Origin of the sequence: Novosphingobium umbonatum (assembly GCF_004005905.1) — a bacterium.
Lineage (GTDB): Bacteria > Pseudomonadota > Alphaproteobacteria > Sphingomonadales > Sphingomonadaceae > Novosphingobium > Novosphingobium umbonatum.
In genome coordinates, this window is record NZ_SACO01000010.1 from 57,672 (window position 1) to 114,952 (window position 57,281).

Consider the following 57,281-nt stretch of genomic DNA (forward strand, 5'->3'; position numbering starts at 1 on the left):
TCGCGTCTTCGGGGTCCAGAATGCCCTTGATGATCAAGGGGCCTTTCCAGATGGAGCGGATGAAATCGAGATCGCGCCAGTTGATGGAGGGGTCGAAATTGTTGCGCATCCAGGCAAAGAAATCCTCGATGCCGGTGTTGCCTTTCAGCACAGGGGCCACATTGCCCAGATGGTGGGGGCGGCCCATCACGCCCACGTCCCACGCCCATTCGGGGCGCATGACGGCTTGGGCCGTGCGCCATGCCGCGCCTTTCAGCCCGCCAGTGCCGGCAAGGCCGGTGTGATAATCGCGGTAACGGCTGCCGGGCACGGGCATGTCCACGGTAAAGACCAAAGCGCTGCATTGCGCTTCCACCGCTTGGGCCAGCAAATCCTTCATGAATTCGCGGTCGCGGATCATGTAAAGCTGGAACCAGAAGGGCTTGGTCGATGCGGCGGCCACTTCGGGCAGCGGGCAGGCCGATACGGTGGAAAGCGTGAAAGGCACGCCCGCCGCATTGGCCGCGCGCACGGCCTGACATTCGCCGCGCCGCGCGTTCAGCCCCGCCAGACCCACCGGCGCCAGCGCGACCGGCAGGGCCTGTTTCATGCCGAAAAGCGTGGTCGATAGGTCGATGGCCGACACATCGCGCAGCACCCGCTGGCGCAGGGCGATATTGGCCAGATCCTCGCTATTCTTGCGCAAGGTCACTTCGCCATAGCTGCCCCCGTCCATATATTCGAACAGGAAACGCGGCAGGCGGCGGCGGGCGGCTTCGCGGAAATCGGCAATCGAGGCGGTGATCATGCGGTGTGGTCCTCGGGGCCGTCCAGCAGGGACAGCCAGCGGTTGCGATACGTGTCGAGATCGGCGTCCAGCGGCTCGATCCGGCGCAATTCGCCTTCGGGCACCAGCGCGGGATCGATCAGGCGCAGCGCGCCAAAGGACACGTCATTATGGGCATTGGCAACGAAAACCTGCAAATCGGGGCGCAGGCTGGCCAAAGCGCGGACGAAGACCTCGGCCTCGGCAAAGCGGCCTTCGACCAGCAGGCGGTCCTGCGTGCCGATCAGGCCCAGCGCGGCATCGGTGACCAGCGCGGCATAGAGGCAGGCGGCGGCGCGGCGTTCGTACCAATCCTCCGGCGCGTTGACCCAGCGGCCCTCGCCAGCGGGGAAAGGCCCGCAGCCCGGCGCCAGAGTGGGCAGATGCATCGCGCCTTTCGCCAAAACGGCGGGCACGGCGGCCAGCAGCATGGGCTGGTCGGGCTTGATATCTACGCGGCGGGTGTCGATTTCGATCAGGGCCTCGATCTCGCGCCCGCCCATGAAGCGGGCCGAGGGCACCGGTTGGCCATAGGCGTCGATGTTGACCAGGCAATCGCGCGATTCGGGCAGATCAGCGGTGGAGACCGGCGAGGCGGGCAGACGCATGCCGATGAACCATGTGCCGGTGGATAGCACCGTGGCCTCGTGCCGCGCGATTTGCGCAAAGCCGCGGGCGGCCATCAGCGCGGCATTGGAATCATGCAGACCCGCCAGCACCTTGATATCCGCCGACAGGCCGGTTTCCGCCGCCAGTTCGGGGCGCAAAGTGCCGATCACATCGCTCGCCTTGGCCAAAGGCGCAAAGGCCTTGTCCCAGCCTTGCCCCTTGGCCAGACCCGACCAATCGCTGCTTTGCGGTGCCCAGAGGTCGGAATGGCAGCCAAGGCTGGTCACCTCACTGCGGGCCGCGCCCGACAGCCACCAGCCCCAATATTGCGCCCAAGGCACCAAAGTGGCGCCCTGCATGGCCTCTGAATAAAGCTGCTGCGCCCAATAGACATGCGCGCCGAAATTGAGGCCCAGCGGCAGGGCGGGCGAGCCCGTTTCGGCAAAGGGAGAACGCAGTGCGCGATAGGCGGCCATCACATCGGCGGGCGGTTCGGCCTCGTAATCGAGCGGGGCGAAGGCCAGCGTGTCATCCTGCAGCGCCGCAAAGCCTGCACCATGCCCCACCGGCACGATATATTCCACGCCCTTGCCCGCATGGCTGGCCAGCACTGTCTTGATCCAGCCTGCCATGCCCGATGCGTCCAGACGGGCAATGCCCTCTTCCTCGCATTTTTCATTGGGGCGCACCTGCCGGTCGAGCAATTGGCCATCGCGGCTCCACAAGGTGACCTTGGACATGGTTTTGCCAATGTCGATCACAATCGCGATTGGAGAGGGTGCGGTCGGGGCGTTGGGCGTGGACAGAAGGCTCTCCCTGAAATCTATCCCTCCGGCTGTTTTGCAACCGCGAAGGCCATGCTGCTTGTGCGAAATTGATTGGTTTGGCGCCAATCCATGATTGAATGTGATTATCTTCTATCGTTTTCGATTGCCAATGGGAAGGGCCTTTGTTAGAGGGACGGCAAATAACATGCCTAGAGCAGTCTAACGGGAGTTCCCATGACCGACGTAAACTCGCCTGCCGCCCTTCCTTTTGCCGTGCCCACCAGCCGCTGGGATGATGCCTATGCGGCGAGCCTCAGCCCCGAAGAATTGCTGCTCTATCGCTCGAATCTGCTGGGCAGCGACCTTACCGTCACCAACTTTGGCGGTGGCAACACCTCCGCCAAGCTGACGGCCACCGATCCTCTCACCGGTGAAACTGTCGATGTGCTGTGGGTCAAGGGTTCGGGCGGCGACATCGGCTCGATGAAGCTCGATGGCTTTGCGACCCTGTATCAGGACAAGCTGCTGGGTCTGGAAGTCCATTACAATGGCCCCGAAGACGACGACAAGATGGTCGGCTATCTGCCCCATTGCACGTTCAACCTGAACAGCCGCGCCGCATCGATCGATACGCCGCTGCATTCGCTGCTGCCCTTTGCCCATGTCGACCATGTGCACCCCGATGCGATCATCGCGCTGGCGGCTTCGTCGGGCGGTGAAGAAGCGACCAAGGAAATCTGGGGTGGCAAGATTGGCTGGCTGGGTTGGAAGCGCCCCGGCTATACGCTGGGCCGTATGCTGCGCGATTACCAGCGCGCCAACCCCGGCGTGCAGGGCGTGATGATGGCCAGCCATGGCATCATCTGCTGGGCCGACAGCGCCAAGGAATGCTATGAGCACACTGTCAGCCTGATTGCCGACGCTGCTAAATATCTGAACGCCAAGATGGAAGGCAAGCCTGCCTTTGGTGGTCAGGTGGTGGCCCCCAATCCCGACCGCGCCGCGATTGCTGCTGATCTGATGCCCCGCCTGCGCGGCTTCATGACCGGATCGCGCCGCAAGCTGGGCCATTATTCGGACGATGCCGAGGCGCTGGAATTCGTCGGTTCGGCCAAGTTTGAAGAACTGGCCGCGCTGGGCACCTCCTGCCCCGACCACTTCCTGCGCACCAAGATCGCGCCTTTGACGCTCGATCCTGCCCGTTTGCAGGATGACGCCTATCTGGCCGAAAAGATCGCCGATTACCGCGAATTTTACGCCGCCTATTACGAGCGCTGCAAGCGCGCCAACAGCCCCGCCATGCGCGACCCTAACCCCGTTGTGGTGCTGGTGCCCGGCGTTGGCCGCATCACCTTTGCCACCGACAAGACCACCGCGCGTCTGGCCGGTGAATTCTATGGTAATGCCATCAATGTGATGCGCGGCGCCGAAGCGATTGGCGACTATATCGCTCTGGACGAGCAGGAAGCCTTCGACATCGAATATTGGCTGCTTGAGGAAGCCAAGCTTCAGCGCATGCCCGCCCCCAAGCCGCAGGTCGGCCGCGTGGCTTTCGTCACCGGTGGCGCTGGTGGCATTGGCGCGGCCACGGCTGCCCGCTTCCTGAAGGAAGGCGCCTGTGTGGTGCTGGCCGACCGTGACGCCAATGCCGCCGAAGAAGTGCGCGCCGGTTTCGCCAAGCAGTTTGGCAAGGATGTCGTCCGCGCCGTGGCTTGCGATGTGACCGACGAGGCGCAGGTCAAGGCGGCGTTTGATTATACCGCCCGCGAATTTGGCGGTCTGGACGTGGTCGTCGCCAATGCCGGCATCGCCTCCTCGGCCCCGATTGACCAGACCACGGTCGAGCTGTGGGACCGCAATTTCGACGTGCTGGCTCAGGGCTATTTCCTCACCGCCAAGCATGCCTGGGGCCTGCTGAAGCGCAACAAGGATCTGGGCGGAACTTCGGTGGTGTTCATCGGTTCCAAGAATGCCGTGGCCGCCGCTGCCGGTGCCTCGGCCTATGCCTCGGCCAAGGCGGCTGCCAACCATCTGGGCCGCTGTCTGGCGCTGGAAGGCGCGCCCGAAGGCATCCGCGTCAACATCGTCAACCCCGACGCGGTCATCAAGGGCAGCAAGATCTGGGACGGCGACTGGCGCAAGGAACGCGCCGCATCGAACAAGATCGACGCGGGCGAGGAACTGGAAGCCCATTACCGCAACCGTTCGATGCTGAAGCGCGATGTGCTGCCTGAAGACATTGCCGAAGCGGCCTACTTCCTTGGCAGCGAAGCCTCGGCCAAGTCGACCGGTAACATGATCAATGTGGATGCAGGCAACGTTCAGGCCTTCACCCGCTAATAAGGCGGGGAATGGAGAGGATAGAACATGACGCGAATCGCATCTCTTTGCACCTTGGTTGCCACGCTGGTCCTGAGCGGACCGGCGCTGGCACAGGGCGGTATGCCGGTGATGGTGCCTGCCAAGGCTCCGGCTGACCAGCAGGCCATCCCGCTTTACGGCAAGGCCAACCCCGGTTCGCTGTCCAGCGAAGTGTGGAGCCGCGCCGGAGGCAAGGATTACACCGTCCGCAACGTCACCTATCCCACGCTGACGCCGGTCCTGCCCGCCAAGGGCAAGGCCAATGGCGCGGCGGTGGTGGTGGCACCGGGCGGTGCCTTCATGCTGTTGGCGATGGATCACGAAGGCTGGAAAGTAGCCCATGCGTTGGCCGCGCGGGGCATCACCGCCTTTGTGCTGAAATATCGCCTGACGCCCACGCCCAGGGATGAGAAGGAAGCTGCGCCCTTTATGGGGGCCAAGCTGGCGCAGGAAATCGGCCATCCGATGAGTGGCGAATTGCTGGGCAAGAGCGAGGCGCCCGCCGATGGCGCGGCAGCGATCGCCTATGTGCGCAGCCATGCGGCCAGCTATGGCATCGACCCCAAGCGGATCGGCATGATCGGCTTTTCCGCCGGTGCGATGACCGCCCGCCGTGTGGCGCTGGATGCACCTGTTGCGGCGCGGCCCGATTTCCTCGGCTATATCTATGGTCCGCAGGATGCCGAAAATGTTCCGGCCGATGCGCCGCCCATGTTCGATGCCATCGCGCTGGACGATGCTCTGTTCCCCTCCAAGGGTTTCCCGATTGCGCAAAGCTGGATGGCGGCCAAGCGTCCGGTGGAAATCCATGGCTATCAACAGGGCAACCACGGCTTTGGCCTTGGCGTGCCCGGCACCACCACCACTCACGTTCTCGATCAATTCATCGCCTGGCTCGATATGCAGGGCTTCCTTGCCAAGGGCCCGAATGCGCGAAAGGATAGCAAGTGACTCTTCCCATCTCCTCCGATCTGATCGCCGAGCATAATGCCAAGGGGCTTGATGCCCTGAACGAGGATTATGCCGCACTGGGCCGCAAGCTGGCGCGCACGGGCATCGACATTGACGCGATCAAGGCCCGCGTCGCCGGTTTCTCGGTCGCCGTCCCCTCGTGGGGCGCTGGCCGTGGCGGCACGCGCTTTGCCAAGTTCCCCATTGCGGGCGAACCCACCAATATCCATGAAAAGCTGGAAGACTGCGCCGTCATCCAGCAGCTGGGCCGCCGCACGCCCCGCGTCTCGCCGCATTTCCCTTGGGACAAGGTGTCGGACTACAAGGCTCTGCGCGAAGAAGCCGCTGACCTTGGCCTTGGCTGGGATGCGGTAAACTCGAACACGTTTCAGGATCAGGTGGGTCAGGCCCACACCTATGCCAATGGCTCGCTGTCCTCGCAGGATGCAGGCGCGCGCCAACAGGCTGTGGAACATAACATCGAATGCATCGAAATCGGCAAGCAGCTGGGGTCGACCGATCTGACCGTGTGGGTGGGCGATGGCACCAACTTCCCCGGCCAGCAGGATCTGGGCCGCAGCCTTGACCGCTATCTGGATGCCGCAGCCCAAATCTATGCCGCGCTGCCCGATGATTGGCGCATGCTGCTGGAACACAAGATGTTCGAGCCTGCTTTCTACTCCACCGTCATTTCCGACTGGGGCAGCTCGATTCTGGCCGCGCAGACCTTGGGCGACAAGTGCAAGTGCCTTGTCGACCTTGGCCACCATGCGCCCAATGTGAACATCGAACAGATCGTGGCCCGCCTGCACCGCTTTGGCAAGCTGGGTGGTTTCCACTTCAACGATAGCAAATATGGCGATGACGATCTGGATTCGGGCAGCATCAACCCGCACCAGCTGTTCCTCGTCTTCAACGAACTGGCCGAGGCCGAAGCCAATCCGCGTGATGGTTTCAACCCCAGCTATATGATCGACCAGTCGCATAATGTGACCGATCCGATCGAATCGATGCTGTCCAGCGCCGAAACCATTGCTGCCTGCTTTGCCAAGGCCGCTCTGGTGGACCGCGCAGCGCTGCATGCCGCGCAGGAAGCCAATGACACGATGATGGCGTTCCAGGCCCTGCGCCGCGCCTATAATATCGACGTGGCCCCCATTCTGGCCATGGCCCGCGTGGAAGCCGGTGGCGCGCTGGATGTGCTGGAAGCCTATCGCCTGAGCGGCTATCGCGCCCGCAAGGCGCAGGAGCGCAAGGCGGTTGGCCTTGGTGCCGGCATCGTATGATCCTTGGTGTTGGGCCGTCTAAACGGCCTGCCCATTTGAACTGAACAGGCGCCGCCTTTGGACCTTTCCCGCTTGAGGAAAGGCCACAGGCGGCGTTTTTCCTTGTAACAACACACAAGTCTCGGGGGAGACGTATTACCATGGCGCCTATCCGCTTCACTCGCCGCCACAAGCTGGCCCTTTCGCTGGCCAGCGCTTTGGCCCTGTCGGGTTCTGCCTTTGCGCAACAGGCCGACCTTGAAACCCAGTTCCGTGATCCGCCCCAATCGGCCCGCCCGCGCGTGTGGTGGCATTGGATGAACGGCAATATCACCAAGGACGGTATCGCCAAGGATATGGCGTGGATGAAGTCGGTGGGCATTGGCGGTTTGCAGAATTTCGACGTGAACCTGCAAACGCCGCAAGTGGTTGAAAAGCGCCTCGCCTATATGACGCCGGAGTGGAAGGACGCCTTCCGCTTTGCCGCGCAAGAGGCCGAAAGGCAGGGGCTTGAACTGGCGATTGCCGCCTCGCCGGGTTGGAGCGAGACGGGCGGCCCCTGGGTCAAGCCTGCGGATGGTCTGAAAAAGCTGGTGTGGAGCGAGACGCTGGTGCCTGCTGGCAAGGCGTTCAAGGGCAAGATTGCCACCCCGCCCCAGATCACCGGACCCTATCAGGCGATGGGCAAGGGGCTGGGCTTTGACGATATTGCCGCAGGCCATCACCCCGAGGCGGCACCCAATTATTACAGCGATGTCGCGGTATTGGCCGTGCCGGTGGCGGTACAGGCCACGCCCGCGCCCAAGGCCAGCGTAGGCGGGCAAGCGGTGGATGCCGCCCTGCTGTTTGACAGCAATCTGACCGCGGGCGTTTCCGTGCCGCGCGGCACGGCGCAGGCGGCGGGCAATGTCACCTATGCCTATGACGCGCCGCAGACCATGCGCAGCGCCACCGTCTTTGTGCCCGGCGCCAAGATCATGTTCCGTGGCCCCACGGTCGATCCGGTGCTGGAGGCCAGCGATGATGGCCAGAACTGGCGCGAGATCACCCATTTCACCGTGGCTGATGTCCCCACCACGGTCAGTTTTGCGCCCGTCACCGCCAAGTTCTTCCGTCTGGTGCTCAAGCCTTTGGTCTCCACCTCCGCCAATATGGGCGCGCCTGCCGAGGGCGTGGAAATCCCCGGCCTGTTCGCTACTTTGGCTGGCGGGGATCAGCCGTGGACGCTGGGTCAATTCGGGCTCTACGCCGAGGCGAAGGTCAATCTGGCCGAGACCAAGGCTGGTTTCGCGCTGGCGCATGACTATTATACGCTGACCAATCCGGCCGATGCCGCCACGGGCGCCACGGCGGCGCAAGTGGTGGATCTGACCAAGCTGGTGCAGGCCGATGGCTCGCTGGACTGGAAGGCGCCTGCTTTGCCCAAGGGGCAGCAGTGGCGGATCGTCCGTCTGGGCGCCAGCTTGCTGGGCACCACCAACCATCCCGCCCCTGCCGAGGCGACCGGCCTGGAGGTCGACAAGTTCGATGCCGATGCGGTGGGCCGTTATATGGACCATTATCTGGGCATGTATCGCGATGCCGCCGGTGCCGACATGATCGGGGCCAAGGGCGTGCGTGCGATCCTGACCGATTCGATCGAGGTGGGCGCGGCCAATTACACGCCCAAGATGCTGGCCCAGTTCAAGGCGCTACGCGGCTATGACGCTACGCCCTGGTTGCCCGCGCTGACCGGCATGCTGGTGGGCAGCCGCGAGGATAGCGACAAGTTCCTCTATGACTGGCGCCGCACTCTGGCCGATCTGATGGCTAGTGAGCATTATGGCACGGTGGCGGCCAAGGCCCATGCGGCGGGCTTGAAGGTCTATGGCGAGGCGCTGGAGGATCATCGCCCCAGCCTTGGCGATGACATGTCGATGCGTACCCATGCCGATGTGCCGATGGCCGCGCTCTGGACCTTTACCCAAAAGGACGGGCCCAACCCCTCCTATCTGGCCGATATGAAGGGTGCGGCCAGCGTGGCGCATATCTATGGGCAGAATCTGGTGGCGGCTGAATCGATGACTTCGGCGCTGACCTATTGGGCCGATAGTCCGCGCACGTTGAAGCATGTGATCGATCTGGAGTTCGTGACCGGCGTGAACCGTCCGGTGGTGCATACTTCGGTGCATCAGCCTTCGGATGACAAGGTGCCCGGCCTGTCGTTGATGATCTTTGGTCAATATTTCAACCGGCACGAGGCATGGGCGCCTTTGGCCAAGGGCTGGGTCGATTATATCAGCCGCAACAGCCTGTTGCTGCAGAACGGGCGCAATGTGGCCGATGTGGGCTATTTCTATGGCGAGGAAGCCCCGATCACGGGCCTGTATGGTGACAAGAAGGTGGGCGATGCGCCCAAGACCCGCGCCTTTGACTTTGTGAATTTTGACGCGTTGACCGGTGCCTTGCGCAATGAGGGCAAGGAATTGGTGTCGGCCGGTGGTGCGCGTTATGGCGCGCTCTATCTGGGCGGGTCGAGCTACAAGATGACCTTGCCCGCGCTACGCAAGATTGCCGCGCTGGCGCAGGGCGGGGCGACGATCATCGGCATGGCGCCGCAGGGTTCGCCCAGCCTTGGTCAGGAGGACAAGGCCGAATATGCCGCGCTGGTGGCCAAGCTGTGGCCCGCTGGCGGTGATACGGTGGTCGGCAAGGGCCGCGTGATCGCCAGCCAGAATGTCGAGGAAGCGCTAGACAAGGCAGGCATCGCGCCCGATTTCCGCATGAGCGGCGGGGCAGCCGATGCTGAGGTGCCTTTCCTGCATCGCCGCTGGGAATCGGGCGACAGCTATTTCCTCGTCAACCGCAAGGAGCGCGTGGAAAGCTTTACCGCCCATTTCCGCGTGACCGGCAAGCAGCCCGAATTGTGGCATGCCGAAACCGGCACGTTCGAACCGGTGAGCTATCGCATCGAGAATGGCGAGACGATCGTGCCCCTGACGCTGCTGGCGGAAGAATCGGTGCATGTCGTGTTCCGCAAGCCTGCCACGGGTGACGCGCTGGCCATCAAGAAACTGGCCCCTGCGCCGCTCTCCACGCTGGACGGCGCATGGACGGTGGCCTTCCAATCCGGACGCGGCGCTCCGGCCAGTGTGGTGCTGCCCCAGCTGGCCCCGCTCAATGAAAATGCCGATAGCGGCATCGCCCATTTCTCGGGCGTTGCCACCTATGCCAAGGACTTTGCCGCGCCCAAGGGTTGGAAGGCGGGGCAGCCGCTCTGGCTCAACCTGGGCCAATTGCGCGAAGTCGCGCAGGTCAGCGTCAATGGCAAGGATCTGGGCATTGTCTGGCACGCGCCCTATCGGGTGGATCTGGGCAGCGCGGTCAAGGCGGGCAAGAACCATGTCGAGATCCGCGTGGCCAATCTGTGGATCAACCGCCTGATTGGCGATGCACAGAAAGGCGCGCAGAAAGTGACCTTTACCGCCATGCCAACCTATCGCCCCGATGCGCCTTTGCGCGAATCGGGCCTGATCGGTCCGGTGGTGCTGGAAGGCGCCGCCCGATAAGGCTATAGGACCCATCATGATCGACCCCCGCGCCCTTCGCACATTCCACGAAGTCTGCCGCGCGGGGTCGATCAGCGGCGCGGCGCGTGCGCTCAACATCTCCCAACCTTCGGTGTCCAGCGCGATTGCCATGCTGGAGGGGCGGTTGGGCGCCACCCTGTTTGAACGCACCCGCACCGGCATTGTGCTGACCCCGGCGGGCGAGGCTTTGCGGCTGCGGGCGCAAATGCTCGATCACCTGTTGCGCGATGCCGAGGCCGAAGTGGCCGCCGCACAGGAAGGGGCAGGCGGCCCCTTGCGCATTGGCGGCACGCCCGGCGCCTTGGTCAGCCTGCTGCCTCTGGCCATTGCGCGCATGGAGGAGTCAGTGCCGCGCATGACCTTGCATGTGCTGGAACGCGCCGACCGCGAATTGACCGGCATGTTGCGCGAGGGCGACATTGAACTGGCCTTTGTCACCACCGCGATGGAAGAGCCCGATCCCGATATTGCCGAAAAGACCTTTGCCCGTGATCCCTTCGCGCTGATGGTCTCGGCCGAGAACAAGGCGATGGCGGGCAGCATTTCCCTAAGGCAGGCCGACAGTCTGCGCTGGGTCTTGCCCGAGGCGCAGGGCGCGTTCCGGCGGCAGGTGGACGCCTTGTTTGCGGCCGCCGGTGTGGCCGCCCCGCGCGATGTGATTCGCTGCGATTCGCTGCTGACCACCAAGGCGATTGTGCGCGACACCGGACGGGTGACCATCCTGCCCATGCGGGTGGCGGCCAGCGAATTGTCGATGGGGGTCTTGCGCGCCGTCCGCATTGCCGAGGCCGGTTTTGAACGCAGCGTGGGTGTGCGTTGGCTGAAAGGGCGCGAGCCATCGGCGCTGGCGCGGCAATTGCTGGCCCATCTGGCCGAGGGTGAGGCTATTTAGCCACAACCCATAGGCTGAACCTATGGCAATCCCAAAATCGCGTATTTTACCTTATGATGCTGGCTTGGCAAAAGGGGCACAAGAGTGGCCGTCAGGTCCAGCATTCTAGGGAGAGCCAAGCGTGACCACGCTTTTCACCAATATTCGCATTTTTGATGGTACGCCCAACGCCACCCGCTTGGGGCAAGTGCTGGTCGATGGCGACAAGATTGCCCGCGTGGCCTATGCTCCCGAAACGATTGACGCCCCCGAAGCCACGGTGGTGGATGGTCAGGGTGGCACGTTGATGCCCGGTCTGGTGGATGGCCATACCCATCTGCAATTGGGCAGCAGCGTCGAAAGCATGAGCAAGCCGGGCAATCACCCGACCGAAGTGCTGGCGCTGACCGCGGCCCATTGTGGCCGCGTGATGCTCGATCATGGCTTTACGGCGGCCTATTCGGGCGGCTCGCCTTCGGCGGCGGCGGAAATCGCGGTGAAGGCCGCTTTTGACAAGGGCACGATGGCTGGCCCGCGTCTGGTGACCAGCTCGATGGAAAAGCTGCCCGGTGGTACGCCCGGCTTGATCTTCAAATTCCCCGACCGCGATACACGCCCCAGCGATCCGGCGGCTGTGGCTGGCTTTGTGGAAGAAATGGCGGCGTCGGGCCTACAAACGGTCAAGTTCCTGCTCAATGGCGTGTCGGCCATGGATCCGGGCACCAATCTGTCCGAACAGTTCCATGAAGATGAAATCATGGCGGCGGGTGAAGCCGCGCGTCGCTGCGGCGTGTCGTTGACGGCCCATTGCTACACCGCCGCCTCGATCAAGGTGGCGATCAAGGCCGGTTTCAAGGTGCTCTATCACTGCAACTATGCCGATGATGAGGCGCTGGACGCAATCGAGGCGGCCAAGGATTCGCTCTACATCGGTCTGGCTCCCGGCATTGAAGAAGCCGACCGCGACCGCGCGCCCAAGTTCGGCTTTATGGCCAGCGAGGGTCAGGTGGCCGAACAGATTTCCGCCGTCGAGCACAAGAAGGCCGTGGGTCGGGAATTGCGCAAGCGTGGCGTGCGTTCGGTGATCGGGGGCGATTATGGCTTCCCGTGGAACCCGATCGGCATGAATGCGCGCGATCTGGAACTGTTTGTCGAATGGTTTGGCTATTCGCCTGCGGAAACCCTGTCCTGCGCCACGATGGTGGGCGGTGAATTGATGGGTATGCCGATTGGCCAGATCAAGGAAGGCTATCTGGCCGACCTGCTGCTGGTGGCGGGCGATCCGACCGAGAATATCTCGCTGTTGCGCGACAAGGGCAACCTGAAGGCAATCATGAAAGGCGGCGCCTTCCACAAGGCGCCTGCCGCAGCTGCGGTGGCATAAATCCCATGTTTGATGTTGCAATTATCGGCTGTGGCCCCGTGGGGGCCATGGCAGCCAACCTGCTGGGCCGCGCAGGCCTGTCGGTGGTGGTGCTGGAAAAAGAGCTGACCCATTACCCCCTGCCGCGCGCGGTGCATCTTGATCACGAGATGATGCGCCTGTTCCAGTCGGCGGGCGTGATCGATCGGGTGTTGCCCGATATGATCGACACCGATGGCCATATGCATATTGGCGCGGACCATCAGGTCATCCGCTATATGGGCACGGTCGGCATGGCGCGCCCCTTTGGCTGGTCGAATGACTGGTTCTTCTATCAGCCCGAGCTGGAAGCCCATTTGCGCGACGGTTTTGCCGATCTGCCGCAGGTGGAGCTGAAGCTGGGTGCGGAATTCACCGGTCTGTCGCAGGAAGATGGTCCGGTGCGGATCAGCTATACGCTGGACGGCGCGGAGCAGCAGGTCTCGGCGCGCTGGGCGATTGCCTGCGATGGTTCGCGCAGCCCCGTGCGCAAGGCCTTGGGCGTCAAGCTGGACGACCTCGATTTCGAAGAGCCTTGGCTGGTGGTCGATGCCGAGGTGGAAGGTCCGGTGTCCTTCCCGCCGCTGAAAGGCGTGCCGGAAGCCGCCGATGTGCAGCGCCTGTCGGTGATGATGTGTGACCCCAAGCGTCCGGCCACGATTGTGCCGGGCCGCGGCAACCACCGCCGCTGGGAATTCATGCTGCTGCCCGGTGAAGATGACCAGCAGATGATGACGCCTGAAAAGGTGGGTGAGCTGGTGGGCGCATGGATGAAGGATGTGCCGCACAAAATCGTGCGCGCCGCCACCTATCGTTTCCACGGGCTGGTGGCCGAACAGTGGCAGGTGGGCAATGTGTTCCTTGCCGGTGATGCCGCGCACCAGACCCCGCCCTTCTTTGGGCAGGGCATGTGCCATGGCTTGCGCGATATTGCCAATCTGGCGTGGAAAATGGCGGCGATCATCCATGATCACGCCTCGCCCGAAATTCTGGTCACCTATCAGCCCGAACGCGATCCGCATGTGCGCGGCGTGATTGGCGCTGCCGTGGCGGCCGGCCGCTATATTTGCGAGCTTGACCCTGCCAAGGCCGCCGCGCGCGATGCCGAAATGGTGGCTCGTGCTGCGGCACAGGCTGGCCAGCACCAGACCGCGCATGACCTGATCCCCGCCATTTCCACCGGCATCATCCTGCGCGGCAGCCCCTCGGCGGGCGAGCGCTTCATCCAGCCTATGCTGGAAGATGGCCGCAAGCTGGACGATCTGACCGGCGATGGCTGGCGCCTGTTTGTGAAGGGTGCCGCCTCGGCCGTGGCCGGTGTGACCACTGTGGATGCAGCTCAGCTTCCCGATGGTGGCGCGGTGCTGGCATGGCTGGAATCGCGGGCTGCGCAAGCGGTGCTGGTGCGTCCGGACCATTATGTGTTCGGTACCGGTGATGTGGCTGGCCTGCTGGATGCGCGCCAGCGTCAATTGGGTCTGGCGCAGGAGATGGCGGCATGATCACGCTGGCTCAGGCACAGACCATTCTTTCCGCTGGCCTTGCCCATGCGCGCGCAGCCTCAGCCAAGCCTTTGGCGATGGTGGTGCTGGATGCGGGCGGCCATCCGGTGGCCATGGCGCGTGAGGATGGCGCCACCTTCTTCCGCGCCGATATTGCCAAGGCGAAGGCCTATGGCGCGCTGGGCATGGGCGCGGACACCGCCATTCTGGCCGAGCGGGCCAAGGGCAATCCGGTGTTCTTTTCCGGCGTGGTGACCACGGTGGGCGGTGATCTGGTGTTCTCGCCCGGTGGCGTGCTGGTGAAGGATTCCGGCGGCGCGGTGATCGGCGCGGTGGGCGTTTCGGGTGATACCGGCGAGATGGATGCCGAGTGCGCCATCGCGGGCATCAAGGCCGCAGGCTTCTGAAAAGGGTTGAGATGATGATGAAACTGCGCAGCATCGAACTGGCTCTGCCCAAGGCAGCCGAGGCGCATCGCTGGATGATCGACATTTGGGGTTGCGCCGATGCGGGCCAGCAGGGGGACACGTTCTACCTGCGCGGCAGCGGCACCTTCCCCTATCTGGTCTCGCTCAGCGAGAGCGCGGATAATTTCGTGCGCTCCACCACCTTTGTCTGCTCGCCCGACCGTCTGGCCCAAGTGGCCAAGGCGGCGCTGGCGCGTGGCCTGAATGCCGCGCCTTGCGTGTCGAGCGATCCGGGCGGCGGCGAAGGTCTAGTGGTGGAACTGGCCGAGGGCGAATTGCTGCGTTTCCTTGTGGGCGCCGAAGAAGTCGCTCCCATCGAAGGCCATAGCAAAGCCTCGCGCCGCGTGATGCCGGTGAAGTTGACCCATGTGGTGTTCAACGCGGCTGATGCCGAAGCCAGCGGCGATTTGGTCGAGGAAGTCCTCGGCTTCCGCGTGTCGGACCGCACCAAGGGCATGGTCTTTGTCCGCTGCAATGAAGCGCATCATTCCACCGCCTTTGCCCGTGCCGGTTTCTCCAGCCTCAACCATATCGCCTTTGAAATGGAAGATCTGGACAGCGTGATGCGCGGCATTGGCTGCATGCGCGACCATGGCTTTGCCCCCGCATGGGGTCCGGGCCGTCATGGTCCGGGCGACAATGTCTATGCCTATTACATCGCGCCCTTTGGTCCGGTGATCGAATATTCGACCGCGGTGGAAAAGGTGGGCGATGATTATCAGGCGGGCGAGCCTGATGACTGGACCTGGCCGGAAAAGCGCATCGACCAGTGGGGCGTGTCCGACAAGGATTTTGCGGGTCTGCGCATTGCGGAAGAAGCCTTCCGTTTCCGCCGCGAATGGGATCCGGCCCCGATCGAACAGTTTGCAGGAGTATAATCCCCCATGCGTTACATCTCTTTCACCCGCGCCGATGGCAGCGCCTCCTATGGCCGTCTGGATGGCGAAACCGTTTATGATCTGGGCGTCGAAGGCGCGCCGGTGGACCTGAAGGCCGCGCTGGCCGCTGGCGTGCTGGAAGGCCTGTCCGATGGTCCGGCGCTGGCTTTGGCTGACGTTAAGCTGCTGCCGCTCGTGCCCAATCCGGACAAGATCCTGTGCGTGGGCCTCAACTATGCCACCCATGTGGCCGAAACGGGCCGTGAGCAGAAAGAGCATCCCGCCATCTTCACCCGCTATGCCGACAGCCTGATCGCTGATGGCGATGCCATGGTCCGCCCGCCCGAAAGCGTGCGTTTCGACTATGAAGGCGAGCTGGCGATTGTGATCGGCAAGAAGGGCCGCCGCATCGCGCCTGAAAACGCATGGGACCATGTTGCTGGCTATTCGGTCATCAATGATGGCTCGATCCGCGATTGGCAGCGCCACAATATCCAGTTCACCCCTGGCAAGACCTGGCCCGCCACCGGCCCCTTCGGCCCCGCGCTGGTGACCAAGGATGAAGTCGCCGATCTGGCCAGCCAGCGCGTGCAGACCCGCGTGAATGGCGAGTTGGTGCAGGATCAGCCGATCAGCGACCAGATCTGGGATATTCCCACGGTCATCGCCTATTGCTCGACCTTCACCGATCTGAACCCCGGCGATGTGATTGCCACCGGCACGCCGGGCGGTGTGGGCGACAAGCGCAAGCCGCCGCTGTACCTGAAGGCCGGTGACGTGGTGGAAGTATCGGTGGGCGTGATTGGCAAGCTGTCCAATCCGGTGATCGACGAAGCATAATTAATACCATCCGGCCCGATGGGCCAACCAGACAAGCACCGGGTTGGGGCACGTATCCCCCCCGGGCTTTAAGTTAGGGAGAATATCATGAGCAAGATCCTTCCCCGTCATTTGCTGTCGGGTGCCGCACTGGGCGCGATGCTGACTTTCGCCGCGCCGCAGGCCATGGCTGCCGATGCGCCGGAACAGGTTGCCGCCCCCGGCGATATCGTGGTGACCGCAAGCCGCCGCGCCGAACGTCTGCAGGATGTTCCCATCGCCGTGTCGGCCATTGGCGCTGCCCAGATCAAGTCGGGCGGTTTCCAGCAATTGACCGATATCCAGTATCAGGTTTCGGGCGTGCAATTCGGCAATTCGCCCAATGACGCGGGCTTCCGTCTGCGCGGCGTGGGTACGGCGGGCGGCTATTCCAGCTCGTCGGAACAGAATGTCGGCACCGTGGTTGATGGCGTGGTCATTCCTTTCGGCAACCCCGTGGGCAGCCTTGGCGATCTGGAACGCGTCGAAGCGCTCAAAGGTCCGCAGGGCACGCAGTTCGGCAAGAACGCCTCTTCGGGCGTGATCAACATCACCACCGCCAAGCCCAAGTTCGGCGTGCTGTCGGGCAAGGTCTTCGCCTCCTATGGCGAGTTGAACGAAGTCAACACCAATGCCTCGGTCAATATTCCGGTCAGCGCCAATTCGGCTCTGGCGGTCTATGCCTATTATCGCAGCAATGACGGCTTCGTGAACAATGTGGTGCGCCATGAAAAGTGGGGCGGCACGATCAACTCGGGCGTGCGTGCGAAATATTTCTACGAGCCCAGCGATGATCTGAGCTTCTATCTGATCGGCGACTATTCGCGCAATGTGGGCCGTGGCCCCGGCCAGCTGTGGACGATCAACTCGCTTCCCAACAGCTATGGCACCGCTGCCGGTGCTTTGGCGACGGCTCGTTTTGCCAATCTGGCCTCGCTGGGCGTGACGCCGGGCCTGACCAATGACAAGTCGGTGGAAAATTCGGCAGGCTATAATTCGGAACAGAATTACGGCGGCTCGCTGGAAATCAACAAGAAGCTGGGCAATTACAACCTGACCTCGATCACTGCCTATCGCGGTTTCGTGCAGGGCGCGGCGGCCTATGCGATTGACGCCACCAGCTATTCCATCTTCACCGCCCGCGAAATGCCCAAGCCGCAGAGCTTCATCAGCGAAGAACTGCGCCTGAGCTCGGCTTCGGGCAGCAAGCTGGAATTCATCGGCGGTATCTATGCCTCGTCGCGCAAGGTGGGCAGCCCCAATTTCTACAGCGCGGCCCAGCTGCGCCCCGCTCTGCCTTTTGCCACCACCACGATCAATATTTCGGCGGGCAAGACCAACACCCAGACCAAGTCGGACTCGGTGGCCGGTTTTGTCGATGGCAAATATCACGTGACCGAGCAATTCGCGCTGATCGGCGGTTTCCGCTATCAGTATGACTGGGTGAAGTCCTCCAGCGTCACCACGCTGGACGAACAATATATGCCCGGCACGGTGGTCGATGGCGGCTTTGTCGTGCCCTACACCGCCCGCCCCATGTCCACCGGTTCGGTGTCCAAGGGTGGCTGGTCGGGCAAGGCTGGCGCCAATTACAAGATCAACCGCGACGTGATGCTGTTTGGCACCATTGCCCGTGGTTACTTGGGCCCGACGGTCACGTTCTCGGGTCTGACCGGCACGCGTTCCGACGTGAACCCCCAGACGGTGCGCGACATCGCGCTGGGTATCAAGTCGCAGCTGTTCAACCGCGCGGTGACTTTCAACGCCAGTGTGTTCTTTGACCAGTACAAGAACCTGCAGACCAGCGTGTTCAACGGCACCGAATTCCTCACGCAGAACGCCGGTGGCTTTAACGCCAATGGTTTCGAGTTTGACGCCAACTGGCGTGTCAGCCCCGAATTCTCGCTGCGTGGCGGCATGACCTATTCGGAGACCAAGTTCACCGATTATGAAACCGCCTGCCCTGCCGTGGTGAAGGCCGCCTATACTTGCTACACCAAGAATGGCACCAGCCTGGTGCAGGCCGCTGGCGAACCCCTGTCGGGCGCGCCCAAGGTCAGCGCCACCTTTGGTGCTGACGTAAAGGTGCCGATCAACGATCGCCTGAACTTCGACTGGTCGGCCAATTTCTACTATCGCAGCCGCGTGCAGTATGACGTGGCCAGCGCGGTGTCGTCGCAGCCGGGCTATTACACGATCGGTCTGAACACCGGCGTGGGCGATGCCGAGGGCAAGTGGCGCGTGGGTGTCTTCGCCCGCAACCTGCTGGACAAGCGCTTTGTCGCTTCGGTGATCGGCATGCCCTTTGCCGATGCCGGTGCCACGGTGAACTGGCTGACGCGTGAAGGTCGTCGTACGGTGGGCGTCAGCGCCACGATGAGCTTCTAAATCCGCTGACAAGAGGCGGCGCAGGTCACAGGCTTGCGCCGCCTTTTCCTATTGTAACAAGGGCCACTGCCATGACCGACAAGCAGACCACCACGCGCCACGCCATTGCCGCCATGGGGCAGGGGCTGGGGCCAGTGGTGCTGGAACAATGCCGCGCCTTGTATGAAGCCGAGCAGCAGGCGCTGGTGGCCCAAGTGCCCTTGGCGGCGCGCGATCTGGCCTATGGCCCGCATGAAAGGCACCGGCTGGACCTTTATGGTGCGGTGGAAAATGGCCTCAAGCCGGTGCTGCTGTTTGTGCATGGCGGCGGTTTCGTGCTGGGGGACAAGGGTGATACCGGTTGGGCCAATGCCGCGGTTGGTCGCTGGGCCGCAACGCAGGGCTGGATCGGGGCGGTGATGAATTACCGTCTGGCCCCCGATCATCTCTGGCCCGCGGGCAGCGAGGATGTCGGCGCGGCGCTGGATTATCTGCGCGCCCATGTGGCCGATCATGGCGGCGATCCGGAACGCATTGTGGTGATGGGCACCTCGGCGGGGGCGGTGCATGTCTCCGGCTTTCTGCGCCTGCGGGCCGATCATGGCGATCTGGTGCGCGGGGCGGTGCTTTTGTCGGGCCTTTATGGCTATGAACCGATCGACGCCAAGGACGAGCGCTATTACGGCGCGCCCGACACCTATGCCGACAAGGCGCCGCGCGAAGCTGTCGCCTCCACCAGCCTGCCTTTGTTGGTCGCCTGTTCGCAGCATGATCCGGCGCGGTTTCAGGCTGAATTTCTGGGGCTGATGCAGGACCGACTGGCCCGCCATGGCACCATGCCGCGCTCGATCATCGTGCCGGGGCATAATCATTACACGCTGGCGATGCATCTGGGCACAAGCGATCAGCGTTTGGCCGATGAAATCGCCGCCTTTATGGGAGATATTCTGTGATCGACCGTCGTAGCCTGCTGGCTGGCGCCGCCGCTTTGGCCGCCACCCCTGCTTTTGCCGCCAAATCCGCAGCCAAGCCGTTCAACCCTGCCTTCCCCAAGGGTTTTCTGTGGGGCGCATCCACCGCCGGTCATCAGGTGGAGGGCAATAACACCACCTCCGACCTGTGGTTTCTGGAGCATCAGACGCCCACCATCTTTGCGGCGCCTTCGGGCGATGCTGCCAACAGTTTCCTGCTGTGGGAACAGGATCTGGATCTGGCGAAAAAGATCGGTCTCAACACCTATCGCTTTGGCGTGGAATGGGCGCGGATCGAGCCGGAAAAGGGGCAGTTTTCGCAGGCGATGCTCGACCATTACGGGCGGATTGTTGATGGTTGCCGCGCCCGTGGCTTGACCCCGATTGTTACCTATAGCCATTTCACCGCGCCTCTGTGGTTCTCGGCCCAGGGTGGCTGGACCAATCCGGAAAGCGCGGAACTCTTCGCTCGCTATTGCACGAAAGTGACCAAGGCGTTTGGTGACCGCATCGGCTATGCGATTACCTTCAACGAGCCGAACATCCTGTCGATCATCAAGCCGATCCTGCCCCCGCCGGTTTGGGAAATGCAGAAAGTGACGCTGGACACCGCCTCCAAACGTTTGGGCGTCAAGCGTTTCGTGGCGGCCAATGTGGCGGGCTATGACGATATCGCGCCTTTGCAGGATGGCATTGCCGTGGCCCATAAGGCTGGCCGCGCCGCGATCAAGGCGGTGGCGCCCAAGTTGCCGGTGGGGCTCTCGCTCTCGATGATTGATGATCAGGCGGTGGGCAAAGGGTCGATCCGCGACAAGATGCGCGCCGAATTCTATGGCCGCTGGCTGGAACTGGCCAAGGGTGATGATTTCATGGGCGTGCAGAATTACGAGCGCGCCCTGTGGGGCGACAAGGGCAAGCTGCCCGCGCCTGCCGGTGCCATCGTCAACTGGTCGGGCACGGAAGTCTATGCGCCCTCGCTGGCAGCGACCGTGCGCTATGCCTATCAGGAAACGCATGTGCCCATTCTGGTGTCCGAACATGGCGTTGGCACCGATGATGACACGATCCGCGCCCGTTTCATCCCGGAAGCTTTGCATGATCTGAAGCAGGCGGTGGATGATGGCGTGCCGGTGATCGGCTATTGCCACTGGTCGCTGGTGGACAATTTCGAATGGATTTTCGGCTTCAAGCCCCGTTTCGGTCTTGCCAGCTTTGATCCGGTCACTTTTGCGCGTACAGCCAAGCCCAGCGCTGCGGTTCTTGGTCGTATCGCGCAGGCCAATTCGCTGTAATCAGAAGGTTCCCCCGTGCTCAACACTGCCGCCTATATCCGCCGCGAAACTTTGGTCAGCATGGTGATCAACACGGTGCTGAGCTACGCCTTCTTTCTGGGCGTGTTTGGCCGTGGCGGGGATGTGCCGGTGTGGGGCATGGGGGCCTATGTCTTCGATTTCGGGCCGCAGTCCTTCATGATCGGGTTGATGGCCACCCTGGTGCCCGGCGCTTTGGCGGGCAAGGCGCGGCGCGCGGGGAAGGTGGCGGCTTGGGCAGGGGCAAGCCGTTTGCCCAAGGGTCTGGTGCCGCGCGCTGTTCTGGTCGCGCTGGGCAGCGTCGCTCTGGGCGTGGGCGGTTCGGCGCTGGTGGTCACTCTGCTGGGCGTGCAGAGCCTGCCCTATACGGCGGCGCTGACGGCCAAGCTGGTGTTCGGGGCGGCGCTGGCCCTGTTGGTAACGCCGCCCGGATTGAAGGCCGCCCTGCGTTAAATTAAAACAGGCCGGGATAGGCCCCGCCATCCAGCGCCAGATGCTGGCCGGAAATAAAGCCCGCCTGCGCCGAACAGAGGAAAGCACAGGCATCGCCAAATTCGGCCGGTTGGCCAATGCGCCCTGCCGGTCCGCGCGCGCCGATGCGGGCATAGGCTTCCTCCAGTGTGATGCCATCCTGCGCCACATAGCGCTGGGCCAGACTGGCCAGACGGTCGGTATCAAACGGTCCGGGCAGCAGGTTGTTGATCGTCACATTGTCGCGCACGCTGTCAAACTGCGCCACCTTGGCCATAGCCATCAGACCGGCGCGGGCCGAAACCGACAGGCCCATATCCACCGCAGGCGTTTTGACCTGCGCCGAGGTGATGTTCACAATCCGCCCAAAACGCCTTTCGCGCATGCCGCCGATCACCGCGCGCATCATGGCAATCGGGGACAGCATATTGCCCGCCACGGCGCTGGCCCAATCTTCCTCGCTGACTTCCTCCAACCGGCCTGCGCGCGGACCGTGGTTGTTGTTGACCAGAATATCGGGATCGGGGCAGGCCGCCAATACCGCCGCGCGGCCATCCGCGGTGCCCATGTCGCCCACCACATAATGCACCGTCGCGCCTGTGGCGGCCAGAATGCCTGCGGCGGCCTCTTCCAACCGGCCTGCATCGCGCCCGTTGATCCATACTTGCGCGCCCTCGCGCGCCAGCGAGGTGGCGCAGGCCAGTCCCAGCCCCTTGGAGGAAGCACAGACAATCGCCTTGCGCCCCTTGATGCCCAGATCCATGGTAAAACTCCTTTATTCCCTGTCGGACAGCTTCTTGGCCTGCATCTTGTCGCAGTGCAACAAGGGGCCTAAGGGAAGGGGCAATGTCGAGTCCCCCGCTCCCCTCGGAAACTTCCGGCTATCGCCTGATCTGCCTGATCATTGCTTCGGCGCTGTTTATGGAAACGCTGGATGCCACGGTGTTGGCAACCGCGCTGCCAACGCTGGCGCGCGATTTCGGGGTGCGCCCGCCAGCGGTGTCGGTGGCGGTAACGGCCTATCTGCTGGCCTTGGCGGTGTTCATTCCTGTCTCGGGCTATATGGCCGACCGCTATGGCGCGCGAAAAGTGTTTGCCAGCGCGATTGGCCTGTTTGTGGCGGGGTCGCTGGCCTGCGCTCTGGCGCCTGCGTTGGACTGGATGGCCTTGGCCCGATTTGCGCAAGGGATCGGCGGGGCGATGATGCTGCCGGTCGGGCGTCTGGTGATGCTGCGGGTGGTGCCCAAGAAAGATCTGGTCAATGCCGCCAGCTGGATGATGATGCCGGGGCTGCTGGGCACGATTCTGGGGCCGCCTTTGGGGGGCTTTATCGTCGCTTTGGCGCATTGGCGGATGATTTTCTGGATCAATGTGCCCACCGGCATCATCGCTTTGTGGTTCGTGCTGCGCCATATTCCCGATGTGCGTTCCGATGATGTGCCGCGCTTTGACTGGCTGGGCTTTATGCTGGCAGGCGGCGCCTTGGCGGGGCTGATGGTCGGGGCCGAACTGGCGGGGCCGGTGCATGCCTTGAGGGCCGCTGTTACGCCTCTGGCGGCGGGTATGGCGCTGGGGATGATCTATTTCATCCATGCGCGAAACCATCCCGCGCCCTTGCTGGATTTCACCCTGCTGCGGGTGCAGACCTTTCGCCTGTCATGGATTGCCGGTTCGTTGACGCGGCTGATTCAGGGCGCGCAGCCCTTCCTCCTGTCCTTGATGCTGCAATATGGCTTTGGCTATTCGGCGGCCAAGACTGGCACGATTACCCTTGCCACCGCCTTGGGCAGCGTGGCGATGAAAGGGCTGGCAGGGCGGGTGCTGCGCCGTCTGGGTTATCGGCGTGGTTTGATTGTGATGGGCTTGCTGGGCACGCTGACTTATGGTGCTTGCGGCTTTTTCACCCCCGCATGGCCGCATTGGGCGATCCTGTTGGTTCTGGTGGCGGCGGGCTTTTTCCTAAGCTTTTCCTTCACCGCCTATAACACCATTGCCTATGAAGGCATCGCCCATGATGACATGAGCAAGGCGACCAGTTTCTACACCACCTTCCAGCAGGTGACTCTGTCGCTGGGCGTGTGTTTTGCCGCGACCAGCCTGCAGCTTTCCATGCTGTGGCGCGGGGTGGAGCGGCCTGACCTGCCCGATTTTGCGCTGGCCTTCTGGATTGTGGCGGGCGTGTCGTTTCTGGCGATTTTCCCCAATTGGCGCTTTGCCCATGATGCGGGGGCGGAAATGACCGGTGAAGGAACCGGCGTCGGCGGGGACTGATTTTAACGCGCAAGCGACAGACGTATCAGTTCTGCGACAAATCTTATCGGTTGCGGCGCTTGACCCTTGGGGCGCTGCATGTCATGGCTCGGCTATTGATAATCACTCTTAATAGCGAGTCAATGAAAGCTCCCAAGGACCCCAAGCGCAAAAAGGCCCGCCAGTTCTGGATGCGCCAATTGCACCAATGGCACTGGATCAGCGCCGCCCTGTCGCTGGTGGGCATGCTGTTTTTTGCCATCACCGGCATCACGCTCAATCATGCCGATCTGGTCAGCGCCCAGCCCAAGGTGGAAAGCCGCGAGGGGCGACTCAGCCCTGCCTTGCTGGCCCAGTTGAAAGGGCCGGACGAGGGCGATGCGCCCGTGCCCGCCCCCGTGGCGCAGGAATTGGCGCGCATTTCGGGTCAGGCGCTGCAAGGCGCATCGGCGGAATGGACGCCGGAGGAAGTGAACATCGATCTGCCGCGCCCCGGTGGCGATGGCTGGGTGCGGGTGCAAAGGGCCGATGGCGCGGTCACGTCTGAAACCACCTCGCGCGGGGCGGTATCCTTGGCCAATGACCTGCACAAAGGCCGCCATGCGGGCGGGATCTGGGTGTGGTTCCTCGATATATTCGCCGCCGCCTGCGTGATCTTCACGCTGACCGGCCTGCTGTTGCTGCAAGTCCATGCCAAGCATCGCCCCAGCACATGGCCGATCGTCGCGGCGGGGCTGGTGGTGCCTGTGCTGCTGCTCCATTTCTTTGTTCCGTAAAAGGTGTAATGCTCCATGATCATCACCCCGAACCAAGCCCGCTGGGGCACCGCCTTGCTGGGCGCGACCACTTTGACCAGTCCCGCCATGGCCGGTTCCATCTCGGTGGAAGTGCCGCGCCTGTCGGTGGCCGAATATCACCGCCCCTATGTCGCCATCTGGATTGCCGCCGCCGATGGCAGCCAGACCCGCACGCTCGACGTGTGGTATGATGCCAAGCATCGCGGCGAACCGGGCACCAAATGGCTGTCGGACCTGCGCGCTTGGTGGCGCGAGGAAGGGCGCAATATGGCGACTATCCCTGTAGGCCTGAGCGGCCCGACCCGCGCGCCGGGCAAATATGTGATCCCCTTGCCCAAGGATCTGAAGGCTGGCGCCTATGTGTTGAAGGTGGAAGCAGCCCGCGAAACCGGCGGCCGCGAACTGGTTTCCGTGCCGGTGACCATCGCGCCCAAGGGCGCCAAGGGCGGCGCGGCCCAAGGCAAGGGCGAGCTGGGCGCGGTCAGCGTCACGCTTCCCTGAACCCCATTGGCCTGATCCCCATGGCCCTGAACACAAGTTCCCCTGATCTCTCCCCCCTCAAGGAGTTTGTCCCATGCGTAAAATTGCTCTTGGCCTGATGGCCACGGCGGCTGTCCTTGCCTTGCCGCAAACCGCCTCGGCCCATCGCCAGTGGTTGCTGCCCACCGCCACCACCCTGTCGGGCGATGACCCATGGGTGGATGTCGATGCGGCTGTGTCGAACGATCTGTTCTATCCCGACCATTTCCCGCTGCAATTGGCGCAGGTGAAGGTGACCCAGCCCGATGGCAGCGAGGGCAAGCTGGAGCATGGCATCACCGGACGCCACCGTTCGACCTTTGACGTGCATCTGACGCAGGAAGGCACGTGGCGCATTGGCACGGCCAGCAGCAATATCATGGGCAGCTTCAAGGTGGATGGCGTGGAAAAGCGCGTGGGTCGCCGCCCTGGTCCGCCCGCTGGTGCATTCGGGCCCAATGGTGGTCCGGCCGGTGGCGCGCCTGCCGGTATGCCGCCGCGTGGTGAAGGCCGCCCCGAAGGCCAGCCGCCTGCCGGTGGTTTCGGAGGTCCCAATGGCGGGCCTAATGGTGGACCGGCGATGGAAACCGTCTCGATCGATGCGATCCCTGCCAATGCCACCGACATCAAGCTGACCGAAAGCATCAGCCGCAACGACATCTTTGTCACCCGTGGCAAACCGACCACCAACCTGTTCACCCCCACCGGCAAGGGGCTGGAATTCGTGCCTGTCACCCATCCCGACGATCTGGTGGCGGGCCAGCCTGCCAAGTTCCGCTTCCTGATCGATGGCAAGCCTGCGGCGGGGCTGAAGCTGGAGATCATCCCCGGTGGCAAGCGTTACCGTGATGCCGAGGACGGCTTTACCGCCACCACCGATGCGCAAGGCGTGGCCACCATCAACTGGAAGGGCGCGGGCATGTATTGGTTCACCACCAGCGCCAGCGACAAGAACCCCAGCGACAAGCGCGCCACCGACCGTCGGATGAGCTATACCGCCACGGTCGAGGTGCAGGCGCTGTAATGCAGCAAGGCCCGTTACGCATGCGTGTGGCCCTGCCCCTTGGGGTGGATGAGGCTGCGATGGCGCATCGGGTGGCGGGCCTGCCGGTGGTAACGTTGCCGGTTATAACATTGGCGGGGCAGACCATGGGCACGACTTGGCGCGTGCTGGTGGCGGCCCCGCTGGCGGCCAGCGGCCCTTTGCTGGCGCTGGTGCAGGGCCGTTTGGCGCAGGTGGTGGCGTCGATGAGCCATTGGCAGGCTGATAGCGAACTGGGCCGGTTCAACCGCGCACAGGCGGGCACATGGCAGGTTTTGTCCCGCGATTTTGCCGATGTGATGCAGGCGGCCTTTGCCATAGCCGGGGCGAGTGGTGGCGCGTTCAGCCCCGCCATGGGCCATCTGGTCAATCGCTGGGGCCATGGGCCGACAGGGCCGGTGGAAAAAGCGCCCGATGCCGCAGAAGTGGCTGCGCTGCTGCCCTTTTGCGATTGGCGCGCTCTGGCATGGGATGCGGCGGCGCGGCGCTTGCAACAGGCGGGCGGCGTGGCGCTGGACCTGTCGGGCATCGCCAAAGGCTTTGGCGTGGATGCGGTCAGCGATGCTTTGACCGCGCAGGGCTTTGCCCATCATCTGGTGGAAGTGGGCGGCGAATGGCGGGGCAGGGGCGTTGCGCCCGATGGTCGTCCATGGTGGGTCGATCTGGAAAATCCGCCGGGTGCTGATCTGCCGCCCTTGCGTATCGGCATGCATGGGCTGGCCGTGGCCACATCGGGCATCTGGGTGCGGGGCTGGCATACTCTGGACCCGCGTGATGGGATGCCGGCGGAACATGTGGCGGGATGCAGCGTGCTGCATGAAAGCGCCATGTGGGCCGATGGCTGGGCGAGCGCGCTGAGCGTGCTGGGGCCGGAGCAGGGTATGGCTTTGGCGCAAGCGCAAGGGCTGGCCGTGCGCTGGATCATCCCTTCCGATCAGGGCTTTGCCGAAAAGCTTTCGCCAGCCTTGCTCGATATGCTCGGCTAAATTCAGCCCCAAATTTCAGTCATTGCCGATTCATCCTTTTGCGCTAACCTGTGCAATTGGATGAGTTGAAAGCAGGCTATGACCGAAGAAGAAAAGAAACTGTCCCGCCGCTTTTACAAGGCCGAGCAGGAAGCCGGTTTTGTTGAAAAGCACACTTCGCACACCGCGCAGACCATCAGCCCCAGCTATAAGCTGGCCTTTCACGACACCGAATTCCTGCTGCGCGAGGAATTGCGGCCGGTGCGGTTTCAGCTGGAATTGCTGAAAACCGAAATGTTGATGGAAGAGGCGGGCATCGGCTCGATGCTGGTGTGCTATGGTTCGGCGCGTATCCCTGCGCCCGAACAGGTGGAGGCCAAGCTGGCCGCAGCCCAAACGCCGGAGGAAAAGGCGATTGCCCAGCGTCTGGCCGCCAATGCCAAATATTATGACGAGGCGCGCAAACTGGCCCGTATCGCCAGCCAATGCGCGATTGTCGAAAAGGGGATGCGCCAATTCGTGATCTGTTCGGGTGGTGGCCCCTCGATCATGGAAGCGGCCAATCGCGGCGCGGCAGAGGTTCATGCCGAAACCATCGGCCTCAACATCGTGTTGCCGCATGAACAGGCGCCCAACCCCTATGTCACCCCGCGTCTGGCGTTCCAGTTCCACTATTTCGCGCTGCGCAAGATGCATTTCCTGCTGCGCGCCCGTGCAGTGGCAGTGTTCCCCGGCGGGTTCGGCACGTTTGACGAATTTTTCGAGCTGCTGACGCTGATCCAGACTGGCAAGATGAAGCCGATCCCCATCCTGCTGTTCGGCAAGGATTTCTGGAACCGCGTGGTCAATTTCGAAGCCTTGGTGGAAGAGGGCGTGATCAACCGCGCCGATCTCGACCTGTTCACCTTTGTCGAACATGCTGAGGATGCGTGGAAGAAAATCACCGGCTTTTACGGCATTGATTGTCCGCCCTTGGAGGGCTGATCAGCCTATCCCCAACCCCAAGTCCAACCATTGCGCCAGCAGGCGGTGGAACGCGAAAGTGAAGCCGCCTGCAATCACCAGACCGCCGATGATGATGCCGCGCAAGGTCTGGCGATGGCGGACCAGATTGCCGCGTCTGGCCGAGATGACCACCACGGGCAGGTTGGCCAGCGTGAAGATCGACAGCAGGTGGATCGGGGAATAATGGCCCGGCCGGATTTCCTGCACCAACAGGCTGGAGCCTGCGGTCAGCGCCATGGTTGCCACCCAGATCTTGCCCAACAGGCGGTGCCTTGCATCGCCCCGACGCCGCCACAGCAAGGCAGGTGTCAGCGCCAAGGCCAGCAAGGCAGGGGCCAGATGCAGCCAAACCGTCCAGCGCACCATCGCCCATTGCGGCATGCCCCGCGCAACCGCCAGTAATCCGCCGGCCAGCAGCACCAGCGTCAGCACTCCCAGCACGCGGTCGAGCCGGTCAGGGCCTTGATAGGCGGCGGGCGGCAATTTGTGTTGTTTATCCATGCGCTGGTTGTGCCCCATCGCCCTTGGGCGTCAAGCCCCCGCGTAGATCCCCATCGGCCCATGCCCCGCGCCAAAACCGGGCGCGGCCAGCAATCCGGCATGGACGAAATCGCTCCCCCGCTTGACCGCGGCGGGCAGGTCCATCCCTTGGCCCAGACCGCAAGCAATCGCGCTGGCCAAGGTGCAGCCGGTGCCATGGGTGTGGCGCGTGTCGATGCGGGCGCTGGTGAAAACTTGCTCGGTGTCGCCACCGATCAGCCTGTCCTCGATCACCGGTTGGTCGCCATGGCCGCCCTTCACCAACAAAGCCTTGGCCTTGAGCCGCACCGCCGCCTCGCCGCCCAGGGCCGCCAGTTCGGGCAAGTTCGGCGTGGTCAGCGTGGCCAGCGCCATCAACCGGCCAAAGGCCGCGATCGTGTCCGCATCGGCCAGCACGCCGCCACTGGTGGCCACCATCACCGGATCAAACACCACCGGCACGTCCAGCTTTTCCAGCCTGTCCGCCACCATATGCGCGATTGCAGCGCTGCCCAGCATGCCGATTTTCACCGCATCGACGCCAATATCGCCCACGCAGGCGTCGATCTGCGCCGCCACCATCTCGGGCGAGAGCACCTCCACCGCATAGACGCCGCAAGTGTTCTGTGCGGTGATCGCGGTGATCGCGCTCATGCCATAGCCGCCCAGCAGGGTGATGGCTTTCAAATCCGCCTGTAGCCCCGCACCGCCGCTGCAATCGGAACCGGCTATGGTGAGAATGCGTGCCGGCTGTTTCATCCCTTGAAATGCCTTTGCGTGCTGGGCGGGTTCTTGGCGTGGTGCTTTTTTGCGCGGGTGGGGCGGTCCATCAGCTCGCCGCCGCAATTGGGGCATAGCTCGTCCAGAACATCGGCGCATTCCGCGCAAAAGGTGCATTCAAACGAACAGATGAAGGCGCCGGGCGCCTCTGCGGGCAGATCGCAGCCGCATTTTTCGCAATCGGGGCGCATTTCCAGCATGGGTCTCGTCCTAGGCCTATGGTTAAATTGCATTAGTTCAATTGTTTGAGCAAAGAAGCAAGAAGTAGCGGTTATTTTTCAAACATCAGGAACAAAATGTACAGTTCCTGCGTTACCACAACAGATCTTGCGGCTTGGCCGATGGTTGCAAAACCTTACGGTCTTTTGCCGAATATCCTGCCCTGTTTTCAAGACCTGCGGCCGGTCCGGAGCCTCCACCCACGGACATTTGCCGAAGTCTTGACACCCTGCCCTTTGGGCAAGTGGTTCAGGCGCTACGGCATTTCCGAGGGGGTCACTTTACGGAAGCTTGCCGAGCGCCAGAACCTGTGGTGGCTTTACACCGCCTCCATCACCGCCGCGCAGATCCGGTCCACCACCGCTTCCACTTCGGCGGCATCGTCGCCCTCGGCCATGACGCGGATAACCGGTTCGGTGCCGCTGGGGCGGATGACCAGACGGCCACGGCCCGCCAATTGCGCCTCGGCCTCGGCGATCACGGCCTGCACGCTGGTGTTTTCCAAAGGCTTGCCGCCAGAGAAGCGGACGTTTTTCAGCAATTGCGGCACGGGATCGAACAGGTGCAGCAATTCGCTGGCCTTCTTGCCCGATTGCACCAGCGCCACCAGCACTTGCAGCGCGGCCACTGTGCCATCGCCGGTCGTGCCATGGTCGAGCAGGATCATATGGCCCGATTGTTCGCCGCCCAGATTGAAGCCGCCTTCCTTCATGCGCTCCAGCACATAGCGGTCGCCAACCTTGGTGCGTTCGAGGCTGAGGCCCTGCCCCGCCAGATAGCGTTCCAGCCCCAGATTGGACATCACCGTGGCCACCACACCGCCGCCGCGCAATTGCCCGCGCGCAGCCAGTTGCTGCGCCATCAGCGCCATCAACTGGTCGCCATCGACCGTCTGGCCCATTTCATCGACCACGATCAAACGATCCGCATCGCCATCCAGCGCGATGCCAATGTCGGCGCCGCTGGCCACCACGGTTTCTTTCACCAGATCCAGATGGGTCGAACCGCATTTCTCGTTGATATTCTTGCCATTGGGCTGGACGCCAATGGTGATCACCTCTGCGCCCAATTCCCAGATTGCGCTGGGGGCCACCTGATAGGCCGCGCCATTGGCGCAATCGACCACGATCTTCAGCCCGTCGAGCCGGACATCCTGCGGCACGGAGCCCTTTACCGCATGGATATAGCGGCCACGAGCATCCTCGATGCGGCGGGCGCGGCCGATCAGCGGGCTTTCGGCCAGAGGCAGACTCTCGCTCAGCATAGCCTCGATCGCCAATTCATCTTCGTCCGACAGTTTGAAACCATCGGGGCCGAACAGCTTGATGCCATTATCCTCGTAACGGTTGTGGCTGGCCGAGATCATCACGCCCACGTCGGCGCGCAATTCGCGCGTGAGCAGCGCCACCGCAGGCGTCGGCATCGGGCCCAGCAGCACCACATCCATGCCCACGCTGGTAAAACCGGCCACCATGGCATTTTCCAGCATATAGCCCGAAAGGCGGGTATCCTTGCCGATCACCACGCGGTGGCGATGCTTGCCGCGCAGGAAGCGGGTGCCGGCGGCCTGCCCCACTTTCATGGCGATCTCGGCGGTCATCACACCGGCGTTGGTGCGCCCGCGAATGCCGTCGGTGCCGAAATATTTGCGTGCCATGCCTGCCCTCATGATGCGTTATCTTGCGAGTTTGTTTTGTGACGCGGGGAGATTAATGTCCCCCGAACAAGGCTTCATAGGGGACAGCAGGCCGGTGCAAAAGGATGAAAAATCGCTCTCGCTGCAATTGCCGGAGATCAAGGTCAGTTCGCTGGCCACTCTGGGGGCGCTGGGGCTGGGGCTGGCGGTGGGTTTGGCGATAGCCAGCCTGCCGGTCTCGGGGGCGATCCTGCAATGGGTGGAGCCAGTGGGGGCGCTGTGGCTCAAGGGCTTGCAAATGTGCATTCTGCCGCTGGTGGTGGCTTTGCTGGTGCTGGGCATTGTGCAGACCGCCCATGCGGCCAAGGCGGGGCGGATGGCGCGGCGGGCGGTCTTGTGGATCATTGGCGTCTATCTGGCCAGCGGGGCGGTGGCGGTGGTGGTCATGCCGCTTTGGCTGGAACTATGGCCGATCCCCGGCGCGGCGGCAGGGGCCTTGGCACAGGGCAGCGCGCAAGGGGCGGGGCCGGTGCCGCCTTTGGCCGAATTTGTGCTGTCGATCCTGCCTTCCAATATTGTGACGGCGGCCTCGCATGGGGAAATGCTCCCCTGTGTGGTGTTTTTTGCGATTTTTGCCGCGGCCATGGGGCGTTTGCCTGCCGGACCGCGCGCGCATCTGCTGGGCCTGTTTGAAGCGCTGGCGGGCGTGATGATGGTGATGATTGGCTGGGTTTTGTCCCTGGCGCCGATTGGCGTTTTCGCATTGGCGCTGACGCTGGCGGTCAAGACCGGCACGGCGGCGATTGGCGCCTTGGCGCATTATGTCGCGCTGGTGGCAGGCATGGGCGGGCTGGTGCTGCTGGCTGCGCCGGTGGTGGCGGTGGTGGCGGGGCGTCTGGCGCTGGGGGCCTATTTGCGGGCCTTGGGGCCAGTGTCGGCCATGGCTTTGTCCACGCAAAGCTCGCTAGCGACTTTGCCTGCGATGCTGTCGGCCTGCAAACAATTGGGCCTGCGCAATGCCAGTGCCGAACTGTCGCTGCCGCTGTGTGTAGCTCTGTTCCGCGCAACGGGGCCGGCGATGAATCTGGCGGTGGTGATCTATGTCGCCCATCTGACCGGCACGCCCTTGGTCCTGTCGGCGATGCTGGCGGGGATTGCGGTGGCGGCGTTGGCCGAATTGGGCACGCCTTCCTTACCCGGCGCGATCAGCTTTGTGCTGTCCATCGGGCCGGTGGCGATTGCCATGGGCGTGCCGGTGGGGCCTTTGGCTTTGTTGGTGGCGGTGGAAATGCTGCCCGATCTGATGCGAACATGGGGGAATGTGGCGATGGATGTGGCGGTGACGGCCAGTGTGGACAGGGTGACCGTGGACGCTGATTAATCGGGCTTGTTCGGGCTGATCCGGTCCAGTTCGGCCAGAAGGGTGGCGCTGGCATCCGTGCCGCCCGCGCGGCTGCCGATCTTGCCCTCCTCGATCATGCTGGCCAATTGGGCGCGCCCGCGCGCCACGCGGCTTTTGATCGTGCCCAGCGCGCAGCCGCAGATTTCGGCGGCCTCCTCATAGGAAAAGCCGCCTGCACCCACTAGCAGCAGCGCCTCGCGCCTTTCAGCCGGCATGGCCAGCAAGGCGCGCGACAGATCGGCCAGATGCAGCGGCCCTTCCTGTCCGGCGGGGGTGATCAAGGTTCTTTCGGCCTGTGTCTGGTCATAATCGCCGCGGAAGCGGTTGCGGCGCATTTCCGTCAGCCAGATGTTGCGCAGGATGGTGAAAGTCCATGCCCGCATCGATGTGCCCGCGGTAAAGCGCTCCCGCGCGCTCCATGCCCGCAACAGCGTTTCCTGCACCAGATCATCGGCCATATCCGCACGCCCGCAAAGGCCGCGCGCAAAGGCGCGCAGATGGCGCGCAGTGGCCACCAATTCTCCCTTGAAGTCGGGGGGGCTGCTCATTGCCCTTCCTGATCCAGCTTCTGTATTAGCTCTGCCAGAAAATCGGGCAGAGGTTCCTCGACCACCTGTTGGTACATCGCCCTTAAAGGTTCAGCCCAGGGCGGGCTGTCATCCGCCTGATCCGCTCCGTTTGCGGCGTTGGCCGGATCGGAGGGCCCATTGGATGGCGGCACAGCACCCCGCTGGACAGGGGGCGGGGTAGATGCGGGAAGCTCGGTATTCTTGGAATGTCCCACGGCTAACCTGTCCGATCCGCGTAATGAAGGTTCAATCTTCCACAAGCTGCACTGTTCTTGAGGGAACGAAGCTTAAGCCGGTTTGTTCCCTATGCAAAGCATTGTATCACATTGGGCGAGCAGTGTGCTGTGGATTTGGCATCGGGGCCATTGGACTTTCGGGAGTAGGCATGGACCGGATTGTCGCGCAGAGGGTCGAGACGCAAAAATGGTACGAACGCATGCCGCGCAGCGTGCCCATTGGCGTTTTTGCCTTAGCCATGTTGATGACCTTGCTGTTTGTGGCGGCCTTGGAACAGGCCGAGCGGCATCGGCAGCAAACACAGGTCAAGGCGGTGACGACCGTGGTCGCTTCGGCGTTGGAGCGGCGTGTGGCCACCCATATGGCTTATTTGCGCGCGGCAGCCTTGTTGATGGAAAAGCGACAGCAGGTCACTCTGGCCGACTTCACCAAGCTGGGCGAAGAATTCAACAATGACCAGGAATATCGCGGTTCGGAAAGCATCAGTTGGTCGCCGGTTTTACGCTATCAGGATGTGCCCGCATTCGAAGCTGCACGTCATGCCGAGGGGATGACGGGTTACCGCATCTATCCCAAGCCTCGCCCTGAAGAGCCATTGATCGCGCCCATCACCTATCTGGGATCGCCCACACCGCGTCGGCGTCTGGCTTTGGGGTTCAATTATTTTTCCGAACCGGTGCGCCGCGCAGCGATGGAGCGGGCGTGGAAGGAAAAACGTCCAACCGCCACCACGCGGATCAGGTTGATGATGGATCGCGATCAGGCGATCTGGCCCGGATTCCTGATCTATATGCCGGTGTTCGATCCGGCCACGCAGGCCCTTCGCGGATTTTTGAGCGCGCCATTCAATGCGCGGACCTTTCTGGAATCGGCTTTGGAGCTGGAGCCGGTGCATGGCTATGCCATCAGCCTCTATGACGGGCCTGAACAGTCCGATCATTTGTTGGCTCGTGCCGGACCCAGCGGCGAGGTCGTGAGCACCAGTCGCACCAAGATCGAGGTGGCTTCGCGCCCGATGTTGTTGGTGGTGGCCGCGCCGCAGGTGACCGGCCTGTCGCGTGTGGGGGCGATTGCGCTGACGATGGGTACATTGGTGTCAGGCCTGTTGGGGGCGGTGGCATGGATGGTGGCGCGTCAGGCGATGGAGGACCGCGCGGCTTTGACATGGCTGCGCGAACAGGCCTCGATCCGCGGGACGATGAGCCGGGAATTGAACCATCGGGTGAAGAATACTTTGGCCAATGTGCTTTCGATCATTGCCTTGACCTCGCGGCGGGCGACCAGCCTGCCCGAATTTGTCCAAGGGCTGGAGGGGCGCATTCGGGCGCTGTCGGCCACGCATGATCTGTTGATGGCCAATGATTGGGGGGCCACCGCTTTGCGCGCGATTGTGGAGGCGGAATTGGCGCCCTACGCCCAGAAGGGCGGCGGGGTGACGATGTACGGGCCTGATGTCGAACTGGCGCCCAATGATGCGCTGTCGCTGGGGCTGGCGGTGCATGAATTGGCCACCAATGCCAGCAAATATGGCGCTCTGTCGCAGGAGGGCGGGCGTGTGTCGGTGGTCTGGGCCTTGCAGGATGAGGGCAAGGTGCGTGTCGATTGGCGTGAGAGCGGCGGGCCAGAGGTACCTTCGGAACGTCCGCGCGGTTTTGGCACTGAATTGATCGAGCGGATCGTCGCCTATGAATTGGGCGAGGCGGTGGAGTTGAAATTCGAGCCCAAGGGCGTCCATTGCTCGCTGGTGCTGCCTTTGCGCATTCCGGCCAAATTCATGATCCGCGCGCCAAAGCCAGCCAAGCGCAAGGGCTGGTCCGGTTCAAAATCGGAATGAAGTTTTAGGCCGTTACCGGCGAGCGGAAGAACAGGGCCTGCGCGATGGCGGTGCGAACCGCTTGTTCACGGAAAGGCTTGGCCACCAGCCAGGTCGGTTCGGGGCGATTGCCGGTCAGCAAGCGTTCGGGATAGGCGGTGATGAAAATGACCGGCACATCGGCAATGGCCAGCAGATCATCCACCGCATCCAGCCCCGAGGAGCCATCGGCCAGTTGAATATCGGCCAGCACCAGACCGGGCGTGCCATCGCGGACCAGTTCCTGCGCCTTGCTGCGCGTGGCGGCGATACCGAAAAGGCGGTGGCCCATGCCTTCCACCATGGCTTCCAATTGCATGGCGATCAGCGGTTCATCCTCGATGATCAGCACGCTGGTCGCGCTTTGGCGGGCAATATCGGCCAGTGCCTCATCCACCAGCGCCTGCACCTGTTGCGGCGATACATCCAGAATTTCGGCGGTGCTATCGGCGCCAAATTCTTCCAGACTGGTCAGTAGCAGCGCCTGACGCGGAAGGGGCGCCAGACTGATCAGCCGCAATTCGGCGGGGATCAGACTTTCGCTACCGGTCTCGCCCTGTTCAAAGGCGCGGGTAAAAATCTGCGTAAAGGCACGGAAGAGGGGAACCCGTCCCCCTTCCAGTCGTTGCTGGAGCAGAGGATCTTGCAGGGCAGCTTCCAGCGTGGCGCGGACCAAACCGTCCCCGCGCGTCTGGTCGCCCGTTAAAGCGCGGGCGTATCGGCGCAAATAGGGCAGATGCGCTGCAATCCTGGTCCCAAGGGGCATTTTGCCTTCCCTCAACAGCTGGCTGTCCGCGTTGGGCAGGCACATCGCCAGCGCGCAGCAGCTAGGGAGGTAATCTAGCGATTTATCGCTATTGCGCCACCATGAAATTTATGGGCGCGGCGGGAACCCGCGCCATTTTCGTGCGTTTTATAGTCACTGCTGTCGATAGACCCCCCCTCCCGTCCACATGTCGGCAGTGGTGCGATCCCGTGAAGGCCCTTGCTCCCCCCAGAGCAAGGGCCTTTTTCTTGCGCCCTTGGCGGGCGTTACTCGGGGTTTACAGGGTCTTTTGGTAGATCCGGTATTCCTTGTTCACATGCGAATGGATTTCGCGGGCGATCGAATTCATGCCCTGATTGTCGTCAAGGATCCAACCGATTTCACCGCGCGTGGCGCCATAGCGGGTGACCGAATTGCGGCGGATATATTCGATCATCATAAAGGCGAGCTGGCTGGCCATACGGCTCGATTGCAGCCTTTTGCGCACGCCCATCAAAGGCACGCGCATGGTGCGCACCTTGGGCCGCAGGATCCACAGCGCCAGTCGCGCCCAGCCCAGCAGCGAGGGCTTGGGGCCGACCTTGGCCAGAATTTCGTTCATGTCGGGCAGGGTCATCATGAAGGCAACGGGTTCGCCATCATATTCGGCAATCTGGACTAGATCGGATTTCACCAGAGGTTTCAGCTTCTTGCCCGTATAGGCCACTTCGCTGTCGGTGATGGGAACAAAGCCCCAATTGTCGCTCCACGCATCGTTGAGGATGTCGAGGATGATCGCGGCTTCCTTGTCAAACTCCTTCAGGTTCACGCCGCGGATCTTGATGCGCGGGTTTTTCTCGCCCGATTTGACGATGCGCTGGATCAGCGGAGGGAACTCCTGCGTGATGTCCAGCTCATAGGTGTTGAGCAATTTGGCATGGGTGTAACCGGCTGCCTCGATCCAGGGCTGGAACTTGGCGTTCTGGTGGCCCATCATCACCGTGGGGGGATGGTCATGGCCCTTCACCAACAGCCCCGGCTCTTCCCAGACCGACAGGTTCATCGGCGCCAGCACGCGATGCATACCCTTGGCGCGCAGCCAGTCCTCGGCCGTGGCGATCAGCCTATGGGCAATGTCCTGAGTCTCGGCCTCCAGCGCGCCCCAATTGCCGGTGCCCGGCCCCATGCCCTGCTCCACCGGCTGACCCAGCGCCTGTTGATCGATAATGGCGGCAATTCGGCCCACAATGCGCCCTTCGGCCCGAGCCAGAAAGAATTCGCAAGTGGCATGTTCATGGAACGGGTTGCCGCCGGCGGTGATCTTCTCGATCTCTTCGCCGCGCAATTGGGGCACGAAATTGGGGTCGCCCTTGTTGGCGGTATAGACATAGTCCACCCATTGGGCGCGCTCGGCCTTGGTTGTGACGGGCGAGATGGTGAGAGCGGACATAATGGTAAACTCCGAAAGATTGCCCGCTTTTTAACCGGCATGGCGCGGGGGGCAAGCGCCTAAACACAAAGGCCCGCCGCTTCGGTGGGAAGTGGCGAGCCTTTGGGCAATGTGTGTCAGGATCAGGCTTCGGTGTCCATACCCACCGCTTCGGCGGCATGGGCCAGAATCTGTTCCTCGGTGGGGGCGGCGGCCTCCGCCTTGATCTTGGCCGCATTGGCCAGAGCGCGGCGGCGGGGATGGTCGCTGGCGATGCCGCCGGACAATTCCTTCACCCAAGGGTATTTCTTGGCCACTTCCTCGGTATAGCCAAGGTTGAACACAGTGGGGCTGCGGCCCGGGCGATCCTTCTTTTCATAGTAGGTGCCCAGAATATGGTCCCACCAGTAATTGGTGATGCCGAAATTGCCGTCCTCATCCACATAGTGATGCTCGTTGTGGCGCTGCTTCATGTGCTGCACCCATTTCCACTTCGGCTTGAAGGCCAGATGCTGGATGCAATGCATGAATTCATAATAGCAGGTGGTCAGGATGCCGGTGGCAAAGGCCATTGCCGCGCCGCCCATGCCGCCGATCAGCCAGCCCACCGGAATGGTCGCCGCCGCCACCGTGGGCACGGTGGTGTGCAAGGCGCCGAACAGCACTTCAAGATGGTTGGGGTCCTGATGGTGGTCGTAATGGATACGCTTCCAGGTCGAGGCGAGGATCTTGATCTTGTACGGCCATTGCCCATGCAGGATATATTGGTGGAGCAGGTGCCACACCAGCGGATAGACAAAGGCCGCCGCCGCAAAGGCGCCCAGCATTTGCAGGGGGCTTGCGGGATAGAGGAAGGCCACCACCAGACTTGCCGCGGCAATCGCCAGATAGGCGATGATCGTGTAATGCTGGAAATAGGCGCTCACCAACTGGCCCAGCGTCATGCGGTCCAGATAATGCGAGCGCTTCCAGAACGGCAGGTGGGAATCGTCCGCCAGAGAGGGGTTGTTCTGTGCCACTTTCGTCTTCCTTGGGGTATTTGGCGCGTATTTAGGATCGGGCATGGCTGCGGGCAATGGGGGCTGCCCTGCGGGGCAAGCACCGGCCTTGCTGCCTGTCGTCCGGATGGCTTGCCTAGACCATGGCATTGCGGCGCAAATGGGGCACACCGGCCCCAATCAGGCTCCAATGCGACGGGTGGGGCGATTTGTGCCAATGGACTTGATCGGCGCTATTCCTCGGTGCGGACCAGCACCATTTCGCCCACCAGCGCGAACAGGACAAAAGGCGCCCATGCCGCCACCAGCGGGGGATAGCCACCGAAATTGCCCACTGCGAGGCTGAGATTGTCTACCACGAAATAGGCAAAGCCTAGCGCCATGCCCACAACGGCGCGGATGAACAAATGCCCCGAACGCGCAAGGCCAAACGCGGCTACCGACCCCAGCAAGGGCATCAGCAGCGAGGAAAGGGGGCCGGAGAATTTATGCCACCATTTGCCCTCCAGCTCGGCGGTGCGGCGGCCACCGGATTTGAGCGCGGTGATGGTGCGGCTCAATTGGCCCAGCGTCATGCGGTCGGCATCGGCTTGGGTAATGTCCAGTTGGGCGGGGGTAATATCCTTGGCCACCACCAGAGCCGGTGATGTGGTCGACTGGGCCTTGGCGACATCAAACCGTTCGGCCTGTTCCAGACGCCAACCCGGCGCAGCAAAAGTGGCGCGCGGGGCGATGGTGCGGGCGGTGATCATGCCATGGGCATCGCGCTCATACCAGGTCACGCCTTGCAACACGATCGCCTGACCATTGCCGCTCAGTGTGTCGGCGGCCAGAATGTCATGATGGTCGGCGACATAGACATTGCTGCGCGGCTCGTCCCCATCGGGCAGGGCGCCGAATTGCACATTCTGCCAAGCCTTCAATTGCGCGGTGGCGCGGGTGACCACCATTTCGTTAAAGGCAAAGCTGACGCCCGAGACTACCAGCGCGGTGGCCAGCATGGGGGCCAGAATCTGATGCGCGGACAGGCCTGCCGCGCGCATGGCGATTACCTCGCTGTTCTGGTTCAGCGGGAAGAAGGTGAAAAGCGTGGCCAGCAGCACCGAATAGGGCAGGAAGCGAGCCACCAATTGCGGCATGCGCAAGGTGACATAATGCAGGATCTGCGCCTGCCCATTGCCCGGCTGGGCCAGAATGGCGCCGGATTCGGACAATAGGTCGAGCACTTGCAGGATCAGCACCAGCATGATCAGCACGCCGAAAATGCGGCTGACAAACAGGCGCGACAGGTAAAGCGTCAGCGTGCGGCTGGGGAAGAGGTCCATCATGCGCCATGCCCCTTGGGCGCAGCTCGGCGGTCGAGCAGCTTGGTGATGCGTTTACCCAGATTGCCCGCGAAGCGCTCCAGCGCGCCAATCGGCTGGCCACCGGGCACATAGGCAATCGTCCAATACATCCAGAAGATCAGCGCGGCAAACAGCGCGAACGGCCCCCATAGCGCGATGGCCGGATCGATCCGGCCCAGCTCGGCCACCGATTGGCCATATTCATTGACCTTGTGATAGGCCACCACCATCACGATGGAGACGAAGACCCCCAAAGATGAGGTGGAGCGCTTGGGCGGCACCGCCAGCGCGACGGCCAGCATGGGCAGCAGCAGGATCATCACCACTTCGGCCATGCGGTAATTCAGGCTGGCCAGCACGACATTGCGTTCCTGCGCGCTGGCATCCTTGCTCCAGCCGATGCTGAGCAATTCGGGCAGCACATATTCGCGTTCTCGCCCGCCGCGTTTGCGGAATTTTTCCAGAGCGGGCAGGTCGATCGGCAGGTCATGCTGGCTGAAAGACAGGACGCGGGGTGAAAGGCCCTTGGGGCTTTGTACGATCTGGCCATCGGTGAGGCGCAGGATCACCGTATCGGGATTTTCCTGAAGCGCCAGAAAACGCCCCTTGCGCGCGCTGATCGAGAGCACCTCGCCATTGGCCTCGCTGACGCGGGCGAAAATGCCCACCAGCTCGCGGCCCTCGTCGCGGCTCTTTTCGATGCGCAGCGACATACGGTCCTTCAGCGTGTTGAACTCGCCCACTTTGATCGAGGCGCCCAGCGCGCCGGTGCGCAGTTCAAATTCCATCTGTTCATAATAGTAACGCGACATGGGCTGCACATAGCCCACGATCAGCAGGTTCAGCCCCGCAAGCCCGATCGCCATCATGAAAGGCACGCGCAGCAGGCGGGTATAGCTCAGCCCCACCGCGCGCATCACGTCCAACTCGCTGCTGGTGGCCAATTTGCGGAAGGCCAGCAAAATGCCCAGCAATAGGCCGAGCGGAATGGCCAGACTGGCATATTCGGGCATCAGATTGAGCAGCATCTTGAACACGACGCTGACCGGCCCGCCTTCGGTCGAGACGAATTCGAACAGACGCAGCATCTTGTCCAGCACCAGCAACGATGCCGCGATGACAAACACCGCCAGCATCGGCATCAGCACCAGACGGAAGATGTAGCGGTCAACCGCTGTGAAGATTTTCATGTCGAGGCGGCACCGCTTAGCTAGGGCCGGTGCTGCGGCTTTAGCGCTGGTTGGGCGCTGGGCCACAGGCAACAGCAGGCTGTTTCAGCGCACTAGGCCGCCAGCCCGCATGGCGCAAGGGGCGGCTTGCGTGGTGATGCTGTGTTAAGGGGAAAAGCTCAGGCTTTTTCCAGCGTGCATTGCAGCGGATGCTGGTTCTGACGCGCGCAATCCATCACCTGATTGACCTTGGTCTCGGCGATTTCATAGGGGAACACGCCGCAAACACCCACGCCGCGTTGATGCACATGCAGCATCACCCGCGTGGCCTGTTCCAGATCCATGTTGAAAAAGCGCTTGAGCACCATCACGACGAATTCCATCGGCGTGTAATCATCGTTCAGCAGCAGAACTTTGAACTGGCTCGGCTTTTTCGGTTTGGCCCGCGTGCGGGTGGCCAGGCCGACCTGTCCGCCATGGCCTTCGTCACGGCCGCCATGATCATCATCGCCCGCGCGGATTTGGCGCAGGACGTTGCGAGGGGGTTGGCCATCAAGGGCAGAAGGAAGGGGGGCAGGATTCGACATCGCGCTTTTATTACCGCGAATCATGCCATCAGGACAAGCTTATCCTACCAATTTTGATACTAATGTCCCGCTTTGGTGTCGCATGCAACCCAAACCGGTGTTTTATCGCCCCGAACACAAGAAAAGACGGGCGAAATCGCCTGGATTCCGCCCGTCTGTTTCTTTTTGTGCCAACCTGCCTTTATGGCCGGATGGCCCGCGCCAGATCAGGCAGCGGTCTTGATCTTTTCCACAGCGAGGCTGACGCGCGTGGTGATCGGCTTGGCAGCTTCAGTCGACAGCTTGACCAGCGCTTCCGAGCTCTTCGAAGCAGCGGCAACGGCTTCGTCAAAATGCTTCTTGGCCAGATCGTTCTGCAGCTTCAGGAAGTCGGTGGGCGACTTGGCAGCGGCCAGTTCCTTGACTTCGGCGGTCAGGGTTTCGAAACCGGCGCGGCTGTCGGCGACGAAAGTCGAGGTCAGTTCCTGCAGGCCGGTGGCGAAGATCTTGCTGGCTTCGACCATGGCTTCGACGTTGCCCTTGGCGAATTCGGAATAGTCACCCATCGCAGCCGTGCTCTTTTCATAGGCAGCCTTCGACTTTTCCTGGAAATCGGCGAACATGCTCTGGAAGGGGGCGGCGAAATCGAAGGTCGGGAAGGTGGACATGCTGAACTCCTCGGTAAAGATGGCAGCCCAACGACGGGCCTTGGGGGTTTCGGTCTGGGCGGCTTCGGGGGGAAGAACCTCGGCTTCGGCGGCGGGCGCCTCGACCGATGGAGCGGGGGCCGAAGTGATCAGATAATCCTCTGCGGCCGGAGCGGGGGTTGCCGCGGCGGGCGCTTCAACAGACGCCGCAGCCGGTGTGGCTACTGTTTCGCTGGAACTCGTCTTGACCTCGGTCATCGGCTTTACCTCTTGGGTGGTGGCGGGGATGACGGTTTGGGCGGGCTTGGCGGCGGGAGCCGGTGCCGGCTCTGCCTTCTTGGCCGCAACAGGTGTCTTTGCTGCCGGCGCGGGGCTGGCCATCGGAGGCTTGACCGCAGGGGCGGCGACCGGCTTGGGCGCCTCGGCAGGTGCCTTGGCCGCTACCGCAGAGGGCTCAGGCTTGGGCGGGGCCGATTTGGCAAAAGGCTTGGCCGCTGCCTTGTTGGGGGTGGACTTCGCGGCAACCTTGGAAACGGGTGGCTTGCTCATCACGATGGGTTCCTGCGTAGCAGTTTGGCGCTTTCCCCGGATCCCGTTTTCGAGTCGGTTCTTCGCGTCTGCGTTATGCTGTCTATGTGGCCGAGAACCCAAGATCGGTCAAGCAATTTGTGCGATGCAGCAAATGAAAATTTTGCGGCGGCAGGCTGTGAAAATTCCTCGTATAAACCCCTAAAATCTGCCGAAAATTGCCAGTTTGATCTGAGTCAATTTTCTTGTCCGACAATTTCTTTCCGCATGGGGAAGATGGGTCATTTCGCACTTGCACAAAACTGTCATCTTCCCCCTGCGTCACATTGCCCTATCGCAGACGCACATAGAGGCCAGGCGCATTGTCCAGCACCTTGTCACCCCGCCCGCCGGGCACACGCTTGCCCTTGGCTGCCACCTGTTCGGCGGAAATCGACCGCAACCAGTCCAGCCAATGCGGCCACCAGCTACCGGGGGTTTCCTTGGCCTGCTCGACAAAAGCTTCCAGCGTGTCGGTATCACCCTCGCAGGTCCAATATTGGTATTTCTTGGCCGCGGGCGGGTTCACCACACCGGCGATATGACCCGATCCGGCCAGAATGAACTGGTGCGCGGCTTTGGGCAATTGCTTGGTCAGGCGAAACACGCTTTCGGGCGGGGCGATATGGTCCTCGCGGCCAGCCTGAATATAGCAGGGCGTGACGATCTGTTTCAGGTCAATCGGCGTTCCGCAGGCCGAGAGCCGGTCCGGCACCACCAACAGATTGTCGCGGTAAAGATCGCGCAAATAGGCGCCATGCCATGTGGCGGGCAGGTTGGTGGTGTCGCCATTCCAGAACAGCAGGTCAAAGGCGGGATAATCGGAACCCATCAGGTAATTGTTGGTGACATAGTTCCAGATCAGGTCATTGCCCCGCAGCAGGTTGAACGTCGCGGCCAGATAGCGCCCGTCCATCACCCCATTGTTGGCCAGCGCGGCCATGGCGGCCAATTGCTGGTCATCGATGAAATTCTTGAGCTCGCCCGCCTTTTCAAAATCGACCTGCGCGGTGAAGAAGGTGGCGCTGGCCACCTTATCCGCCTCACCCCGCCGCGCCAGAATGGCTAGCGTTGCCGCCAATGTGGTGCCCGCCACGCAATAGCCGATCGTATGCACCGCAGGCACTTTGAGCCTTTCGCGGACCACCTCGATCGCCTCCACCTGCGCCGAGATATAATCGTCCCACACCACCTTCGACCAGTCGACCGCCTCGTCCTGCGGGTCGGCCGATTTCCAGCTGACCATGAAGACGGTCAGCCCCTGTGCCACCGCCCATTGCACAAAGCTCTTTTTCGGGTTGAGATCCAGAATATAGAAGCGGTTGATCCATGGCGGGAAGATCAGCAGCGGCACCACATCCACCTTTTCGGTGGTCGGCGAATATTGGATGATCTCGAACAGGGGGGCGCGGTGGATCACCTTGCCCGGCGTGACGGCAATATTCTCGCCCACGGTGAAAGCGCCGGGGGCGGCATGGCTCAACTGGCCCTGCTTCATATCGGTCAGCAGATGTTCCATCCCCTTGACCAGACTTTCGCCCCGCGTCTCGATCGCCTTTTCCATCACGAGGGGATTGGTCAGCGGGAAATGGTCAGGGCTGAGCGCCTCGACCATGGTGCGGGTCATGAAGCGCAATTGCTCCTTGCGGGCAGGATCCAGCCCTTCGACCTTGTCGGCCATGGCGGTAGCCTGTTCGGCAAACAGCAAATAGGTTTGATGCACCAGCGCGAAATAGGGATTGTCGCGCCATGCCGGATCGGCAAAGCGGCGGTCGCTGCGGGGCAGGGTGATGTCCTTGGCCTTGTCCGGCGCGGCGACGTTCAGCCCCCATTGCGCCAGCACGCTTTCCCACAAGGCCATGCCGTCAGCGATCAGCTTTTCCTGATTGTCGGGGCGCACCATCGGGATCTGCTTGGTCCATCCCTCGATCATCTCGATCATGGCGGGGGTCATCGCTGCGCGTTGCTGCATCTCGGTCAGGAACTGGTTGCCAGACAGGGCCTTGTTGGCCTGTTCGAGATTGAAGTCGATCCATAATTGCTGAAGTCTGGCGGCGGTCTCGCCCCATTGCAGCGCCTCTTCGGCCTCGGCCAGCGGCAAAGGTGTGGCGGCGGGCGAGGCGGGAACCATTTGTTCCAGCACCTGCTGGCCAATCTGGAAGGGAAGGGTGAGCAGAGTGGTCAAAGGATCGGTGATTGTTTTCTCGCCAATATCTTGCGTCGCTTGCACCATGTATCGTCCATCCCGTCTGGTTTTATGCGCAGCTCTAGTCCGGAACGCCGAAATCCTGCGTCCGTCGGTCATGATTGCCGTTTGTGTAGAATGCTTTGCCAAGGGGCTGCCAGCAAGCAACTTTTGCAATCATTGTCCCCGCTCCGGCGCAAATTTTTTTGCCCCTTGGTCTCGCGTTTCGGGGGAAAAAGGCGCATGGGGCAAAGCCTTGCCCATATTGGGGCGGTTTGGCCGGATTCGGCCCCGTTTCCATGGGCAATTCACCCGTTTTTTCACCTTCAGGGAGCCTGTTGAGGTCTGATACGATGTCCGAAGAATTTTACCGCATGAAGCGCCTGCCGCCCTATGTCATCGCTGAAGTCAATGCGATGCGAGCCGCGGCGCGAGCGGCCGGACGCGATATTATCGACCTTGGCATGGGCAATCCCGATCTGCCGCCGCCCGCCCATGTGATCGAAAAGCTGTGCGAAGTGGCGATGAAGCCCGACGCGCATGGCTATTCCGCATCCAAGGGCATCCCCGGCATCCGCAAGGCACAGGCCAATTATTATGGCCGCCGCTTTAACGTGGAACTGGACCCCGAGACCGAAGTGGTGATGACCATGGGGTCCAAGGAAGGTCTGGCCAGTCTGGCGACCGCGATCACCGCGCCTGGCGATGTGGTGCTGGCGCCCAACCCTTCCTATCCGATCCACACTTTCGGCTTTATCATTGCCGGCGCCACCATCCGCTCGGTGCCCACCACGCCGGATGAGCGTTATTGGGAGTCGCTGGACCGTGCGATGAAATATTCGGTGCCGCGTCCCTCGGTGCTGATCGTCAATTATCCGTCGAACCCCACCGCCGAAACGGTCGATCTGGCCTTTTACGAGCGACTGGTGGCTTGGGCGAAGGAGAACAAGGTGTGGATCCTGTCCGACCTTGCCTATTCCGAGCTGTATTTCGACGGCAACCCGACGCGCTCCATTCTGGAAGTGCCCGGTGCCAAGGATGTGGCGGTGGAATTCACCTCCATGTCCAAGACTTTCAGCATGGCTGGCTGGCGCGTGGGCTTCGCGGTGGGTAACCGTCAACTGATCGCGGCGCTGACCCGCGTGAAGTCCTATCTGGACTATGGCGCTTTCACCCCGATTCAGGCTGCAGCCTGTGCGGCGCTCAACGGCCCGCAGGACATTGTGGAGATGAACCGCAACCTTTATCAAAAGCGCCGTGATGTGATGGTCGAGGCCTTTGGCCGCGCCGGTTGGGAAATCCCCAGCCCCAAGGCGTCGATGTTCGCATGGGCGCCTTTGCCGCCCGCGCTGGCGCATATGGGCAGTCTGGAATTTTCCAAGCAATTGCTGACCCAGGCCGAAGTGGCTGTCGCGCCGGGCGTTGGCTATGGCGAGGATGGCGAAGGTTTCGTCCGCATCGCCATGGTCGAGAACGAACAGCGCCTGCGTCAGGCTGCGCGCAACATCAAGCGTTACCTGACCAGCATGGGGGTGAACACGCCCGCCGCCAAATGATGGCATAGCCGTGGTGAATTTGGTCAAGCCGTCCGGTTCCTGATGAGGGAGTCGGGCGGCTTTTCCTTTGGGTAGCGTGTTTTTGCGGGGGCGGGCGCGGAGCCATTGTCCGCTGAGTGGTTAAAGATGGCCGGGTGACCGGCGATGTCATTTGTCCAATTTGGTTAAATTGATCGTGCTATTCCGAAATATTGCCAATATGGCTTTTGTGGCAAGAAATTATAGCCCATTAGGATTGTGTTGAGAAATAGCTCTTGCCGCTTTCCGAGTCTGCGCATAAACGGGACAGGCCTTTCAGGCATCCTCTCCCAAACTTCCAAGGCCCGGCACTTGCCGGGCTTTTTTTGCCCATTTGGCGCGGCAGGCGAAATGGCGGGATATGGGAAGGCCATATTGGCTAATTTAAGAAGTTTTGCGATCCAAAACCTGTGCCGCCGCCTCCTTCGCAATCGGCGATAGGTCTTGCATGTCGATCTCGCGCAAGGCGGCCTTCATGCGCGGGTCCCAATAGAGGCGGATGTGCTGGGCGGTTTGTTCAACCGCCGCCGCCTCACCCTGTGCGGCAAGGTTGGCGGCGATCTGGTTGGCCATACGGATCAGGTTGTCGTGGTTCATTCTGCCGCCTCGATCCGGCGCGCGTGTTGCGCCTGCGCCTCATAGTCGCGCTGCCAGTCGCTGGGGCCATTGCTGGCGCTGACCTGCACGGCGGTGACTTTATATTCGGGGCAATTGGTGGCCCAATCGCTGTTGTCGGTGGTTACCACATTGGCCTGCGTAGTGGGGTGGTGGAAGGTGGTATAGACCACGCCCGGCGCCACGCGATCAGTCACCAGAGCCCGCAGCGAGGTTTCCCCCGCGCGACTGGCCAGACGCACCCAATCCCCGCTGCTCAGCCCGCGATTTTCCGCGTCCACCGGATGGATCTCCAGCACGTCTTCCTCATGCCACACCACATTGGCGGTGCGGCGGGTTTGCGCGCCGACATTATATTGGCTCAGGATGCGCCCCGTGGTTAGCAGCAAAGGATAGCGGGGGCCGGTGCGTTCGTCGGTGGGGATGTAATCCGTCACCATGAATTTGCCTTTTCCGCGCACAAAGCCATCGACATGCATGATCGGGCTGCCCTCGGGCGCGGCCTCGTTCACCGGCCATTGCAGGCCCCCTTCGGCCTCCAGCCTGGCATGGGACACGCCCGCAAAGCTGGGCGTCAGGCGCGCGATCTCGTCCATGATCTGGGATGAATCGCCATAGTCCCAGCCCAGACCGATGGCCTTGGCCAGCAATTGCGTGACCTGCCAATCCTCGTATCCGTTGGCTGGATCCATCACCCGCCGCACCATCTGGATGCGCCGCTCTGCATTGGTGAAAGTGCCGGTTTTCTCAAGGAAAGTGCTGCCCGGCAGGAAGACATGGGCGTAATTGGCGGTCTCGTTCAAAAACAGATCATGCACGATCACGCAGTCCATCGCGGCCAGACCAGCGGCCACATGATGGGTGTTGGGGTCGGACTGCAGAATATCCTCGCCCTGAATATAGATCGCGCGGAAAGAGCCATCCACCGCCGCATCCAGCATATTGGGAATGCGCAGGCCCGGCTCGCTGTCCAGCGCCACGCCCCATTCCGCCTCGAACAGCGCTCGCGTGGCTGCATCGGAAATATGGCGATAGCCCGACAGCTCATGCGGGAAGCTGCCCATATCGCAGGCGCCCTGCACATTGTTCTGCCCGCGCAAGGGGTTCACCCCCACGCCGCGCCGCCCGATATTGCCGGTGGCCATCGCCAGATTGGCAATTGCCATCACGGTGGAGGAGCCTTGCGCATGTTCTGTCACGCCAAGGCCGTAGTAAATGGCCCCGTTCCCGCCAGTCGCAAACAACCGCGCTGCCGCGCGCAGATCGCCCGCCGGAACCCGCGTCACCGGCTCCAAAGCCTCGGGGCTGTGCCGCGCATCGGAGACAAAGCGCGCCCAATCCTGATACTCATCCCAATCGCAACGCTCGGCGATGAACGCCTCGTCGGCCAGCCCCTCACTCACCACCACATGGGCCAGCGCGGTCAAAACCGCCACATTGGTGCCCGGTTGCAGGGCAAGGTGATGGGCCGCCTCGACATGCGGGCTGCGCACCAGATCGATCCGGCGCGGGTCAATCACGATCAGCTTGGCGCCCTGCCTCAGCCGCTTCTTCATGCGACTAGCAAACACCGGATGCCCATCGGTGGGGTTGGCCCCGATCAGCAGGATGACGTCGCTGTCCTCTACACTGTCAAAATCCTGCGTGCCCGCGCTGGTGCCAAAGGTTTTGGACAGGCCATAGCCGGTGGGCGAATGGCAGACCCGCGCGCAAGTATCGACATTGTTCGAGCCAAAGCCGCCGCGCACCAGTTTCTGCACCAGAAAGGCTTCCTCATTGGTGCAGCGGCTCGAGGTAATCCCGCCCAAGGCCCGCGCGCCATATTCGGCTTTGATCTTCTGCAGGCGCGCGGCGGCAAAGCTGATCGCTTCCTCCCAAGATACTTCGCGCCAAGGGTCGGTGATCTTCTCGCGGATCATCGGCTTGGTGATGCGGTCGGCATGGTTGGCATAGCCCCATGCAAAGCGGCCCTTGACGCAGCTATGCCCGCGATTGGCCTTGCCATCCTTCCACGGCACCATGCGCACCAATTGGTTGCCGCGCATCTCGGCGCGGAAGGTGCAGCCCACGCCGCAATAGGCGCAAGTGGTGATCACCGCGCGCTCGGGCTTGCCGATTTCCTTCACCGATTTTTCGGTCAAGGCCGCCGTCGGGCAGGCCTGCACACAGGCCCCGCAGGACACGCATTCGCTGGAGAGGAAATCATCCCCCGCCGCGCCTGCCGAGACTTTGGAAGCAAACCCGCGCCCCTCGATCGTCAGCGCGAAAGTGCCCTGCACCTCTTCACAAGCCCGCACGCAGCGCGAGCAGGTGATGCATTTGTCGAGCGCAAAGCTGAAATAGGGGTTCGAAACATCGGGCACCTGCCCCAGATGGTTGGCGCCATCATAGCCATAGCGCACATCGCGCAGGCCCACTTGCGCGGCGGTGTCCTGCAATTCGCAATCATTATTGGCCGCGCAGGTCAGGCAATCGAGCGGGTGGTCGGAGATATACAGCTCCATCACCCCGCGCCGGATTTTCTCCAGCCTTGGCGTCTGGGTTTTGACCACCATGCCCGCCGCCACCGGCGTGGTGCAGGATGCGGGAAGCCCCCGCGCGCCATCGATCTCCACCAGACACATCCGGCACGAGCCAAAGGCCTCCACGCTGTCGGTGGCGCAGAGCTTGGGGATGGCGCCGCCGATTTCCGCAGCGGCGCGCATCACGCTGGTGCCCGCGGGCACGGTAACGGCGCGGCCATCAATGGTCAGCGTGACATCGGGGCCAGTCTTGGCGGGCGTGCCGAAATCGGGCTGGGGCTGATAGGTCACAGCGGCAATCTCCCATGATGTTCCAAGGCGGCCAGATCTTGCGGCGTGTTGATATTGGCGGGGGGCTGGGCCAGTTCCACCGCCCGCGCCCCGCAAGCCTGCGCCAGAGCGCGCAAAGAATGGCGGCCATCCCCGCGCAGCAGCACCTCGATTGTGCGGCAGATTTCCACCGGCCACAGGCCGATCACCGGTTGGCTGGCGACATAGGACGGGCCGGGGTAAAGTTGACCCAGCAGCCCTTCGCCCACCAAGCCATCCACCGGCAGGCTGAGCACTTGCGTAAAGCCGCGTTCGCGGGCGAAATGCAAAGCTGCGGCCAGCCCGCCCAGCGGCCCCATACCGGGCGCGGGCCAGTCGGGCAGGCAGGGCACCGAAGCTTCCTCTCGCCCGACCACCACCACCGCGCGGCATTGGCGGGCCAAAGTGGCAATCGCGCGCTCGATCAGGGGCACGCCATCGAGCAGCGCCAGCGCCTTGTCCGAGCCAAAGCGCGAGGAGCGCCCGCCTGCCAGCACCGCGCCGAGGATCATGAGAAGTCCTCCGGCCAATGCTTCAGCGCAGACAGCACCGGATAGGGCGCAAAGCCGCCAAGCGCACAGAGCGAGCCGAATTTCATCGTCTCGCACAGGTCTTCCAGCAGCGCGATGTCCTCCTCGCGCTGGCGGGGGCTTTTGCGGGCATTATGCATCTGGGGCAGGGCGCTGACCTTATCCACGCCGCTGCGCCCTTCGCGTAAGGCATCGATCAGCTCCACCCCGCGCGTGCTGCCAAGGCGGCAGGGCGTGCATTTGCCGCAGCTTTCCGCCGCGCAAAATTCCATCGCAAAACGGGCCAATGCGCCCATGTCGGCCGTGTCATCCCATACCACCACCCCGCCATGGCCGATCAGCGCATCGGCGCGGGCATAGGCTTCATAGTCAAAGGGAATGTCGAATTGTTCGGGCGTTAAATAGGCGCCCAAAGGCCCGCCCACCTGCACCGCCTTCACCGGCCTGCCGCTCGCTGTGCCGCCGCCAATCGTATAGACCAGATCATGCAGCGAAATGCCAAAAGCGGTTTCGTAAAGCCCGCCATGCTTGATATTGCCCGCCAGCTGGATCGGCTTGGTGCCAAGGCTGCGGTCCACGCCAAGGGCGGCATATTCCGCCGCCCCGCCTTCGGACAGGATGTGCGGGATCGCGGCGATGGTCAGCACATTGTTGACCACCGTGGGGCAGCCGAACAGGCCCTCCAGCGCGGGCAAAGGCGGCTTGGCGCGCACCACGCCGCGCTTGCCCTCGATGGAATTGAGCAGCGCGGTTTCCTCGCCGCAGACATAGGCGCCCGCGCCCTCGCGGACCTCCATATGCAAAGGTGCGATGATGTCGGCGGCCAGTTCGATCGCCGCGCGCAGCTTGGCAATGGCATGGGGATATTCGCTGCGGGTGTAGATATAGGCGGTCTGCGCCCCCACCGCATGGGCGGCAATCGCCAGACCTTCGATGAGCTGGAAGGGATCGCCCTCCATCAACATCCGGTCGGCAAAGGTGCCACTATCGCCTTCATCGGCGTTGCAGACGACATATTTGCGCGTTGCCTGCGCGTTGGCCACGGTGCGCCATTTGATGCCCGCCGGAAAGCCCGCGCCCCCGCGCCCGCGCAGGCCCGATTGCGTGACCTCCTCGATCACCTGATCGCCGCTCATGCCTTGCGCACGGCGCAGGCCAGCCCAGCCGCCGCTGGCCTCGTAATCGGGCAGGCTCAAGGGGCGGGTCTTGCCAGCGCGGGCAAAGGTCAGGCGTTGCTGGGGCTTGATAAAGGGATGTTCTGCGACGGGGCCAATGTTGAGCGCGCTGCTGCCATCCAGAATGGCCGCCACATCGCCGAGCGTGGCGGGGCCATAGCCGATCCCGTCCACCTCGACCAAGGGTTCGAGCCAATGCATGCCCCAGCTGCTGGTCCGTTCCACCACGCAACCGGCTTCGGCAAAGGCCTTGGCCAAGGCATCGGCCCCCAAGGCAAGGGCGAGGCTATCGTCGGAAATCCGGATGTTGCGAGGGGAGGTCATAGAGAGGCCACCATTTGTGCCAGCTTGTCGGCATCCAGGCGGGCTTGTAGCTGTTCACCTACAAGCCCGTTCACCACCCGTGCCGCCGGACCCACGCTGCATAGTCCAAGGCAATAAACGGTCTGGATGCGGATGGTGTTCCCGGCCAATTGTTCGGCCTGCGCCACCAGAGCTTCTACGCCCCGCGCCTGACAGGCCTCTGCGCGGCACAGCTGGATACAGGGGCGCGGGTCGGGCTGTTCGGTGAAATCGTGGTAAAAGCTGACCACCCCATGCACCTCGGCCCGGCTCAGGTTGAGCGCCTGCGCAATCGCCTCCTGCGCCTGCGCCGAAACACAGCCAAACGCCGCCTGCACGTCATGCAAAATCGGCAGCAATGGCCCTTCAACGCCCATATGACGCGACAGGATAGCGGAGAGGTCAGGCATGGGGGTTAGCCCGCGTTGGGCGCATAGGCGCAGATCTTGTTACCATCGGTATCGCGCACATAGGCGCCATATTGCGCACCGGGCGAATTGGGGCGCACGCCGGGCGTGCCTTCACACGTGCCGCCATGGGCCAGCGCGGCGGCGTGGAACGCGTTCACTTCGTCATAGGACTTGGCCTTGAAACCGAGGGTGAAGCCGTTGGAGGGCGTGGTGGCTTCGCCATTGGCGGGGCGGGCGACAATCAGAGCGCCTTCATCGGAACGGAACAGGGTGCCATGGGGCAGCGCCAGCGCCTCATAACCCAGCGTGCCCAGTACGGCACCGTAAAAGGCCCGCGAGGCGTCAATATCATTGGTGCCCAGATAGCAATGGGTGAACATCGTCTCTCTCCTGTCTGGCCGATGCTGAATCGGAACGCGTCATGCTCGGCCATTTTGTTTGCATTGCTTACAAAATGGAGGCGGGCCGCGTCAACGCCCGATCGCCATGCATCGGCAAATTCCTCTTCGGTTTTGCGCCTATGGCCCCAACTTGGCAAGCTTCTCCGAGGCTTGCCCCAAGGTTGATGCTGTGTTGACGATTCAAGGCTTGCCAACCGCTTTGCTCTGGTCTAGTGGCAGCGCCTCACCGCAGGATGGCCCGATGGCGGAGTGGTGACGCAGCGGATTGCAAATCCGTGCACGCCGGTTCGATTCCGGCTCGGGCCTCCATTTATTTCGAAAATATCCTGCAAAAACAGCTTGTTGGAAGATGGGGCTACGTGCCTTCCCAACATTAAATCCCACATCGAAACGCGCTTGGCCGCGACGCTAAGCGAAGCTAGGCGTAAATATCAGGTAGCTTGCGCTTTGCGTTATGCAAGGCATAACTAGATGGCTCTAGCTAAGGGGGGCTACCATGATTTTTCTCGCATTGCTCGCAGCCGCACCGGCATCGGGACAAGGCCCGCAGCTTTGGCAATCATTTTTCAGCGTCAGCATGGACCGTATTGGGACCTACCCCTTGTGCGAAAGCCCCGACACACCGCCTGAAAAGATCTGTGCCAACAAACTCGATGGCATGATTACCTTCGATTTGCGGACACCCCCCAAATACCTAACGCGGAATATCTGGGTTGATCTTGGTGCCGATGGCAAACCAATGCACGCGAGTGCGAGAACAAGTGGGGTTGCTGGGCAAGAGGATGTCTTGAAAGCCTTGAAATTGAGGTATGGTCAGCCCAAGGTCATCAAGGTCGAACAAGTTCACAATGCCTTCAACGCATCGTTTCCCTCGATCCATGCTCGATGGGTTTTGCCGAATAAAGCGCGAGTCGATTTTGTAGGTGTGACGGATAATATCGAGGAGGGTGAGGTGAATTGGTGGGCGCCGTAATGCGCTCCCACTCCCCTCAAACTGGTATGCGGCAATCCATAGCGCTTTGCTCTGGGGAGACTGTTCAGAGAATGGTTGCCCACATCGAGTTAGACCAACGCCGGTAAAAGTTTGATAGCCTTATCATCGTTAGCGATCATGTCTTCCTGCTAAGGCAGTGCACCAGCGGCCAGCCGCAACGGTATTGCTCATGACTGTGACAAAAGATGACAGAACATGACAGCAATCTAGGTCGTGAACCCATAAACGGGAATGCCCGCAGCTGATTGGAAGGAAGTCGTTTCATCTCAAGCACGGACAGGCTAAATCCGTGCGATAGCGACGGAGGAAAATGAGGTACGCCCTATCAATCTGCCTTTTGGCCTCTGCACTAGGCAGCTCCAGCGCGTGCTGTGCTCCGCCTAGCGAGGCACATAACCCAAGACGGTTCACGCTCATCTGCAAGAGCCAAAAAGTGCCGCTGCCGCCGATCGCTATGTGGGTCACAGATGTGAACCTAGATTTGCTTACTTACTATGTGGACAGCCAGTTCGGTGGGCCAAATGAGATCGCTTCTGACGACGGCAATCGGATAATATTTCTGCGGTGGGGCCGTGGCGTTCATGGACTCCCAATGGCAACCCAAGAGGCCTTTGATCGACAAAACGGGCATTGGTATTTTTCGGTGCGAACGGACGGCGCCGCTACACCGTCAGATGCCGTCTGCACTATAACACCTCCCCGCGAGAAGTTTCGGGCTGACGTGAAATTTGCTGCGCCACGCTGAGTTCGTCCGCATGTCCGCATTTCGATCGAATGCCAACTGATCGCTTCCCTGCCGCGCCAAACTCTGATTCGGCGGTGGTATGAGCCGATATGATCTGACCGACTTCGAGTGGCGTGTGATCGAACCGCTTTTGCCTAACAAGCCGCGAGGCGTGCCGCGTGTCGACGACCGCCGCGTGCTGAATGGCATCTTCTGGGTTCTGCGATCTGGAGCTCCATGGCGGACCTGCCGGAGCGATATGGGCCGCGCACCACCTGCTACAATCGCTTCGTGCGTTGGCGGAAAGCGGACGTGTGGGACCGGATGATGGACGCGATCACCGCCGCCCACGACGGCGACATCCAGATGATCGACAGCACGTCCGTTCGCGTCCACCAGCAGGCCGCGACGGCAAAAAGGGGGATCGAGATTATTGTCTCGGTCGTTCTCGAGGCGGGCTCACCACCAAAATCCACGCGGTCGTCGATGGGCAAGGCCTACCGATCCGGCTGAGCCTGACCGCTGGGCAAAGCCATGATGGTCAAGCTGCCGATGAGTTGCTCGCCCATGTCGGCGCAGGAACAATCGTGCTGGCCGACAAGGCCTATGATGCCGATCGCATTCGAGCATCCCTCCGCGAGAAAGGCGCTTTCGCCAATATCCCGCCCAAAGCCAACCGGCGTTCGAAGCCCTATTTCAGCACGTGGCTCTATCGTGAGCGGAACCTGATTGAGCGCTTCTTTTCTAAGCTGAAGCACTTCCGCCGCGTGGCAACGCGCTATGACAAGTTGGCCGAAAACTTCCTCGCCATGGTCCAACTCGCATCAATGCGCCTGTGGCTCAGAGTTTATGAGTCTACGGCCTAGCCGTTGCGGCTTATGGTGATCCCTAGGGCGCGGCCAGTTCTCTTTCTGATACCTGACGTTGGCGCTTCTGCTTCAAGACGGCATCAACCATCGAACTTGGCGATCCAGCCACGCCTGCCGCTCGGCTGGCCAGCACCTCCTGATGTTTGCGGTTCAAGCAACTGCTAGCCAATTGGAACCAACTCCGGCGTTTGGCTTCGGACTGGTTGTGCAGCCACGTATCGAGGCTTGTCAGTTCAGCGCGAATGTCGGGGATCGCATGATAGGCCTTTGTCCAGCGTTCCAGATCGGGCGCCGTCAGACGGATGTAATTCCCCTTGAACGCATATTCCTTCTTCAAGGTCGCTGATGCTGCATCTCCGAGCGTGTTCGGCGCGCCAGAGGTATCTGTATCTGTATCTGTATCTGTATCTGCCGTTCCCTCGTGTTCCAGTGCGTTCTGATGCGTTCCCGCGCGTTCCGCTGCTTTACCCTGCCGCTCCTTCCATTCGGCTTTTCGTTTCGCTGCCGTTGCGTCCTCACGTTTCGGCTGGCGCTTATCCCAATTTGCTAGGCGATCTCCGTCAAGCACCTTCCCCTGCATTGCCTTCACGATTGCTTCTATATCCGCAGTGTCGAGGTCGAGTGCACCCGCTACGTCCTCAGGGTCAAATCCTGCGATTGTGCCGCGTGCGCTTTCATTGGAACTGGCGGCGACCATCAGAAACGTGAAGACGGCGATCACGTCTCCGATGCGTTGGCCGGACTTGCGGGCGATGGTGCGCCACTTCGGATCTGTGGGCATATCGTGCCACAAACGGACCCAACCGGTCATGCGGCACCTCGCACGGCCTGAAATGCGCCCTCAAAGCGACAGAAGGCCGAACCGGTCACTCCGGCGCGCTTCTTCGCCACAATAAGCTCCAAGAGGCCGGAAACGGCATCAAGGGCCTCTTCCCACGCCAGACGCTCAGACGTGCCTAGATCGGGTTCTGCCTGCCTGAGATAGTATTCCTGCCGCAGGAGGAAGGCGATAATGTCGGCGTCCTGCTCAATCTGGCCAGAGCCTCGCAGATCGGCCAATTGTGGGCGCTTGTCGGGACGCTTCTCCACCTCGCGAGAGAGCTGGGCCAGCGCCATGATGGCAACGCCATGACGCTTGGCGAGCGCCTTGAGCATACGGCTCACTTCGCTGATGGCCTCATATTCGCTGCGCCCTTTGGTGTCGGGCTGGAGCAACTGGAGATAATCGACAATCACCAGATCAAGGCGCTGATCGTTTGCGGCCATGCGGCGGGAAAAACGGCGAATACAGCGATCCAGCTGTCCGATGCGCATGTGTGCAGGGTCGGTGACATAAAGGGGTAAGCGGCTGGCCTCGTGGTCAATTTCCGCCAGTCGGCAGCGCTGGCGGTCGTTGAGGCGGCCAGAACGTACCACAGAGTAGGGCAATGCGTCGCGACCATCCGCGCCATACGACAGGTCGCTTGCCAGCCGTTCGGCAAGATCTTCAGCGGACATTTCCAGCGACACAAACAGCACGCCATTGCCCTGCTTCGCTGCGCCAGTGGCATAAGAAAGCGCAAAGGCGGTTTTGCCCATCGCGGGGCGGGCTGCAATCACAATTAGCTGGCCAGCGCGCAGGCTGCCCAGAGTAGCGTCCGCGTTGGGGATTGAGCCGCAGATTATACCGACACTCGAAGCCTTTGCATTCTGGCGCATTTCGAACAGCGCCTCTTGGGCTGTAAGTTCGCGGGCCTCGCGGCTGGCGTCGGGCAGGGTCAGCGCTGCGTCGGCATTGGCGACAATATCAGGCAGTGCCTGCTCCATATCTGCGCAAGCTTCGGCAGCGGTAGCAAGCGCGGCGTGCAGTTTGCGGCGGCGGGAGAGGTCGGCAATCTGCTGGACCAGCGTGGGTAAGGAATATAGGCCCTGCCCGTCGGAGGTGAGGCGCGCAAGGTAAGACAGCCCG

49 protein-coding genes, 1 tRNA gene and 1 pseudogene (2 of these 51 cut by a window edge) are annotated in these 57,281 nt (G+C 62.1%); 26 read left to right on the forward strand and 25 right to left on the reverse strand.

Annotation, left to right across the window (positions count from 1 at the left end; translation table 11 throughout):
• Window positions 1-787, reverse strand: the 5' portion of a protein-coding gene (lldD, locus tag EOE18_RS12905; protein WP_127710168.1) for an FMN-dependent L-lactate dehydrogenase LldD. Its footprint begins 356 nt before the window's first position; only the first 787 of its 1,143 coding nucleotides appear in the window; it begins with the start codon at window positions 785-787; its stop codon lies off the left edge, out of view.
• Window positions 784-2,154, reverse strand: a complete 1,371-nt coding sequence (locus tag EOE18_RS12910) for an FGGY-family carbohydrate kinase (protein WP_127710170.1) — start codon at window positions 2,152-2,154, stop codon at window positions 784-786. The genes lldD and EOE18_RS12910 overlap by 4 nt, the downstream gene beginning before the upstream one ends.
• A gap of 261 nt (window positions 2,155-2,415) precedes the next feature.
• On the opposite strand from EOE18_RS12910, the gene EOE18_RS12915 reads away from it, so the two are divergent.
• From EOE18_RS12915 to EOE18_RS12980, 14 genes are all read left to right on the forward strand, one after another.
• Window positions 2,416-4,521, forward strand: coding sequence for a bifunctional rhamnulose-1-phosphate aldolase/short-chain dehydrogenase (locus tag EOE18_RS12915; RefSeq protein ID WP_127710172.1), 2,106 nt, complete (start codon window positions 2,416-2,418; stop codon window positions 4,519-4,521).
• Window positions 4,522-4,548: 27 nt separating this feature from the next.
• Window positions 4,549-5,493: an alpha/beta hydrolase gene (locus EOE18_RS12920; protein ID WP_127710174.1), complete on the forward strand. Its 945-nt coding sequence runs from the start codon at window positions 4,549-4,551 to the stop codon at window positions 5,491-5,493.
• Window positions 5,490-6,779 carry an L-rhamnose catabolism isomerase gene (rhaI, locus tag EOE18_RS12925; RefSeq protein ID WP_127710177.1) on the forward strand — a complete coding sequence of 430 codons (1,290 nt, stop codon included), beginning with the start codon at window positions 5,490-5,492 and terminating at the stop codon, window positions 6,777-6,779. The genes EOE18_RS12920 and rhaI overlap by 4 nt, the downstream gene beginning before the upstream one ends.
• Window positions 6,780-6,919: 140 nt before the next feature.
• Window positions 6,920-10,306 carry a glycosyl hydrolase gene (locus tag EOE18_RS12930; RefSeq protein ID WP_127710178.1) on the forward strand — a complete coding sequence of 1,129 codons (3,387 nt, stop codon included), beginning with the start codon at window positions 6,920-6,922 and terminating at the stop codon, window positions 10,304-10,306.
• A gap of 16 nt (window positions 10,307-10,322) precedes the next feature.
• Window positions 10,323-11,219, forward strand: a complete 897-nt coding sequence (locus EOE18_RS12935) for a LysR family transcriptional regulator (RefSeq protein WP_127710180.1) — start codon at window positions 10,323-10,325, stop codon at window positions 11,217-11,219.
• Between the two features lie 121 nt (window positions 11,220-11,340).
• Window positions 11,341-12,582, forward strand: a complete 1,242-nt coding sequence (locus EOE18_RS12940; protein ID WP_127710182.1) for an amidohydrolase family protein — start codon at window positions 11,341-11,343, stop codon at window positions 12,580-12,582.
• Between the two features lie 5 nt (window positions 12,583-12,587).
• Complete coding sequence (locus EOE18_RS12945) at window positions 12,588-14,102, forward strand: bifunctional 3-(3-hydroxy-phenyl)propionate/3-hydroxycinnamic acid hydroxylase (protein ID WP_127710184.1); 1,515 nt, start codon at window positions 12,588-12,590, stop codon at window positions 14,100-14,102.
• Complete coding sequence (locus EOE18_RS12950) at window positions 14,099-14,509, forward strand: GlcG/HbpS family heme-binding protein (RefSeq protein ID WP_127710186.1); 411 nt, start codon at window positions 14,099-14,101, stop codon at window positions 14,507-14,509. The genes EOE18_RS12945 and EOE18_RS12950 overlap by 4 nt, the downstream gene beginning before the upstream one ends.
• A 17-nt stretch (window positions 14,510-14,526) precedes the next feature.
• Window positions 14,527-15,447, forward strand: a complete 921-nt coding sequence (locus EOE18_RS12955) for a VOC family protein (protein ID WP_127710314.1) — start codon at window positions 14,527-14,529, stop codon at window positions 15,445-15,447.
• 6 nt (window positions 15,448-15,453) lie between these two features.
• Window positions 15,454-16,287 carry a fumarylacetoacetate hydrolase family protein gene (locus EOE18_RS12960; protein WP_127710188.1) on the forward strand — a complete coding sequence of 278 codons (834 nt, stop codon included), beginning with the start codon at window positions 15,454-15,456 and terminating at the stop codon, window positions 16,285-16,287.
• Window positions 16,288-16,374: 87 nt separating this feature from the next.
• Window positions 16,375-18,693 carry a TonB-dependent receptor gene (locus tag EOE18_RS12965; RefSeq protein WP_246027436.1) on the forward strand — a complete coding sequence of 773 codons (2,319 nt, stop codon included), beginning with the start codon at window positions 16,375-16,377 and terminating at the stop codon, window positions 18,691-18,693.
• Between the two features lie 71 nt (window positions 18,694-18,764).
• Window positions 18,765-19,625: an alpha/beta hydrolase gene (locus EOE18_RS12970; RefSeq protein WP_127710190.1), complete on the forward strand. Its 861-nt coding sequence runs from the start codon at window positions 18,765-18,767 to the stop codon at window positions 19,623-19,625.
• The gene (locus tag EOE18_RS12975; RefSeq protein ID WP_127710192.1) at window positions 19,622-20,935 is read left to right on the forward strand and encodes a glycoside hydrolase family 1 protein; all 1,314 of its coding nucleotides are present in this window, start codon (window positions 19,622-19,624) and stop codon (window positions 20,933-20,935) included. The genes EOE18_RS12970 and EOE18_RS12975 overlap by 4 nt, the downstream gene beginning before the upstream one ends.
• A gap of 15 nt (window positions 20,936-20,950) precedes the next feature.
• Window positions 20,951-21,406 carry a hypothetical protein gene (locus EOE18_RS12980; protein ID WP_246027437.1) on the forward strand — a complete coding sequence of 152 codons (456 nt, stop codon included), beginning with the start codon at window positions 20,951-20,953 and terminating at the stop codon, window positions 21,404-21,406.
• A gap of 1 nt (window position 21,407) precedes the next feature.
• On the opposite strand, the gene EOE18_RS12985 is transcribed toward EOE18_RS12980, so the two are convergent.
• The gene (locus EOE18_RS12985) at window positions 21,408-22,187 is read right to left on the reverse strand and encodes an SDR family oxidoreductase (protein WP_127710194.1); all 780 of its coding nucleotides are present in this window, start codon (window positions 22,185-22,187) and stop codon (window positions 21,408-21,410) included.
• A gap of 83 nt (window positions 22,188-22,270) precedes the next feature.
• On the opposite strand from EOE18_RS12985, the gene EOE18_RS12990 reads away from it, so the two are divergent.
• The 6 genes from EOE18_RS12990 (at window position 22,271) to EOE18_RS13015 (ending at window position 27,981) form a co-directional block, all read left to right on the forward strand.
• Window positions 22,271-23,695 carry an MFS transporter gene (locus tag EOE18_RS12990; protein WP_127710196.1) on the forward strand — a complete coding sequence of 475 codons (1,425 nt, stop codon included), beginning with the start codon at window positions 22,271-22,273 and terminating at the stop codon, window positions 23,693-23,695.
• Window positions 23,696-23,817: 122 nt separating this feature from the next.
• Complete coding sequence (locus EOE18_RS12995) at window positions 23,818-24,450, forward strand: PepSY-associated TM helix domain-containing protein (protein ID WP_127710198.1); 633 nt, start codon at window positions 23,818-23,820, stop codon at window positions 24,448-24,450.
• Window positions 24,451-24,465: 15 nt separating this feature from the next.
• The gene (locus EOE18_RS13000) at window positions 24,466-24,972 is read left to right on the forward strand and encodes a DUF2271 domain-containing protein (protein WP_127710200.1); all 507 of its coding nucleotides are present in this window, start codon (window positions 24,466-24,468) and stop codon (window positions 24,970-24,972) included.
• Between the two features lie 73 nt (window positions 24,973-25,045).
• Entirely contained in the window at window positions 25,046-26,014 is a 969-nt protein-coding gene (locus EOE18_RS13005; protein WP_127710202.1) for a DUF4198 domain-containing protein, read from the forward strand.
• Window positions 26,015-26,034: 20 nt separating this feature from the next.
• Window positions 26,035-27,018 (forward strand): FAD:protein FMN transferase, encoded by a 984-nt coding sequence (locus EOE18_RS13010; protein WP_246027438.1) that lies wholly within the window; start codon window positions 26,035-26,037, stop codon window positions 27,016-27,018.
• Between the two features lie 78 nt (window positions 27,019-27,096).
• Complete coding sequence (locus EOE18_RS13015; protein ID WP_127710206.1) at window positions 27,097-27,981, forward strand: LOG family protein; 885 nt, start codon at window positions 27,097-27,099, stop codon at window positions 27,979-27,981.
• On the opposite strand, the gene EOE18_RS13020 is transcribed toward EOE18_RS13015, so the two are convergent.
• The 4 genes from EOE18_RS13020 to glmM all read right to left on the reverse strand — a co-directional run bounded on the left by EOE18_RS13020 (window position 27,982) and on the right by glmM (window position 31,177).
• Entirely contained in the window at window positions 27,982-28,503 is a 522-nt protein-coding gene (locus EOE18_RS13020; RefSeq protein ID WP_127710208.1) for a DUF2306 domain-containing protein, read from the reverse strand. It lies immediately after the preceding gene.
• Window positions 28,504-28,533: 30 nt separating this feature from the next.
• The gene (gene thiD / locus EOE18_RS13025) at window positions 28,534-29,280 is read right to left on the reverse strand and encodes a bifunctional hydroxymethylpyrimidine kinase/phosphomethylpyrimidine kinase (RefSeq protein ID WP_127710210.1); all 747 of its coding nucleotides are present in this window, start codon (window positions 29,278-29,280) and stop codon (window positions 28,534-28,536) included.
• On the reverse strand, window positions 29,277-29,501 hold the full coding sequence (locus EOE18_RS13030) for a DUF1272 domain-containing protein (RefSeq protein WP_127710212.1): 225 nt from the start codon (window positions 29,499-29,501) through the stop codon (window positions 29,277-29,279). The genes thiD and EOE18_RS13030 overlap by 4 nt, the downstream gene beginning before the upstream one ends.
• 338 nt (window positions 29,502-29,839) lie before the next feature.
• Window positions 29,840-31,177, reverse strand: coding sequence for a phosphoglucosamine mutase (gene glmM / locus EOE18_RS13035; protein ID WP_127710214.1), 1,338 nt, complete (start codon window positions 31,175-31,177; stop codon window positions 29,840-29,842).
• Window positions 31,178-31,271: 94 nt separating this feature from the next.
• On the opposite strand from glmM, the gene EOE18_RS13040 reads away from it, so the two are divergent.
• Window positions 31,272-32,537 carry a dicarboxylate/amino acid:cation symporter gene (locus tag EOE18_RS13040; protein ID WP_246027439.1) on the forward strand — a complete coding sequence of 422 codons (1,266 nt, stop codon included), beginning with the start codon at window positions 31,272-31,274 and terminating at the stop codon, window positions 32,535-32,537.
• Here EOE18_RS13040 and EOE18_RS13045 read toward each other — a convergent pair.
• A complete protein-coding gene (locus EOE18_RS13045) occupies window positions 32,534-33,106 on the reverse strand; it encodes a sigma-70 family RNA polymerase sigma factor (protein ID WP_127710218.1) in 573 nt (190 codons plus the stop codon). The two genes, EOE18_RS13040 and EOE18_RS13045, sit on opposite strands and share 4 nt — an antisense overlap.
• On the reverse strand, window positions 33,103-33,183 hold the full coding sequence (locus tag EOE18_RS18830; RefSeq protein WP_246027446.1) for a NepR family anti-sigma factor: 81 nt from the start codon (window positions 33,181-33,183) through the stop codon (window positions 33,103-33,105). The genes EOE18_RS13045 and EOE18_RS18830 overlap by 4 nt, the downstream gene beginning before the upstream one ends.
• A gap of 329 nt (window positions 33,184-33,512) precedes the next feature.
• Between EOE18_RS18830 and EOE18_RS13050 the strand changes: the two genes are divergently transcribed.
• Complete coding sequence (locus tag EOE18_RS13050; RefSeq protein WP_164852750.1) at window positions 33,513-35,198, forward strand: CHASE domain-containing protein; 1,686 nt, start codon at window positions 33,513-33,515, stop codon at window positions 35,196-35,198.
• A 4-nt stretch (window positions 35,199-35,202) separates the two neighbouring features.
• Here EOE18_RS13050 and EOE18_RS13055 read toward each other — a convergent pair whose 3' ends face one another.
• The 8 genes from EOE18_RS13055 to EOE18_RS13090 form a co-directional block, all read right to left on the reverse strand.
• The gene (locus EOE18_RS13055) at window positions 35,203-35,982 is read right to left on the reverse strand and encodes a response regulator (protein ID WP_127710222.1); all 780 of its coding nucleotides are present in this window, start codon (window positions 35,980-35,982) and stop codon (window positions 35,203-35,205) included.
• A 277-nt stretch (window positions 35,983-36,259) separates the two neighbouring features.
• Window positions 36,260-37,411 (reverse strand): N-acetyltransferase, encoded by a 1,152-nt coding sequence (locus EOE18_RS13060; RefSeq protein ID WP_127710224.1) that lies wholly within the window; start codon window positions 37,409-37,411, stop codon window positions 36,260-36,262.
• Between the two features lie 122 nt (window positions 37,412-37,533).
• Window positions 37,534-38,334 (reverse strand): sterol desaturase family protein, encoded by an 801-nt coding sequence (locus EOE18_RS13065; protein ID WP_425464297.1) that lies wholly within the window; start codon window positions 38,332-38,334, stop codon window positions 37,534-37,536.
• Window positions 38,335-38,621: 287 nt separating this feature from the next.
• A complete protein-coding gene (gene lptG / locus EOE18_RS13070; protein ID WP_127710228.1) occupies window positions 38,622-39,716 on the reverse strand; it encodes an LPS export ABC transporter permease LptG in 1,095 nt (364 codons plus the stop codon).
• The gene (gene lptF / locus EOE18_RS13075; protein ID WP_127710230.1) at window positions 39,713-40,924 is read right to left on the reverse strand and encodes an LPS export ABC transporter permease LptF; all 1,212 of its coding nucleotides are present in this window, start codon (window positions 40,922-40,924) and stop codon (window positions 39,713-39,715) included. The genes lptG and lptF overlap by 4 nt, the downstream gene beginning before the upstream one ends.
• A gap of 158 nt (window positions 40,925-41,082) precedes the next feature.
• Complete coding sequence (gene clpS, locus EOE18_RS13080) at window positions 41,083-41,424, reverse strand: ATP-dependent Clp protease adapter ClpS (RefSeq protein ID WP_127710320.1); 342 nt, start codon at window positions 41,422-41,424, stop codon at window positions 41,083-41,085.
• A 272-nt stretch (window positions 41,425-41,696) separates the two neighbouring features.
• A complete protein-coding gene (locus EOE18_RS18630; protein WP_220446010.1) occupies window positions 41,697-42,665 on the reverse strand; it encodes a phasin family protein in 969 nt (322 codons plus the stop codon).
• A 310-nt stretch (window positions 42,666-42,975) separates the two neighbouring features.
• Window positions 42,976-44,916: a PHA/PHB synthase family protein gene (locus tag EOE18_RS13090; protein WP_425464296.1), complete on the reverse strand. Its 1,941-nt coding sequence runs from the start codon at window positions 44,914-44,916 to the stop codon at window positions 42,976-42,978.
• A gap of 305 nt (window positions 44,917-45,221) precedes the next feature.
• On the opposite strand from EOE18_RS13090, the gene EOE18_RS13095 reads away from it, so the two are divergent.
• Window positions 45,222-46,424, forward strand: coding sequence for an LL-diaminopimelate aminotransferase (locus EOE18_RS13095; protein ID WP_127710234.1), 1,203 nt, complete (start codon window positions 45,222-45,224; stop codon window positions 46,422-46,424).
• A gap of 402 nt (window positions 46,425-46,826) precedes the next feature.
• On the opposite strand, the gene EOE18_RS13100 is transcribed toward EOE18_RS13095, so the two are convergent.
• The 6 genes from EOE18_RS13100 to EOE18_RS13125 are packed head-to-tail and all read right to left on the reverse strand — an operon-like array spanning window position 46,827 to window position 52,725.
• Window positions 46,827-47,039, reverse strand: coding sequence for a formate dehydrogenase subunit delta (locus EOE18_RS13100; RefSeq protein WP_246027441.1), 213 nt, complete (start codon window positions 47,037-47,039; stop codon window positions 46,827-46,829).
• Window positions 47,036-49,870 carry a formate dehydrogenase subunit alpha gene (gene fdhF, locus EOE18_RS13105; RefSeq protein WP_127710236.1) on the reverse strand — a complete coding sequence of 945 codons (2,835 nt, stop codon included), beginning with the start codon at window positions 49,868-49,870 and terminating at the stop codon, window positions 47,036-47,038. Before fdhF ends, EOE18_RS13100 begins: the two co-directional genes overlap by 4 nt.
• Window positions 49,867-50,400 carry a molybdenum cofactor guanylyltransferase gene (mobA, locus tag EOE18_RS13110; RefSeq protein ID WP_127710238.1) on the reverse strand — a complete coding sequence of 178 codons (534 nt, stop codon included), beginning with the start codon at window positions 50,398-50,400 and terminating at the stop codon, window positions 49,867-49,869. The genes fdhF and mobA overlap by 4 nt, the downstream gene beginning before the upstream one ends.
• Window positions 50,397-51,917 carry an NADH-ubiquinone oxidoreductase-F iron-sulfur binding region domain-containing protein gene (locus EOE18_RS13115; protein WP_127710240.1) on the reverse strand — a complete coding sequence of 507 codons (1,521 nt, stop codon included), beginning with the start codon at window positions 51,915-51,917 and terminating at the stop codon, window positions 50,397-50,399. The genes mobA and EOE18_RS13115 overlap by 4 nt, the downstream gene beginning before the upstream one ends.
• Window positions 51,914-52,345 (reverse strand): NAD(P)H-dependent oxidoreductase subunit E, encoded by a 432-nt coding sequence (locus tag EOE18_RS13120; protein ID WP_127710242.1) that lies wholly within the window; start codon window positions 52,343-52,345, stop codon window positions 51,914-51,916. Before EOE18_RS13120 ends, EOE18_RS13115 begins: the two co-directional genes overlap by 4 nt.
• Window positions 52,346-52,350: 5 nt before the next feature.
• Window positions 52,351-52,725 (reverse strand): VOC family protein, encoded by a 375-nt coding sequence (locus EOE18_RS13125; RefSeq protein ID WP_127710244.1) that lies wholly within the window; start codon window positions 52,723-52,725, stop codon window positions 52,351-52,353.
• Window positions 52,726-52,981: 256 nt separating this feature from the next.
• Here EOE18_RS13125 and EOE18_RS13130 point away from each other — a divergent pair.
• The 3 genes and pseudogenes from EOE18_RS13130 (at window position 52,982) to EOE18_RS13140 (ending at window position 55,330) form a co-directional block, all read left to right on the forward strand.
• A tRNA-Cys gene (locus tag EOE18_RS13130) sits at window positions 52,982-53,055 on the forward strand.
• Window positions 53,056-53,242: 187 nt separating this feature from the next.
• The gene (locus EOE18_RS13135) at window positions 53,243-53,719 is read left to right on the forward strand and encodes a hypothetical protein (protein WP_127710246.1); all 477 of its coding nucleotides are present in this window, start codon (window positions 53,243-53,245) and stop codon (window positions 53,717-53,719) included.
• Between the two features lie 845 nt (window positions 53,720-54,564).
• Window positions 54,565-55,330: pseudogene (locus EOE18_RS13140) on the forward strand (IS5 family transposase).
• A 22-nt stretch (window positions 55,331-55,352) separates the two neighbouring features.
• Here EOE18_RS13140 and EOE18_RS13145 read toward each other — a convergent pair.
• A complete protein-coding gene (locus tag EOE18_RS13145; protein WP_127710248.1) occupies window positions 55,353-56,144 on the reverse strand; it encodes a hypothetical protein in 792 nt (263 codons plus the stop codon).
• Window positions 56,141-57,281, reverse strand: the 3' portion of a protein-coding gene (locus EOE18_RS13150; protein ID WP_164852751.1) for a replicative DNA helicase. Its footprint extends 251 nt past the window's final position; 1,141 of the gene's 1,392 nt are visible here — the last part of the coding sequence; its start codon lies off the right edge, out of view — the gene reads right to left on this strand; the stop codon is at window positions 56,141-56,143. The genes EOE18_RS13145 and EOE18_RS13150 overlap by 4 nt, the downstream gene beginning before the upstream one ends.

What these genes read in the sequence shown, in the direction of transcription:
- EOE18_RS12910 (WP_127710170.1), bottom strand. Translation starts at nt 2,154, where the DNA reads ATGTCCAAGGTCACCTTGTGGAGCCGCGATGGCCAATTGCTCGACCGG.
- EOE18_RS12915 (WP_127710172.1), top strand. Translation starts at nt 2,416, where the DNA reads ATGACCGACGTAAACTCGCCTGCCGCCCTTCCTTTTGCCGTGCCCACC.
- EOE18_RS12920 (WP_127710174.1), top strand. Translation starts at nt 4,549, where the DNA reads ATGACGCGAATCGCATCTCTTTGCACCTTGGTTGCCACGCTGGTCCTG.
- EOE18_RS12930 (WP_127710178.1), top strand. Translation starts at nt 6,920, where the DNA reads ATGGCGCCTATCCGCTTCACTCGCCGCCACAAGCTGGCCCTTTCGCTG.
- EOE18_RS12935 (WP_127710180.1), top strand. Translation starts at nt 10,323, where the DNA reads ATGATCGACCCCCGCGCCCTTCGCACATTCCACGAAGTCTGCCGCGCG.
- EOE18_RS12945 (WP_127710184.1), top strand. Translation starts at nt 12,588, where the DNA reads ATGTTTGATGTTGCAATTATCGGCTGTGGCCCCGTGGGGGCCATGGCA.
- EOE18_RS12950 (WP_127710186.1), top strand. Translation starts at nt 14,099, where the DNA reads ATGATCACGCTGGCTCAGGCACAGACCATTCTTTCCGCTGGCCTTGCC.
- EOE18_RS12955 (WP_127710314.1), top strand. Translation starts at nt 14,527, where the DNA reads ATGAAACTGCGCAGCATCGAACTGGCTCTGCCCAAGGCAGCCGAGGCG.
- EOE18_RS12960 (WP_127710188.1), top strand. Translation starts at nt 15,454, where the DNA reads ATGCGTTACATCTCTTTCACCCGCGCCGATGGCAGCGCCTCCTATGGC.
- EOE18_RS12965 (WP_246027436.1), top strand. Translation starts at nt 16,375, where the DNA reads ATGAGCAAGATCCTTCCCCGTCATTTGCTGTCGGGTGCCGCACTGGGC.
- EOE18_RS12970 (WP_127710190.1), top strand. Translation starts at nt 18,765, where the DNA reads ATGACCGACAAGCAGACCACCACGCGCCACGCCATTGCCGCCATGGGG.
- EOE18_RS12985 (WP_127710194.1), bottom strand. Translation starts at nt 22,187, where the DNA reads ATGGATCTGGGCATCAAGGGGCGCAAGGCGATTGTCTGTGCTTCCTCC.
- EOE18_RS12990 (WP_127710196.1), top strand. Translation starts at nt 22,271, where the DNA reads ATGTCGAGTCCCCCGCTCCCCTCGGAAACTTCCGGCTATCGCCTGATC.
- EOE18_RS12995 (WP_127710198.1), top strand. Translation starts at nt 23,818, where the DNA reads ATGAAAGCTCCCAAGGACCCCAAGCGCAAAAAGGCCCGCCAGTTCTGG.
- EOE18_RS13000 (WP_127710200.1), top strand. Translation starts at nt 24,466, where the DNA reads ATGATCATCACCCCGAACCAAGCCCGCTGGGGCACCGCCTTGCTGGGC.
- EOE18_RS13005 (WP_127710202.1), top strand. Translation starts at nt 25,046, where the DNA reads ATGCGTAAAATTGCTCTTGGCCTGATGGCCACGGCGGCTGTCCTTGCC.
- EOE18_RS13010 (WP_246027438.1), top strand. Translation starts at nt 26,035, where the DNA reads ATGCGTGTGGCCCTGCCCCTTGGGGTGGATGAGGCTGCGATGGCGCAT.
- EOE18_RS13015 (WP_127710206.1), top strand. Translation starts at nt 27,097, where the DNA reads ATGACCGAAGAAGAAAAGAAACTGTCCCGCCGCTTTTACAAGGCCGAG.
- EOE18_RS13020 (WP_127710208.1), bottom strand. Translation starts at nt 28,503, where the DNA reads ATGGATAAACAACACAAATTGCCGCCCGCCGCCTATCAAGGCCCTGAC.
- thiD (WP_127710210.1), bottom strand. Translation starts at nt 29,280, where the DNA reads ATGAAACAGCCGGCACGCATTCTCACCATAGCCGGTTCCGATTGCAGC.
- EOE18_RS13030 (WP_127710212.1), bottom strand. Translation starts at nt 29,501, where the DNA reads ATGCTGGAAATGCGCCCCGATTGCGAAAAATGCGGCTGCGATCTGCCC.
- glmM (WP_127710214.1), bottom strand. Translation starts at nt 31,177, where the DNA reads ATGGCACGCAAATATTTCGGCACCGACGGCATTCGCGGGCGCACCAAC.
- EOE18_RS13045 (WP_127710218.1), bottom strand. Translation starts at nt 33,106, where the DNA reads ATGAGCAGCCCCCCCGACTTCAAGGGAGAATTGGTGGCCACTGCGCGC.
- EOE18_RS18830 (WP_246027446.1), bottom strand. Translation starts at nt 33,183, where the DNA reads ATGTACCAACAGGTGGTCGAGGAACCTCTGCCCGATTTTCTGGCAGAG.
- EOE18_RS13050 (WP_164852750.1), top strand. Translation starts at nt 33,513, where the DNA reads ATGGACCGGATTGTCGCGCAGAGGGTCGAGACGCAAAAATGGTACGAA.
- EOE18_RS13055 (WP_127710222.1), bottom strand. Translation starts at nt 35,982, where the DNA reads ATGCCCCTTGGGACCAGGATTGCAGCGCATCTGCCCTATTTGCGCCGA.
- EOE18_RS13060 (WP_127710224.1), bottom strand. Translation starts at nt 37,411, where the DNA reads ATGTCCGCTCTCACCATCTCGCCCGTCACAACCAAGGCCGAGCGCGCC.
- EOE18_RS13065 (WP_425464297.1), bottom strand. Translation starts at nt 38,334, where the DNA reads ATGACGCTGGGCCAGTTGGTGAGCGCCTATTTCCAGCATTACACGATC.
- lptG (WP_127710228.1), bottom strand. Translation starts at nt 39,716, where the DNA reads ATGATGGACCTCTTCCCCAGCCGCACGCTGACGCTTTACCTGTCGCGC.
- lptF (WP_127710230.1), bottom strand. Translation starts at nt 40,924, where the DNA reads ATGAAAATCTTCACAGCGGTTGACCGCTACATCTTCCGTCTGGTGCTG.
- EOE18_RS18630 (WP_220446010.1), bottom strand. Translation starts at nt 42,665, where the DNA reads ATGAGCAAGCCACCCGTTTCCAAGGTTGCCGCGAAGTCCACCCCCAAC.
- EOE18_RS13090 (WP_425464296.1), bottom strand. Translation starts at nt 44,916, where the DNA reads ATGGTGCAAGCGACGCAAGATATTGGCGAGAAAACAATCACCGATCCT.
- EOE18_RS13095 (WP_127710234.1), top strand. Translation starts at nt 45,222, where the DNA reads ATGTCCGAAGAATTTTACCGCATGAAGCGCCTGCCGCCCTATGTCATC.
- EOE18_RS13100 (WP_246027441.1), bottom strand. Translation starts at nt 47,039, where the DNA reads ATGAACCACGACAACCTGATCCGTATGGCCAACCAGATCGCCGCCAAC.
- mobA (WP_127710238.1), bottom strand. Translation starts at nt 50,400, where the DNA reads ATGATCCTCGGCGCGGTGCTGGCAGGCGGGCGCTCCTCGCGCTTTGGC.
- EOE18_RS13115 (WP_127710240.1), bottom strand. Translation starts at nt 51,917, where the DNA reads ATGACCTCCCCTCGCAACATCCGGATTTCCGACGATAGCCTCGCCCTT.
- EOE18_RS13120 (WP_127710242.1), bottom strand. Translation starts at nt 52,345, where the DNA reads ATGCCTGACCTCTCCGCTATCCTGTCGCGTCATATGGGCGTTGAAGGG.
- EOE18_RS13125 (WP_127710244.1), bottom strand. Translation starts at nt 52,725, where the DNA reads ATGTTCACCCATTGCTATCTGGGCACCAATGATATTGACGCCTCGCGG.
- EOE18_RS13135 (WP_127710246.1), top strand. Translation starts at nt 53,243, where the DNA reads ATGATTTTTCTCGCATTGCTCGCAGCCGCACCGGCATCGGGACAAGGC.
- EOE18_RS13145 (WP_127710248.1), bottom strand. Translation starts at nt 56,144, where the DNA reads ATGACCGGTTGGGTCCGTTTGTGGCACGATATGCCCACAGATCCGAAG.